Below are 57,671 nucleotides of genomic sequence, written 5' to 3'. Positions count from 1 at the left end.
TTAGGCAGTTACTCCCTTTTACTTCCGGCACTGATAGCTCTGGTTTACTTTTATAATATCGCGCGCGTGATTATCAACCTTATCAAAAAGCCGAACCTACCTACCGTTATAAATTTATTAGGGCTTTTCCTTCTTCCATTTATTGCCTCGTATTCAGTCAGCATAGGCGGACATTTATATAATCATCACTTTGTAACTCCGCTTCCTCTATATGCGCTGATTATCTTGTACTCGTTAACATTTAAAACTTTTCCGTATGTCGCTAAGAGTATGACGGCCAGCGAACTTCAATTTGAGGGTCTGTTTTCTTTACTCCTTGTCAGCCTAGGCATCAGCAGTTTCGCCGGTAACAGTGTTTTTAATTACTACCAAGCCACGATAGAGAATACAATTATCATGAAACAAAAAGCCCGATATTTAGATGAAGTTCTCGACAGTTTAAATGTCGATCGTTTTCTCTATATAGGTTTTAACGGCTTTACGCCTTATGCCTATTCCACCCATGATCCTTTGGGACCATCGTTTGCGCAAGATCCCAATAACTTTAAAGGGGAAGAAAACTATTTTGTCACCGGCTTTTTCGATGCTCTTTTCGAAACGGAAGTCATCGTCTATAGTCGTAACACATTAGGTGTGTACTATGCCGAAGCAATGAATTATATATATGCAAATTTTACGACATCTAGCCCCAGTGAAATTCTGCTTCTGGATAGGCCAAGCAGTTTTAATGAAACATTATTTTTTCGTCAAATTTAGCAACTAAAGCTTGCGTGCAATCAACAACCACGGCGATTAATATAAAAGCATAAGGAGCAAGGAAAATGATTGATATGAAAGCCGTTGGTAATAAAATATGCTATTACCGTAATGAGAACGCAATGAGTCAAAATCAAATCGCAGAGCAACTGTTTGTCAGTCGGCAAGCGATAAGTCAATGGGAACTTGGCAATGCCTTACCATCCATCGACAATCTCATTGAACTGGCAAAAATATTTCATACCTCATTCGAAGATCTCTTATGTTTGAATGAAAAAGTGAAAATTGATGCCGATGATTTTTTTAGTGGACACTCCCGCGATTTTATCATTCGTAAAATCGTCGACGGAAGTCTGAAAGTCGATCTGGTTGAAAAATTTTATTTATTTTCGAGTCCAGAAAGAATGATTATTCTTAAGGCTATAAAAGAAAAGAAAATCACAATTAATTACGATAAACTCCGGCCCCGCTTAGCGCAGGAAGAACAGGTTTATCTAGATAGTGGGGTGAGTCATAATGGCACTATTCGGCAAATCACGGTCCATCGATGAAGCTTATGATGTCGCCAAAGAGGAAATGCTTGAGCACGCTAACCGTAATGCCAATTTCCTTGTAAAAAATTTAGTCGTAAATGGCTATCAAACTTCGATAAATAATTACCAGTTATGGAGGAAATAAAAATGAAAATTAAGTCAAATCGAATAATGTCCATTCTGCCCTTTTTAGAAGAAGAGGAGTTGGACGAACTTGTAGATAAAATTGTCCGCTCGGAAGATGGAGAATATGAAGGAATCAATATGACTGTCCTGATGCCGTTTCTTGATTCAGAACAGGCCGATCGAGTGTTTATTAAAATGGTTCAAATCAAGCGCGGATATCAAAGTTGCGCTCCGTTTGTTAGTGAGGAAGCGCTAGATAAGGCTGTCGATATGTATATTGCCAAAGAAATTGATATCGATATTGTGCCTCTTGCTCCATTTATGGATGATGAGAGTATAGGAAAACTGCTTTTGGCGGTTTCGAAAGATCCCAGTTATTCGGTTTCATTAGATGCTTTACTTCCCTTTGCCGATTCCGACGACCTCGATGCCTCTTTTGTCAATTATGCCCGACAAGGCAAAGATATCAAAAAATGGCTGCCCTTTGTTAGTGACGATGCAATTCACGAACTAGTTGATGCTTATGTAAAAGACGAAATAAGCAATATCGACATCGATGCCATGTATCAATTTTTAGATGATGATGATATTCGCAAAGTTTTTCGATATCATATGAGTCACAGTGATGATCAAGCAGATGACGAAGAAGAGTAATAGTATTTGCTAAAGGATGCCTTCGCTTGGCATCCTTTTTTATATACCATTAACCAGGGGAATCTAATTTTTATTTATATTGATATCTATAGCGGAAAAATACTTTTGATAGTGGTATCATAATAACGAGGCCCAAGATTATGAAAACATCAATTTCCAAGCAAACTTTATCACCCAAGACAATGGACATTGTCCTTAAAAGTCAGCAGGGTGAAGTCACTGAAAGCATAATATATTCGAAAATTGCTCGTCGTTGCAAGGACGAAAAGAACCGAGCTATATTAGAGAAGATTTCGCGTGAAGAAAAACAACATGGTGAAGTATGGAAGCAATATTCCAATCAAGAGGTTAAACCGGACAGAAGAAAAATAAGAAAGTTTACCTTTATCAGTCGTTTATTTGGGTTTACGTTTGCTCTGCGCTTGATGGAGAATGGCGAGCATCGCGCCCAGGGAGTTTATGATCAGTTGAGCAAAGAAATTCCCGAAGCTAAAGAGATTGAACGTCAGGAAGAAGAGCATGAAAATGAATTGCTCTCAATGCTGGATGAGGAGCGCCTGCAATACGTGGGGGCTATTGTCTTAGGACTTAATGATGCTTTGGTGGAATTAACCGGAGCTTTGGCGGGATTTACCATTGCCTATGGAACGCAGATTAAACTCATTTCCCTTTCGGGATTAATCACCGGCCTAGCCGCGGCTTTTTCGATGGCGGCTTCTGCTTTTTTGTCGGCGGATGCCAATGAGGATAAGAACGCCCGTAAATCCGCTGTATATACGGGTATAGCTTATTTAATAACGGTTATTTTGCTTATTCTTCCCTATCTTATCTTTGGGTGGCTGGATATTCCCTACGGCCAATGGTATGCGCTGGGTATAATGCTAGCCGTGGTAGTATCGATTATCGCCCTCTTTAATTATTATATTTCGGTTGCCAAAAATTTAAAATTTGCAAAACGCTTTTTCCAAATGATGTTTATCAGCTTAGGAGTAGCCGCCTTTTCTTTTCTCATTGGCCTACTGGTAAAACAGGTTTTTGGAATCAGCCTATAAAGGTATAAAAAAATGAATATTCTCAACGTCAGCAATATCCGAAAATCTTTCGGATATACGCTTCTTTTTGACCACATTTCTTTTCAGGTTAACGACGGCGATCATCTCGCCATAATCGGTGAAAACGGAACCGGCAAGTCGACGATATTAAAAATGATAATCGGCAAAGAGGAAATTTCTCTTTCCGATGTTGGCGAAAAAGGAACTGTCGTCATCGCTAAAAATCGACGCGTAGGTTACCTATCGCAGGACGTCATCAGTTCTATCGACAATACATTATATGCGGAAGCGGCGCTCGTCTTTCAAGAAGTCATCAGCCTTGAAAAGGAAATAGGCGCCCTTTCCAAAGCCGTCGCTCGCGACCCCAATAATACGGAATTGATCAATCAACTTGGGCGCAAAATGAACTCTTTTGAAGCGCAAAATGGGTATGATTATCATTATAAAATTGATACAATGCTGCATAAGTTTAATTTCTCCGACGAAGATTTTCAGCGACCAATATCGACTTTTTCCGGTGGCGAAAGGACTAAATTGGCATTCGCAAAATTACTCTTAAATGAACCGGATTTGTTAATCCTCGATGAACCGACAAACCATTTGGACGTATCAACAATCGATTGGCTGGAGAATTATTTGAAGTCATACCACGGAGCTATTCTTTTCGTTTCTCACGATCGTTATTTTATCAACAATGTAGCCAATCGGATTATTGAACTAGAAGACGGAACGATCGAAGAATATAGTGGAAACTTCGATTATTACTTACATGAAAAGCAACTGCGATTCGACTTAAGAAAACGCCAATATGAAATTCAAAGACGGGAAATAGAAAAGATGGAACGCTTTATCGCCTTCTATAAGCCCAAGCCCCGCTTTGTTTCCCGAGCTAAGGACCGGGAGAAAAAATTGGCGCGAATTCAAAGAATTGATGCCCCAAAAACGAAAACCAATCATTTGAATTTCAACTTTGAAGGCGAAGGCCGCGATAATAAGAAAATTATGGAGTTCATCGATGTTGATTTCGGCTATGATGATCCGTTGATAAAAAATGTAAGTGGTCTCCTTTTTGGTCAAGACAAGTTGGCGATCATGGGCGATAATGGGGTTGGCAAAACAACAATTCTGAAGACTATTCTTCAAAGCATTATGCCTTTGCGTGGTCGCATTCGGGAGTTTGGCCAGTTACGAATTGGATATCTTCAGCAAAATGATTTCGCCTTGGCAAGCGAAAAAGATCTGCTGACCTATCTTACGGATGAATTTCCCGCATTGGGTGAAAAGGAAGGGCGTAATCACCTTGGTAAGTTCGGCTTTTACGGGGACGATGTTTTCAAGAAAATATCCGTTCTTTCGGGTGGGGAAAAAATGCGGCTCATTCTTTCCATCATCGTCTTAAGAAAATATGATTTATTACTTTTAGATGAGCCCACCAACCATTTGGACTTGATGAGCCGCGAATCGCTTATCGAGGCGATGCAAAGTTTTGAGGCGGCGATTATCTTTGTTTCGCACGATCGGTATTTTATCGATATGGTAGCCAATCGTATTCTCTATATCCGTCGCGATGGCTATTCCTTCTTCGATGGGTCATATCAAGAATTTAAGCCTCAAGAGGAGAAAATTATCGAAGCCCAATCCAAGAAAACTTCTCCGTCGATTGAAAAGAAAAATACCGGCGCTGTTTTAAATTATAACCGCATCAATAAAAAGCGAATTCCCATTATCGAAAATCGTCTTCGTGAAATTGAAAAAGCCGAGTATTTGGAAGAAAACTATATGGATCATCAAAAAATGGCGGTTTTAGAAAAAGAAAAGACCGAGTTGGAAGCAGAGTATCTTTCGCTTTTGAGCGCGCTTGAAGAAGACAGCTAAATTCGTTATATTTATTATAGTTGAGGATTGGATATGGATCTGTTTCAAAAGCTGTTATTTGTTTTTATGTTTGGCGCGGTTTTGGGATGGCTTTTGGAGTTTGCCTTTCGCTCACTTAAGAGTCGTCGCTTTATCAACCCCGGCTTTTTAGTCGGCTTTGCGCTGCCAATATATGGGGTGGGAGCAACTATCCTTTATTTAATATCTTCTTTTGAGATTACCTTTATTGACAAGTCCGCGGTTTATTTTCCGTTTTTGCTTTTTGCGCTGACGACCTTAGTGATGACACTTATCGAGTTAGTCACGGGTATTTTCTTTTTGAAAGTTTATCATACACGGCTTTGGGATTACACCAAGATGTGGGGAAACTATAAGGGGATTATTTGTCCTCTGTTTTCACTGATTTGGGGTTTAATATCGATTGGATTTTACTACTTATTATTTCCCTTAATGAACAGACTGATTGCTCAATATTTTATCGGTTCTTATCAATTGATATTTTTGGGCTTCGCTTACGGCGTTTTTGCGGTTGATGTTGGTTACTCATTTGATTTATTTGGTCGCATTCGGAAAAAGGCTTTGGAGTTGCGGAACGAATTTAATTATGAAAATTTAAAAGTAAAAGCTAAGGAATTTTTAAACAAGAAGCGGGGGCAGACGCATTCGCCGTTTCTGTTCCGCCTGTATACGAGTGTAAAGCGCTACTTGATTGAAAATGACGAAAATGCATCCCACAAGATAGAAAAAGATTCTTCAAAGGATAAAAACAACCAACGGTAGATAGGAAAAACAACCCTTGGTTTATAAAAAACAATGATTTACAACTACTAATCGCTGTTTTTTACTTGAAATAACCACCAAAATATAATTGTTTTCAAAGAGGAAACAACAATGGAAGAAAAAGAAACATTTGCCAGCAGATTGGCGGGCAAGCGAAAAGCCAAAGGCTTTACCCAGGAGCAATTAGCTGAAAAAATGGGAGTATCCCCTCAAGCGGTCAGTAAATGGGAAACAGGAGCAAGTTATCCGGATGTCACTTTGCTGAGCGATTTGGCTACCGTGTTAGATACGAGTATCGATGAATTGCTGGGAAAGAAAGAACCCGCTCCCGAAGTCGAAGTCGTAAATTTAGAAGAGCGCAAAGATATAAATAGTATGTTCTTGCGGGTAAAAGTCGTAGATACGGATGATCGGGTTTCAATCAATCTTCCGATGAGTATCGTCATCGCCGCATTAAAAGCCGGAGCCAAACCAACATTCTCTGGAAATGACACGCTTAACAGTATCGACTTTAAAGCCATTATTGATTTAGTCGAGCAAGGGGTCGTAGGAAAGATAATGGAAGTAAACAGCAAAGATGGCGCGACTGTCGAAATCTACGTTGAGTAGGTGGCCCGATGAAATTGATTGTTAAAGATAAAGGAAAAACAAAAATTAGGCTATGGATGCCGCTGAATAAAACGGTGATTGGTATGATTATACGGCATGCCATCGATGAGCCGATCGACTTCGATTGGAAACCGATTTTTAAAGAGTTAAAGCGCTTTGCAAAAAAGCATCATGGCTTCGTTTTGCTAGACGTCTATAGTAAAAATGGCGATCGGGTCCAAATTTGCTTGTAGAAAGTATTGGCTTTTAAACTAGCTTGAAGGCTAGTTTTTTAATCTCAAACCGCGCTTTTAACAGTTTTTGCCGGTTTATGCTATCATTTGGATGGAGATGATAAAAATGAACCCCTTTTTAAAAATGTATTATCGTGTTTATCAGTTTGTATTTTACTTAGCTTCGTTTGTGCTGAATTTCAAGGAGCCAAAGATTATTAAGGGCCCGGGGTCAATTAAAGAAATAGCCCCCATTTTAAGAAAAAAAAGAATAACGCGGGTTCTTTTGGTTACCGATCAGGGATTGTACAAATTAAAATTGCATGATCCGGTGGTGGAAGCATTAAAACTCGGTGGTATCGACTCGGTGACATACCACGATACCGTCGCTAATCCAACAATTGACAATATCGAAAGGGCTCTTGAACAATTTGATGAGTTTAAAGCGGAAGCGATCATTGCTTTTGGCGGTGGGTCGGCAATTGACTGCGCTAAAGGGGTGGCGGTGCGGGCCACAAATCGCAAAAAGACAATTCCGATGCTCAAAGGTGTTTTAAAGGTTCATCATCGGAAGAAATTTTTGATTGCAATTCCAACCACGGCGGGAACGGGATCGGAAGCTACGGTCGCGGCCGTGGTAACAAACCCGAAGACGCATGAAAAATATGCTATTAACGATCCAAAGTTAATTCCTGATTATGCGGTTTTAGACCCCGATTTTTTAGTAAAACTACCTGGGAATGTGACTTCTACGACCGGAATGGATGCCTTGACGCACGCGGTTGAATCCTACACCAATTACTTTCAGGTTAAAAAGAGTCGGTGTTTAGCCAAAGAGGCGGTCAAACTTATTTTTGATAATCTTGAGCTGTCATACAAAGATCCGACCAATATAGTGGCCCGCGAAAATATGCAGATGGCTTCATATTATGCTGGCGTCGCCTTTACCCGGGGCTATGTGGGGAATGTTCATGCGGTGGCGCATACTTTGGGAGGCTTTTATGGCGTTCCCCACGGACTTGCCAATGCCGTTATTCTCCCCCATGTTTTACGTTATTATGGAGATAAAGTCGCACGGCGGCTCGCGGAATTGGCTGATGCGGCTGGTATTACCACAGAGGCGATGAGCCATCAGCAAAAAGCCAAGTTATTCATCGAGGCTATTGATGGCCTTAATCAACGAATGAACATTCCAGCGCGCTTTCAGGGAATTGTTAAAGCAGAAGATATTTCTTTGATGGTTGAAAGAGCCTATCACGAGGCGAATCCGCTTTATCCAGTACCGAAGATTTTTTCTCGGCAAGACTTTGTTAATATATATCATCAAATACAAGATTAGATGCAAATTGTCACATTGACTCTTTTATTTGCAAGCGCTTTCGATTAATATTAGTCTTGTTAAGGAAGAGGAAAATAATATGAAAATAAATACGACTTTTTCTAGTGACAAAGTTCCTACTCGGACTAAGTGGCTTTATCCCCTTTCCGGCATCGGCCGAGATATGGCCTATACTTTGGTCTCGCTGTTTCTCATGACTTTCATCCAATATACAATGGATGATGTCGGTGGCTACGATAATAAAATGTTGGCTTTTACCATCTTTTTGGTTTTGTATCGGGTTTGGGATGGAATAAACGACCCAATGATGGGGACGATTATCGAGAATAGTCGTTTTAAAATGGGTAAATATAAACCCTGGATTCTTATCGGGGCCATCTTCAACTCGATATTCTTGGTTCTGCTCTTCTCGGTGCGCTTATCTGGTTGGTGGTACGTGGCCTTCATTGGTGTGGTTTATTTCCTCTGGGAGATAAGTTTTACAATGAACGACATTGCTTATTGGTCGTTATTACCATCGCTTACCAGCGAATCAAAACAACGAGGTCAAATAACGACACTGGTATCAGTTTTTGCCGCCATCGGTGCGTTTATTTCCGGGGGTTTGATTCCTTTTTTAAGTGGCCGTTTTGGCTTAATTGAACTTTACCGCTTTTTCTCGATTATCGTCGCGGTCACCTTCTTGATTTGTCAATTAGTTCTCGTTTTCTTTACCCAGGAAAGAGAACGCCCGCAGATAGTTGAGGAAGAAAAGCAAACATTGGGCGATATGTTCAAAGTTATTTGGCATAACAAGCAACTTTGGGTGATGATGATCGCGGTTACTTTATACTATTTAGGCAGCGCGTTGCTTAATGCCTTCGGCTTAAATTATTTCTATTTTGCCTATGGATTTAAAACCGGCGCCGACAATATGACCCTGTTTACTATCATCTATGCTTTAAGTTCTGTTTTGTCCCAAATGTGCTTTCCTTTTCTTCAAAAGAAAATGCGTCAAAATACGATACTGGCCTTGTCATTTTATATTATGACAATCGGTTATGCCCTTTTCTTTGTGATGGGATTAATTCCGGCGGTAAATGGAACCGCACCAAATTTATTGGCGATGCTGATTCTCGGTTTCTTTATTTTCGCCGGTCAAGGCATATTCTATATGGAACTGCTCATTATGATGACCAATACCATTGAATACAATGAATGGACGACGGGTAAAAGAAACGAATCTATTATCTTCGCTGCCCGGCCTTTTGCCGCGAAAGTATCTTCTTCCTTGCAGACGCTTTTAGTTTATGTGGTGCTTCTTGTTGGCGGCGTCTATTCGGTAACGCAGCAAATCAGCAGCATCCAAATTGAAGGGGCCCGGGAGAATTGGACTTCGGAGGCGATAGTTAATGCTTCAAATAATTTGATAACGAATTCTCCTAATCGTCAAATGGGAACCATTGCCATTTTGTTTGGAATGGCAATAATCCCGATTATCCTCTATGGAATAGCCTACTTATATATGAAGCGCCGTTATCGGATCAACGAAGAAAACTATCAACGGATGGTCGCGGATATTAATCAGGGAAAATTCAGTAAAGAAAATAAACTCTAACGTTTCTATTAAATAGAGTGGGGAAAATTAAGGAATCCTTAAATAACTCACCAAAACTAAGAAATTAACTGGGAAGACCTGGGAAGAAATTCCCGGGTTTTTTCTATTTGGGATTTTGCGTAGGCTAATACAGGCATGCATTTCTTTCTAAAACGCTCAAAACTATAATAGGTATAGGCTACTTTGGCAATGGATTTAATATGATTGCTGGTGGTCTCAGCAACTCCAGTGTGATAGCTAATATTGTCTTGAGTTTTACTAAAAGCGTTGGCAACCTCAAACCTATATTTATGATAAGAACGATCCTTCTCTTGGATGATTGGCGGTTCACAGTTCTTGAGATGTGAGTTAATTCTTTCGATGAAATTTATCGCTTCATCAAAGGGGTATCTTAGTTGATAATTAAAAAGGTCTTGAGGTGACTTGTGAGCGGACCATAGAGCGGGATTAAACTGTATGCAGCGTTTAAAAAGCATATCAAAATGAAAACATTTGACCGATCTTTTGGTAGGGATAGAAATGGTCAGAACCCTTATTCCAACGACATAAAAACAACTTTCAATTTTTCTTTATAAAGCTATACGCGGGGGAGTTTTATCAGTCATGCGGTTCATCGTGCGAACTCATAAAACATTAATTGGGGTGATCAATAAGCGAATCACATGGAACAATCAATAATGTGGATCGCCTATTTGCAATAGTAGGATACAATAGATGAGCATATAGACATTGTTAGAGGAAAAAAATATGGAGGTTTGTCCTCTTTTGCTCAACTTCATAGATAAAACCAATATCGGTTTTGATTGGTTCATTGACACGATTGACAAAATTGCTTGGATCTAGACCAAGTCCTAAAAGCATTGAATTATTGTCTATAAAAAAAGCCTTTTTATACCCGAGATAAAGTATACGAAGAAGTAGCAAAATGATCAAATCTATAAAGAAGAGTGGGGAGTGACTATTCTTTGTCCCCACTTAATTTAATAGGACAACTTTAATAAAACAGATCGGCCAACATGCCAATCTGTTTTTTTCCTATGCGATAGGAACTAATTTAGAATATTTTCATCCGATTTTATCAATACATCGAGGCCATCTCTTTTAGTGACGAAACCATGTTGTTCAAAGAATTTTAAGGGCTTGCCCGGGAAATTATAGTTTCGGGGATCAAAACTTGGTTGCTTCTTAAGAAGCAAATTATAGGTGTTTGACCAGTAGGCCCACCCCTCGTCATTCAAAGTGTCATTTATGATCGAGCGAACATCATCAAGTATCTCATCAAGACTCGCCATTTCATTGGATATATTCTCGTCCTTTTTAACAATACTGGGTTTGCTCTTCCGCCGTTTTTCTTTAATCTTCTCATCCGCTTGTTTGATCTTGTCGAGATAAACGAAAGTGTGACAGCTGTTCGCCAGTGCGCGGGGAGTCTTGCTTTCGCCCATGCCGATAACCCGGCAACCGCCTTCCCGTAGCCGGTTGACAAGCCGGGTAAAGTCGGAATCGCTGCTGACGAGAATAAAAGTATCAATCGTATCGCGATAGAGAATATCCATCGCATCAATAACTAAAGCAAAATCGGAACTGGATTTACCTTTAACCGGAGAATACTCTTGCTTTTGAACAAGCGAATAATCAATGCATACATCTTTCCACGCCTTTAATCGCGATTCTGACCAATCACCATAAATATATCGAAAAGCGATATTGCCTTGTTTGTTTGCCTCATCGATGATGTAGGTAATGTAACTGGGAGAAATGTTCTCCGCATCAATCAAAACGCATACATTTTTCTCTCGACTGTCATAATTTGTTGCCATAAGTGCTCCCTATTTTATTTCAAATTCTATTTTTTGACTTCCATAATATGGAATTTCAACCTGAAGATAACCAACGCCTTTTTTTCCATTGACGTTTCGAATAATAATTGAAGTTGCCCCTCCCACAAGAGTATCAGATTTCAAAGAAAGAAGAGCGATATTATTTGAAGTTTTAATATGCAAAGGATAAAAAGCGTAACTGGCGCGATTGTTAAATTGATCAAGTAATTCAACGCTCACTAATACCATATCATATGTTGAATCGGCTTTTAACTCGGTTTTCGAAGCCGTTAAAGCAATATGAAATGAAAGCGAAGGACCATATTCCTTACTGATAATCGGAGCATTATCCCGATAGCCAACGAAGCGATATACGACCTTGTCACTTCCCCAATTACTGACATACTTGTTCCATAATTCAACCAAATCGGCATAACTAAGATGATACTTCATCATTAAAAAAGCCACCCTGAGTTTGTATAAGACGGAAAGGCGATTTGATCCATGAATGCCGGCATAACCCAATATTTTCTTAAGCCTTTTTTTGTCTTTAGAAGAAAAACGCTCATCGTGGTCAAGTTTACTAGAAATATAGGATTTGATAATTATCGGAGGATGCGGCAGATGGGGATACTTTTTTTTGCTGGGATAAAAATCGCCAATTAAGTCATCGTTTTTATACACGCGGATAAAATCGACGTTAGTTAGAACCATCGCCGGGGGCAAAAGTGCTTCCGGATATTCGCCGATATTCATCGAAGAAAGGACGCTGAGCATCGGCTCCCCAATTAATTGAGAGCGGTAAACATCGGCTGCCATTTTGTCGTTTCGAAAAATATCAACTACTCCGTGATAGCAAATATGATCCCCGCTGCCAAAGTTTTGATGGGTTTGATAATCGGCATAGCACCAGCTTAGGAAAGCCGCTATCGATTGGTAGCGATAAGCAGATTCGAGAACCTGAAGATGACGCTTAGCCTGTTCCAGACGATGATTTTCATCATCAAAACTTTTGGTCGGAAACATATGACCATTGTTTTCGGTTACAATGTAAGGCTTTTTTGTTTTAAAAGAAGGGAGTACTTTTTTCGGATTTAGGAGTCCTTTGTTAGTTCCGTCATGCGAAAAATCATTGAAAGCATAAACATCCTCAAGAAGTTCGCTATGGATAAAGTTTCTTACTCCGGTTGTCGGTCGACTGGCGTCTAATTCATGGGCAATTCGATTGGCTTTTAGATACAGTTCATGGTAATCACTTGATTCGTTTATTCGAATTGAGTGCAAGATTACCGACGGATGATTATAGTCAAACACAATCATTCTTTGAAGAAAATCCAAGTATTGCCCTTGCCAGTCGTAATCATTGCCAACAAATTGCCAACCGGGGACTTCATCTATTACTAAGAGCCCGATATCATCACAGCGATTTAAAAAATGCCGCGATGGCGGATAATGGGAGCAGCGAACTACATTGAGTCCAAGGTGATATTTTAAATAGTCGGCATCAAATTCTTGAAGGCTCTTGGTGGCGGCATAACCGATATAGGGAAAACTTTGGTGGCGATTCAGGCCGATTAATTTACGATACTCGCCGTTTAGAAAGAATCCTTTGTGCGTGAATTTAATGGTGCGAAAAGCAAAGCGAATCTCTTTAGATGTTGATTGTTCTTTGTTCTGTATTACCGCGCGCAATTTATAAAAATAGGGTTCTTCAGGCGACCAGAGGTGCGGATTAGGAATTACGAACTTGTCGGTTTCAAAAACCGCCAGTCGCTTCTCGTCTTGGTATATTTCATAACGGACTTTTAAATCAAGGTTCGGTGATTTTTCCACCTTGTGCTTTACTTGAATGTGACCATCCATTCCTGCGGAAACAAGAAGTTCCTTAAAAAAGAAATTCTCTCGCTCCTCCAAGTGAACTTCCCGATAGATACCTCCGTAGCATAAGTAATCAACTGCTCCGCCAAAAGGAGGAATCTTCTTATCCTCACGCGCATCGCAGACAACAACTAAACGGTTATCTAATTTTTTTAGAAAATCAGTTACTTCCACTTCAAAAGGAAGATAGCCGGAAATGAAGTGCCCCAAGAAGTGATCATTTAAATATACATCGGCCTGAAGCATTAATCCTTCAAAAACAATGAAATATCGCTTGTCGTTTCGCATCTCGCTTAAATCAAATAGTTTTTGGTACATGGAAACGAATTGATAATCTATCTCCGAGAAATAATTTATAGGCAGTAGTTTATGAGTATGGGGAATGTCGACTAATTCGGCATCGCTAGGGAATGAAGATAAAAAGTTTTGATCATAATGATCAATAAATTGCCATCCATTATTTAAATCTAGATGCATAATTCCAACCTCATTTATAAACTTATTTTAGCATAAACAACTGTTTATAGTTATAATTAGATAAGAGGATGCTTTCATGTTAGAAAATAATCAAAACGAAGTCTTTCATTTGGCAACTAAAAATACCAGTTATATATTGCGAATTGATGAATCTAGACATCTTCGCCATGAGTATTTTGGCGCGCGCATCAAGGATAAACTTAATTATAACTTTGCTTTTTTTAAGGAAAATTTTCCTCGCGGAAGCGCGGTTGTCTATGATGAAAAGAAGTATCCCGGACTTAGTTACGACCAAATTCCGCTTGAAATCGGTCTAGCCGGAAAGGGCGATTATCGTGAGCCGTCAGTTGTTCTGGATAGTGATGATCAATCAGTATTCGATTTTAAAGTCACGTCAATTAGTGAGGAAAAAGAATTGTTCGGCAGCTCTTTTCCCACCCCGCATCTTCCCAGTCAAGTCTTAGCCATCGAATTAACGGATGATTTCAGTAATGTCCGGTTAAAGCTTCAGTATGGGATATTTGAAGATACGGACGTGATAGTGCGCAACATTACAATTATAAACGGTGATAAAAAATCCATTAGTGTTCGAAAAATAATGAGTTATAATCTTGATTTTGCTAATCGTAACTATGAACTATGGACCACATACGGCAGCTGGATTAACGAATTTAACATTACTCGTCAAATCATTAAACCTGGAATTTATATCAATGATAGTAAGACGGGTTCGTCGAGTTCACGCCATAATCCCTTCTATCTAATTAAAGAAGTTGAAACCACCATGAACCAGGGTCCGGTATACGGCTTTAACCTGGTTTATAGCGGCAACCATTATTCGGCGGTAGAATTATCGGCCTTCAATAACTTGCGAATTCAAGGAGGAATAAATCCCTTTGACTTCCGCCCTGTATTAGAAAGAAATGCAAAATTGGAAATGCCATTTGCGATTATGACTTTTTCTAATTTGGGAATTAACGGTATGAGCGATAATTTCCATCGTTTTATTCGAAGGCATATAGTGCGTTCCGCTATTGCTGATAAGCCTCGCCCGATTGTCATTAATAATTGGGAAGCAACCTATTTTGCTTTTTCTGATTCCAAAATAAAAAGCATCGTCGATGGGGCGAAAAAAATGGGAGTGGAAATGTTTGTTCTTGACGATGGCTGGTTTGGAAAAAGAAACAACGACCTGTCGGGTTTAGGCGACTGGGATGTGAATACCAAGAAACTTCATCATGGACTGCAAGGAGTCGCAAAATTAACCGGTAAAAGGAGCCTTTCATTTGGCCTTTGGTTTGAACCCGAAATGGTAAATGAGGATTCGGATTTATATCGGACACATCCCGATTGGGCAATCAAAACCAAGTATTCTTCGCCCGCGGTTGGCCGGCATCAACTGATACTGGATCTCAGTCGCAAGGATGTGCAGGATTATATTATAGAGTCGGTCAGCAAACACTTAAGGGAAATTCCGATTAAATACGTAAAATGGGATTTCAATCGAACAATTTCCGACGGCGAAAGTAAAGTGACACCGGCTTATGAGTTGACATATCGCTATTACATCGGACTATATCGTGTACTTGCTTCCCTTACCAAGGATTTTCCGGATGTTATTTTCGAAAATTGCGCGAGCGGCGGAGGAAGATTTGATTTAGGAATGCTCAGTTATTTTGATCAAACATGGGCCAGTGACAATACCGATGGTTACGAACGAATTAAGATCCAAAGTGGAACAGCCTTAGCCTATCCACTTTCGACTATTTCGAATCATGTCAGTGCCACTCCCTCCCATCAAATGTTGCGAATAACGCCCTTTTATCGACGCTTTGCCGCGGCTTGTTTCGGCGTCATGGGATATGAAATGGAGATTGATGCTCTCTCACCGATTGAAAGACGGTGGATGAAGAAAAATATTGTTTTTTATAAGAAGCACCGCCGGCTATTTCAGTTTGGAAAATTCTATCAAATGAAAACTTTTTCTCCTCAAGGTGAAGCTTGTTTCGTTGTTGAAAACGAGGATAAATCGGAGGCGATAGTTGGCTGTTTTTATGGGTTACAAGCGAGTGCGCCTGGAAATGATTTTATTCAAGTTCCCGATTTAGACAAGGAGGGTTTATATCAGGTGGAGGTTCTTCCCAATCCGCATCGTTTGAAGACGTTTGGCGGTTTACTTAAGATGGCTCTTCCTTCTTTCATTAAACCGGAAGGGGCGATAGTGAATTATCTCAACCAAAGGACATCGGTTGAAGAAGTCATGAAGATGTCATATGAAGAAAAGTACATTATCGACGGAGCGTCGCTCGGCAATGGAGCATTGCAACTCAATCCTCAATGGATGGGAAACGGATTTAATGATAAAACGCGGGTCTTAGGAGATTTTGGCGCTGATTTAATATATGTGCACCGTATAAAATAACAATTGGTGATTAATTTTTTCTTATACAGGTATTTAATCCAAGTCTACCAACGAAGTTGACAATGTTATATAATGAAAAACTGAGGTGGCTAAAATGCTAAATAAAACTATTGAGAAACTATTAATTTACGCCTCTTTTCATCTTGACTTATCCAATGAGGATGTCATTTATGTGCGAAACATACTTCTTGACCTGCTTCATCAAGATAGTCCTTTTGAAGGGGAAATTAATATTTCTGAATTGAAAGGGTTAAAAGTTCCCGATCCGATTATTGAAGAATTACATACGGAATTAAAAAAGATTAAATTTGGCGACGACGCGGAAATTGATCGCCTGATCGTCCGGATTATGGGGTTAGTAACTCCGTTACCTAGCGCTGTCATCAAAAAATTCAATGACCTATATCGCAAAAACAAAGTAAAAGCGGTTGATTATCTCTATGATTTAGAAATTAAGAATGATTATATTCAAAAAAGCAAAGTTGATCAGAATCTGCTTTGGACTACGTCTTTTCCAAAAAACAATTTGGAGATAACTATTAATTTATCTAAGCCGGAAAAAGACAACAAGGCTATAGCTCTCAGTCGTAAGCAAAAGGAAAACTTTGCCTATCCTCAATGCCTTCTTTGTAAAGAAAACGAGGGATATAGCGGAAGAATAAATCATCCGGCACGGGGAAATATTCGCCTTATTCCTCTGCGGCTTGACGATGAGATTTGGTACCTTCAGTATTCACCTTATGTTTATTACGATCGGCATTGTATTGTTTTTGAAGGTGTGCACGAGCCGATGACCATCAGTCATCGTACCCTATCTAAATTATTCGCTTTCGTTGATCAGTTCCCTAATTTTTTCATCGGTTCGAATAGCGATTTACCAATTGTCGGCGGTTCAATTCTCAACCACGAACATTTTCAAGGCGGAGCGCACGAGATGCCTTTGATGCGGGCGCCGATAAGGAAAAATATTCATCTTCGGCGTGAACATCGCGTTTCACTGTCAATCCTTGATTGGTACAATTCCGTTTTGTTATTGAAGGGACGTAATAAGCAAGCCCTACTCAATATTGCCTATACGATTATTGATGCATGGCGTAATTACAGTGACGTAGATGCTGATATTATTGCTAAAGAAGGCGAAGACCAACATAATACAGTCACGCCGATTGTTCGTAAGATCGGTTCCACGTATCACATGTATATAATTCTTCGCAATAATCGCACGGATGAAAATTATCCAGATGGCATTTTTCATGCTCATCCAGAATACCAGCACATTAAAAAAGAAGGTATCGGTCTTATTGAAGCGATGGGGTTATTCATTCTTCCCGCCCGCTTAAAAAGACAACTGGAAGAAATTGAAGCATTCTTTGTCGACAAGAAACAATCCGTTTCGGATTTTATTGAACAAAGGCCAGAATATTTGGCTTTTGAATCTTTGCTGAAGCAAATGGATTCTTTGGCACCGGAGACGAATTATCATGATTATTTAGTTGAACATGTAAACACAACCTGCCAAGGAATTTTAGATAACACGGCGGTTTTTAAAAGCACGGAAAAAGGTCGGGAAGCATTTTTAAAATTTATAAAAACACTTTCAATATAAAAATATGTACTTGCAAGAAAAAAGAAAAATAGCTTTAATAAACGGGTTTATGGGAGCTTTTCATACGCAACCAACGCGCTTCTTTTCTTCACCGGGAAGAATGGAAATGATGGGCAATCATACCGACCACAACCATGGTTTAGCGTTGGCAGCGGCGATCGACTTAGATATATTTGCGGCGGTCAAAGCAAATGATTTAGGTCTTATTCGAGCCATATCAAACGGGTTTCCGGCTTTAATAGAAATTGCCTTGGATGATTTAGATCCGATTAAAAAGGAGCAAGGAACATCTACTTCTCTCGTTCGCGGTGTAGCCAGTCGCATCAAAAGTAAGGGCTACAATATATCGGGTTTTGATATTTATATGGATTCGGTTATTCCTCGGGGCGCGGGAGTGTCGAGTTCGGCTGCGTATGAGGTCTTAATTGGAAAGGTCATTTCGACGCTCTTTAACGAAGATAAAATCAGCAGATTTGATTTAGCCGAGGCTGCCCAATTCGCGGAAAACACATTTTTTGGCAAAAAAAGCGGACTTTTGGATCAAATTGCCGTTGCTGAAGGCGGGTTATCGCTGATTGATTTTCAAAATTCGCTTCAACCCAGCATTCGCAACATCAAATTCGACAGCAATGACTATGAAATTATTATCGTCAATCCGGGCGGTAATCATTCAAAATTGACAAATCTCTATGATGAAGTCATCAAAGATATGGCTAAGGTAGCCAAAGTTTTTAAGCGCAAGTTTCTACGGGATATTTCCTTTAGTGAATTTCTTGTCGCCAGTCCGGTCGTATATCAAAAAGTCGGCGGCCGAGCTTATCTTCGCGCAAATCATTTTTTTGAGGAGAATATTCGGGTAAGCAAGGCGGTTGAGGCGATGGAAAAGAAAGATTTTACCATATTTAGAAGACTCATCGCCGCTTCTGGCCGATCGAGTTATGATTTTCTGGATAATTACACCTATCCCGGTGATCGAACCGCAAGTTTAAAAACGGCTTATCATTTATCGATTAGAAAATTTCACAATGGAGCTTTTCGGGTACATGGCGGTGGTTTCGCGGGAACGCTGCTGGCTTTTGTCCCGAAGGAAGAAACGGCCAATTACATCAAAATGATCGATAGCTTCTTCGGTCGGAAACGGGCATATATTGTGCATATTCGCGATGAAGGGGCGACGGAAGTATTTTAATTGTAGGGGGAGTGAAAATGAAATCGGATGAAAAAATAAATGAAATCACACATCAATTAACCGGTGATTTGCTATCCGACCGGAAATTATTAGAGAAAGCCATTTATTTGGAAAAACAAAATCCGCAGGATAGTGTTTACCTTTCCGGATTACTCAGCCTATACTATTTTTCCAGTGACTTTGATAATGTTGATCAATTTCTTTCCTTTCTTTTAAGTGACGATTTAGGCGCCGATAACCTTACCATTGCCCTAAAAGCTTTAGAAAGCTCCGGGCAACTTGACCGGGCGGCCTTTTTGGCGACACGTGGGATTCACGCTTTTGAAGAAAATATAGACCAAAGTGATCTTTTTCCTCCGGTGGCAGGTACAGATTATCGCAACTTTAACAATCGTATCGAAGAGATACTGTATTTAAATGACAACGATAACAATCATCAGTTGATTCGGCCAAAAATGAATTACAGCAACTTGTATCAACGGTTTGCCAGTATTATCTTGAAGCAAGACGATGCCAAACAGGCGGAAATAGCCACAAAAAAATCGCTTGAATGGAATCCGTATAATGTTGATGCCTGGTTGACGGGAGCGGAGGCAAGTTTGGAATTATGCGATTTGGCGGGCTTCTTAGAGAAAACCAAGAAAGCTTTGTCCTTTTGCTATAAACCGAATCGTTTAGCCCAATGCTACAACAACTTTGGTCGCTACTATGAAAAAATGCAACTCCTAGATATTGCACTTGCTTGCTATAGTTATGCTTTTTCCTTGCAGCAGATTGATACTTATCGCGAATCTTTGGATCGAATGATGAAATTATTGAATATCGCCCAAATGCCATCGGCAAAAGCGATAATTGCCGCTTTAAATAAATATGATATTCCTTTAAATACTTCGCAAAGTGTAGTTCGGGCCGCTTATTTATTAGGCAAGATATACTATGAAAGAAAAAATTATGAAACTGCACTTAAGTATCTTTCCATTGCCTATTCGCTTGCCGATTTGCCGGAAGTAAAGGCGCTTATTGACGAAATAACCAGCCATTTAAATTAGTGTTTTTCTCGCGCTAGGAATAAAGAAATGATATATTACTAGTAAATGAGGGTGATGAAGTATGAATGATGAGCAAATTAAAGAGAAAATTGAAAAGACTTTAACCGGCAACCGCTTAAAAGATCGGCGCTTTTTGATTTTGGAATGGCAGGCGCTCAGCATATCTTCTTCTTTGCTTTCTGATGGATTACTGCAATATGTTGAAAATCAAATTGATGAAGTCTTGCCTTTGAACATAAATCGTTTTACTAAGGATATGGAACTTAATCCCGATCTTTGGGTGACATATCTGCTTCATCGGGCTGGTCAATATACCAGTGGCTATCCGTTAGAGAAGGCTTTTAAACTTTGCCGGTTAGCCGTTAATGAATTAGAGAGTCACAATCCGCGAATCAACGATCAAAAAATGCAATATTTTGCGGTTGAAGATCCGTATGAGGAAACCTTGATTAAGAGCGTGTTGAATGCTCCGGGACCATTTCAAGTCATCGATCTACCATTTGCGGAGGCCTATTATCTTTTGGCGGAAATTCTTTTTGCTATGGGCGACGAAATTCAGGCGGTTAATTTTCTAGGCTTAGCCAATAATTGGAATCCAGTTTCGGTTCCCATACTTATGCGAATCAGCGAATTTTTTAAAGAGAAGAAAATCGTCGATAAATTAATGATGGTCGGAAAGTTTGCCGCTTCAATTGTCACTGATCAAGATATGCTGGGAGTGATTATTCGCTTCGTCGGATACGCCTATTATCTTGATGGAAAATATCCGCAAGCTTACGCCTGCTATCATGAATCGTTGCGTTATGGAAAAGCCGGTAAAGGTGTCAGTGCCGAAATTGATGCCATATTAGCGGCGATGGATAAAACTGAAGTCTATACGCCTAAGAAAAAGGAAATCAAAGATTTGTTCCTGGGGGATAAGTTTTTCCCCGGTCCAAGCTCGATGGCTTTTGATGCATTGAAAAATACTATAAGGCGTTTGTTTGATGAAAAGGAATACTCTTTGGTAATCGATTATGCCGATGAGTATTTGAAAACTAAATCGGATGCGATGGTGTTAAAACTTCGGCGATTGGCATTAGAGCATTTGGCGTGAGGCATTGAAATGAAAGAACCAACATTTGAGTCCCAAGAAGATTACTTAGAGTATATTTTAATCATCCAAGAACGTCAGCCTTTTGTCCGCTCAATCGATATTGTGAATGAAACCGGCTATTCGAAGCCTTCAATTTCGCGGGCGGTTCATCTTCTGGAAAATCAGGGATTTATCGTCATTAATGGTGACGGACATATCATTCTTACAAGAACCGGGAATGAAAAGGCTCAGCACATATATGAACGCCATAAGATCTTGACTCAATATTTTATTGGACTTGGGGTCAGTGCCAAGCAAGCACGAACGGATGCTTGCCGCGTCGAACATGTTATCAGTGAGGAAACATTCCAGGCGATAAAAGGAAGATTAAGTTAGGCCTTAAAACCTTGTAAAACGGTTACATCAATCAAAAAAAGTCGCTTATAATGCGACTTTTTTTTGTGAAACCTAGAAAACGTTTTCAGTAAGGGGTTACAAAATTGCATTATATTTTTTAGCGATTATAGTATAGGTGTTCGCAAAGGAACAAGGAGGTAATGAACATGAAGAACAAAAAAGAAAACCTTGGATATTCAGCCTCGCACGACAGCTACAGTGATCTTCTAAAATCGATCAAAGCGATGAAGATTTCCCGCTATGATGACGGCGAGAGCTTTGTTTCCGAAAATATTGACGGCCAAGTTTATTTATCAAATGGTCGCTGATGTTGACAAAGTGATGACGGTCTCTTTAATAAGAGCCCAAAACTGAATATGATAGGGAGATTAGATTCTCCCTTTTTTATTGACTAAATGTTATGATGTAAAAGCAATGGGAATGATAAATGAAGTACAACTCGCGAAGGCGATTGGATTTCTGCCGGAAGCGGTGGAAAACAGGCATCTTTCTATAGCCGCCAAAGCCTTGACTTTTTGGGGGATAGAATTTTTTTATAATGGCAATTACGATATAAAGAATTTAGACAAGTATTTATTCTTTCACCCGGCGTTAGAAAACTATTGGCTTTTGTTTTCTAACTCAAATACGCAGGATAATCGTTTTTCCGGCGATGGGTTTCTGCTGTATGCCGTTCAATCGTTTGCCATTGCTTCAGCATTAAACTTTGGCCGGGATGCTCTACATAACACACAACAGTGCATTAAACTTAATAACTTAATAAAATCGGTATCGATACTTCCTAGGCAACTATTTGTCGGTACTCTTTGGTATGTTTTTCTTCTAAAAATATTTGAAAACGATAGCCTGCATCAAAATTATAAAACTCGGAAAAATATAATTGAGTCGGCAATAGAACACACCTTAAGAATAATTAAAAGCGATGTGAATGTTGTTTTTTTGAAACGCGATATTATTTGGAGCGACGGAAACTATCAGTCTCAACGCTGTAATTACTTGAATGTTGCGAGTATGAACTATAGTTTATCGATTGTTGAGAAGGTATTTGACGCATATATTAAATTTAACTTTAACCAAGTAAATAAAATAGATTTTTCTTATCCTTTTATTTCCTTTATTGAAGGCGTATGCAATGGAAAACATTTTTTTGAAACCGGACTTGAAAGCGAAAGCTATTATGAAATAGCACATCGATTAAGCGCCGACATTAGGCAAAAATATCCTCAACTCGTGGCCAACCATTCGCGACAGATGCTCACGGATAAGAATTTATTTATTGCTCAATATCAGGAAAAAAAGTTTCTTTTTCGACTAAAAAAGATCATTTTTTAACACTTTTACTGCTAAGAATAAGAGTTGTTAATAAAATAAAAGCGTTTTCAGAAAGCGTAATTGAAAAAATGAAAAAATTTCCAAACGTTTTTGTTGACTATAAAAAAAATTATGCTATTATATAACATCCGCTGAGGTACTATCCCCTCGACGGAACATGATTTATTCATGATATGAGAAGAAGGAGGTCGATATATTTATGAAAAAAGTTGCAAAAGTTTTTAGCGCTATTTTAAATGGTCTTGCTGCGGTTTCGGTCGCATCAGTTGCTGATAAGATTATGAACGTCGATATTTTATCAGGACGTTCAGTTCGGTAGTTATTTTATTTCTTGGGTAATGATAGTTATACCCATGAACCCCATTAAAAATTCACCCAGCTCTGCTGGGTTTTTTTATTGCTTATTGATAATCGTTAAAAAGTAGGTTAAATTGTTAAGTAGAATTAGTGCGAGGAAGATAATATGGAAGCAAAAAAACACTCAAAGTTTTTTCAATCTCTCGGCTGGCTTTCGATTATAAGCGCGATGCTCATTACTAGCGCATCTTTATTTAATAACAATCAAATGGTTAAAGCGGAGACTTCTGATGTTTTGACGCCCGAGGAATATGAGGATAGTTTGATTACGGCAACTTGGGTTCAATCGGACCATCTCTATCTTCATTATCTACGCGAAGATATGTCGACAATCAACGACTGGGGGGTTTGGGCCTGGAATGAAAAGCCGGCTGACACAGACGGTGATTTGTATGCTAATTGGTTTCGTTTTGATCAAACCGGAGCGATTATGGATATCAGTCTTCTGTCTTCGAAAATGATAAATGTGGTGGATTTAGGATTTTTGATTGTTTTAAAGAGTTCAATGGCAAAATCAAGCGGGATGTGGACGAGTGATTCGGGCGGTGACGTTATCGTCGAAAATGTAAAGAATTATGTCCGAAGCAACGGATCTATTCATATCTTTGTAACTCAAGGGAAGTCGATGAATCCGGAATTTGTTTATCAGGGAAGCGAAGCGGAAGATCCCTATGCCGATGATGATGGAAGTCATTATTCACGTGATGATGTTAATAGTAATGTCTCTATATATACGCCGATGAGAACTTCACAGGACTTTCAAGATAACGTTGGCGTAGGATACGAAATAATGGTTTCTTCATTTGCGGACAGCAATGGAGATGGTTTCGGCGATATAAATGGAATAACTGCGAAACTGGATTATATCGATTCTCTTAGCGTGGGAGCCATTTGGCTCACACCCATTCAAAAAAGTGAATCTTATCATGGCTATGATACGATTGACTACTATAACATTGATTCCAAATTTGGAACGATCGAGGATTATCGCAAATTGGTCTATGAAGCGCATAAGAGAAATATTCGTGTTCTTATGGATCTGGTCGTAAATCATACTTCGCTTAATCACTATTGGTTTAAGAAATCCGCGATGCTCATGACAGGAAAAGACATCGACGGCAACGATATCGACTATCGCAACTTTTATCATTGGAAGTATTCGACTGCCGAGCTTTCCGCTCCTTGGTATCGCTATGGCACCACCAACTATTACTACTACGCTAAATTTGCCAGTTCAATGCCGGAACTAAATTATGACTATCAAGGAACAAGAAACGCCATAATCGATGTTGCTAAGTATTGGTTAGGGTTTGGAATTGATGGTTTTCGCATCGATGCGGTCAAGCATGTTTATATGAAGGATGAGGTTAGTTCCAACAGCAGTGACGTGGTCAATGATTTCGATGCGGCCAATGCAGTTGATTATAGTACCGATCGCGGTAAAAACATCAATTTCTTTTTAGAGTTTTCGGCGCGCATCAAAAGCCTATATCCTAATACCTTCATTGTCGGAGAAAACTTTGATGGTTGGGATCAAAGAATCGCTCCCTACTATCAGGGAATGGATAGTCAGTTTGATTTTGCCGCTTATTATCATAATGTTTACAACACCTTCTACGATAGCGGGGAAAACACGGCTGCAGTGGAGGCTAATACCGTGATAAAATCAAAATTAAATTTATTCAATGCCTCACGGCAGAACGGATCAGCAATAAACAGTCCATTTACCTCCAATCACGATGTGGAGCGAATGATAAATCATGTCAATAATTCGCTTGTAGGAAGCGGCAGTAGCATTACGGAAAATAGCGTTCCTATCTCCAGTAGCAACTATGAACTTGCCAACCGCAAAGCGCGGGCATATTTGGCATCGCAAATTTTAATGCCGGGTGTTTCCTGGATTTTCTACGGCGATGAAATTGGTCTTAGTGGCAATAAAGTCGCTAATGACGGAATTAATTCGCCGGAGCGCGCCGCCGGCACCGATTGGAATCTTGACCGCTGGTATCGGCAGCCGATGAAATGGTCCGATACGGATTTTACAACCACCACGGACTATTCTTTTACCGGGTATAAGGTCGAATGGGACAATTATAATCGCGACATACTTTCTTCGGTAGCCACGCAAGAAGGCGATGATGAATCTTTATTAACTTATGTGAAGGGATTAACGAGCTTTAAGACCAATTCCGCTTATCAATCAATTATTTTGAAAGGTACATATAATGGCCTGGGATTTGTGAGCAACAAGGTTATGGCCTATTCGCTTTCCTATAATGGGGAGACGCTTTACTTCTATATTAATTTCGGCAACAATGCCGTCAGTTTGAATATCAATAAAAATATCGTTTTTAGTGATAATCTAACGGGCAGCAGTCTTGGAAGTTACGGCGTAACGGTGTTGAAGTGAGGCATAGGATATGAAAAAAACGAAACTATACATTATTACTTTCGCTTCCGTAGCATTGATTTTATCCGGATGTGGTAGAAGAGGTGACTCCTCATCCGCTTCAACCGGCACTTCCGCTTCACTCGATACATCCCTATCCTCAAGCGAAACAACCAGTATATCAACGAGCGGTAGTAGCCCAACCTCAAATACATTGAGCAACTCATCAATCGAAAGTGTGATGACCACAATTTACTTCAATTTAACCCGGTATGGACTATTTAATGGTCAACATGGAACGGATATCAGCGCTAAAAATCTTGAATTTGGCTACGAATATACGGCCTTAAGCGGATCACTTTTACCCAACTCAGATGTCATAACGCATGAGCTGGGAGCGGAATTCTCGGGCTGGGTTTATCAATCCTCATCCGGAGGATTAATTAAATTTGATGAGATGCCGGCGACAGAGGGGATTGTGCTTCAAGCATGGTTTAAGGATACCGACCCATCTTCAAGTTCAGAAAGTCTGAGTTCGGAATCGTCTGGTTCTGAATCTTCAAGCGAAGAAACAAACTCCGGACTTTATTTGGATTTGTCCAATGATGAAATGGCGTTTTTAGTGGAAAGTTACTCCACCGCTTTTGAAACCACCGAGTGGACAACCGAAATTAGTGTCGAAAAAGACACATATTTTTCTATTAAATCATTGGGCGATAAATTCGGTATCGGGGATGATACTTATCCGAGTTATGCCGCCGGCTATAGAGAGAATAATGTTTTGCGTGTCGGTTATACCTTGGACGCCGATGCGTCTAATGGGCTTTATACGGCGGATATTCTAACGCCACTTACCACCGCTGATGAATCGGGTAGTACGGACACGGGCGCCACTTACTTCAAGTATATAAATAACATGGAGCCTCAAGGTCTTTCATTCAAGAAGGGCGGGACCTTTGCCCTTTATATCCGTTTCTACAACGATTATTCATGGGTATCAATTTGGGCAGAGGAAAAATAGCACTCTCACTTGACAAGTGCTAAAAGGCGCTTATAATATATTTAGCACTTGCATATATTGAGTGCTAAATGAGGTGATGAGTATGGAAGGTTTCCCTGATTACAACAAAGATCCTGAAGTATTGACTAAATTTGGTCGGTTGATAACCGATGAAGTAAAAAAGAATAAGACCGATCCCGTGATCGGTCGTGATGATGAAATACGGCGAATAATCGAAATCTTGGCGCGAAAGACAAAGAATAATGTCATTCTTTTGGGTGAGCCGGGAGTCGGCAAAACGGCGATTATTGAGGGCTTGGCCCAACGCATTATTAAAGGTGATGTTCCAGTTTCCTTGAAGGACAAGGAAATCTATGAACTCGACATCGGCGCTCTTTTGGCCGGTGCTAAATATCGCGGTGAATTTGAGGAACGCCTTAAAGCCATTTTAAATAAGGTCAAAGCCAGCGATCATAAAATTATTATGTTCATCGATGAAATCCACCTGATCGTCGGCGCCGGACGGACCGACGGCGCAATGGATGCTTCGAATATGCTTAAGCCGATGCTTGCCCGGGGAGAATTATCGTGTATCGGCGCTACGACATTGAATGAATATCGGCAATATATCGAAAAGGATCGGGCGCTTGAGCGGCGTTTTCAAACAGTTATGGTCGAAGAACCGACGGTTGAAGACACGATTTCTATTTTGCGTGGCCTGAAAGAACGATATGAAACCCATCATGGGGTAAAAATTACCGACGCAGCACTCGTGGCCGCGGCGACACTTTCTGATCGTTATATCACCGATCGCTTTTTGCCGGATAAGGCGTTAGACTTAGTCGACGAGGCGTGTGCCGCGATTCGAGTGGAAATTGAATCAATGCCGGCGGAACTTGATGAGGTAACTCGGAAAGTGCGGCAACTTGAAATTGAAAAAGTGGCATTAAGCAAAGAAAAAGATGATGCCAGTAAAGACCGGCTGATTAAGTTGGAAGATGAATTAAAGTCGGCAAAACAGAATGAAGAGGCCCTCACTCGGCAGTGGGAAAATGAAAAAGCGGAGATTAACGAAGCTAAAAAGATTAAGCAGGATATTGATAAAGCGCGTTTTGATTTACAATCGGCCTACAATGCCGGCGACTATAAACTGGCCAGTGAACTTCAATATAAGAAGATTCCCGAACTAGAAAAACGCTTAGCCGATAAAGAGAAAAAAGACAATGTCGACAAGATACTCAGCGAGATTGTGACTGAAGATGATATCGCCAAAATTATCGCTCGCGGAACCCACATTCCCGTGAGCAAAATTATGGAAGGTGAAAAAGAGAAAGTTCTGCATCTAGAAGATCACCTTCGGAAGAGAGTTATCGGTCAAGATGAAGCTATTCGCTTGGTCAGTGACGCCATTATGCGCCAACGGGCGGGAATAGCCAACCCGAATCGTCCGATTGGCAGTTTCCTTTTCCTTGGTCCGACGGGAGTCGGGAAGACGGAAGTGGCGCGCGCCTTGGCAGAAGCCTTATTTGACTCGGAGCAGCACATTATTCGCATCGATATGAGCGAGTATATGGAGAAGTTCTCGGTATCGCGTTTAATTGGAGCGCCTCCAGGCTATGTCGGATATGAAGAAGGCGGTCAGTTGACGGAAAAGGTCCGCCGCAACCCCTATTCGATTATTCTCTTTGATGAAATTGAAAAAGCCCATCCCGAAGTATTTAATCTTCTTTTACAGATCCTCGATGATGGACGCTTGACGGATTCGCAAGGAAGGACAGTCAATTTTAAAAATACAATTATTATTATGACTTCTAACCTCGGCAGCGAACTATTTCTTAACAATCAGGCGGATAAAGTCCACGATTTGCTCTACCACGCCTTCCGACCGGAATTTTTGAATCGGATTGATGAGATTGTTTATTTCAAGCCTTTGAGCAAAGAGGTTCAGTATAAGATTGTCGACAAGATGCTGGGTGAATTAAGCACACAATTAAAGAACAACTATATTTCGCTTGAGTTCTCCACGTCGCTGAAGCAGCATGTTTTGGAGAGTGCTTACAGTGATGAGTTTGGTGCCCGGCCAATTAAACGTTTTATTCAGCGAGATGTCGAAACGGCAATCGCAAAAGCAATTTTGGAGAACGAAGTTTCCACTAAATTAAAATATGAGATGGACTATGGTGAAAACGGCTACCAGTTTGTAAGTTTGATTAATTAAAAAAAGGCGATTCCTTGACGGAATCGTCTTTTATTTTAATCGTTGCTATGCCGATTGCGCGCATCGTATTTTTTTCGTTCGACGGTATTAAGAATTAATTTCCGCATCCGGAAGCTATTGGGGGTTATTTCAACCAATTCATCGCTGTTGATATAATCAAGGCAAGCTTCGATAGTCATTTTTCTTGGAGCTTTTAAAACCACCGTACTGTCTTTGTTGGATGACCTTTGATTGGTTAAATTTTTAGTTGTCGTTACGTTGACGGCCAAATCCATATCATAGCGATTTTCGCCCACGATCATTCCTTCGTATACTTCAATTCCCGGCTCAATGAAGAGAACGCCGCGTTCTTCAATATGCTGTAAGGCATAGGGGGTGGCCATGCCGGGGTCGGTAGCTACGAGCGTGCCGATACTCCGTTCTCCGATGGCGGTTGTTACTGCCGGGCGATATTCGAGAAAAGTGTGATTGATAACCCCGTATCCTTTTGTAAGCGTTAAAAAATTTGTCATAAAGCCAAGAAGTCCCCGCGATGGGATCACGTAATTCAGTCGCGTGTTGTTCTCGCCGGCATCCATGTTAATGAGTTCCGCCCCGCGCGCGCCCATCGCTTCCATTACCGATCCTAGATGATCGTTAGGAACATCAATTTGTGTTTCCTCATAGGGCTCCGAAACCACGCCATCAATCTCTTTAATAATTACTTTTGGCTTGCTTACCTGTAATTCATATCCTTCGCGGCGCATGTTTTCAATTAAGATTGAAAGATGAAGTTCCCCGCGACCGCTGACAATCCACGATTCAGTGTTAACAATGCGCTCGAAACGCAATGAGACATCCCGCTGAATTTCGCGATATAGCCGTTCCTCAATTTTGCGGGCGGTAAGAAGCTTTCCCTCGCGTCCGGCAAAAGGTGAAGAGTTGGTTCCAAACGTCATCTGTAAAGTTGGTTCGTCGATGCGAAGAATAGGCAGCGGATCGGGTAGATTAAGACTATTTATGGTCTCGCCCACCATCAGATCCGGCAAACCCGCGATACCAATAATTTCGCCTGCTTCCGCTTCTTCGATTTCAATTCGCTTTAAACCGAAAAATCCATAGAGCTTTTGGATACGAAAATTAAATGTTGAGCCGTTGATGCGAACGCAGGTGACAACATCGTTTAGATGTACCCGGCCCTGTTGAATCCGGCCGATTCCTATCCGGCCAACAAATTCATTGTAATCAAGTAAAGCGGGTTGAAATTGAAAATTACCATCCAAGTTGACATCGGGAGCGGGAATTTCCTCAACGATAGTTTCAAAAACGGGATCCATACCGGGCATTTGGCGTAAAGGATCGGGTGAAAAAGAAGAAGTTCCCTTCAACGCGCTAGTATAAACAACTTTAAAGTCAAGCAACTCTTCGGGAGCGCCAAGTTCAATGAATAATTCTAAGACTTCATCGACAACCTTTTCTGGGTTGGCATTCGGCCGATCAATTTTATTGATTACGACAATTGGCTTAACATGAGCCTCAATTGCTTTCTTTAGAACAAAACGCGTCTGAGGCATTGTTCCCTCAAAAGCGTCGACTAAAAGTAAGCAACCATCGACCATGTGCATAATGCGTTCGACCTCACCGCCAAAATCGGCATGACCAGGGGTGTCGAGGATATTGATTCGGTAGTCACCGAAATTAATCGCGGTTGTTTTGGCGAGAATGGTAATACCTCTTTCTCTTTCGATGGGATCGCTATCCATTACCCGGTCAGCGACCGCCTCATTATCACGGAATGTTCCACTACAGGTTAGCAGTTGATTGACCAAGGTTGTTTTGCCATGATCTACGTGCGCAATAATTGCTATGTTTCTAATTTTGTTTTGTTTCATGACAAAGACCTCCACACAAAAATCGTTTTTTATTATATGCGCATAAAGCGCGGTAAGCAATGATTATATATTTATATATAATTAGTAATATAAGTTAATAAGGATTTTTGGGGCAAACACTGGCGATTTCCTCAATGATATCCGAGGCCATCATCGCGGATTCGCCCATTCGTTGAGCGGCGAGTTTCCCGGCCTTTTGATGCCAAATCACGCCACTTACCATCGCTTGTGAAAGTGAAAATCCTTGAGCAACCAAGCCGGCAACCATTCCTGCCAAAACATCACCACTGCCAGCGGTAGCCATTCCGGGGTTACCGAAGTTTGCAATTCGAATTTCACCGGGAGAAACTAATCTCGTCTCATAGTTCTTTATAATGACAAAAAAATGATCATCAACGATTTTTTGCGCCTCGGAAATTATATCCTCCGTTCCAAAGAAACGCCTGGCCTCCCCCTGATGGGGAGTAATGATCAAAGGGGGATGAATATTTCGATAATTGGTTAGTTCATATTTTAGGAAGGATAAACCGCCCGCATCAACAATCATTGGTATATTGGCGGAGAACAGTTGATGAAAAAGCGTTTTTGAGACCCCATCAGTTTCCTTGATTCCCGGTCCAAAAAGAATGGCGGTTTTATTTTTAAGTAATTCGGAATTGCTGATCTCGTCATAAAAAAGAATAATTTCCTCAGGAAAAAGTTGGTTAAAATAGGCCATTTCTGACTTTCTTATCGCCACGCTAACTAAACCGGTTCCAACCCGAAAAGCCGCTTTTGCTGCCAGCTGAGGAGCCCCCATCATTCCTGGTGACCCGCCGACAATCAAAAGTGATCCATAATCATATTTATTGGTCTTAATTTCTCGCCGAGGAGGAAATACCAAATCGTCCAATGAAAGTACTTTTTCCATATTTAAATTGTAATCTTTTTACTGCTGATTATCCATAGGGGTAAAATAATGTTGTGTATATGGGCTTTTAAGTCTAAAATACCTATATTAAGCGTTGACGGATGAAAGGAAAATATGTTCCATATTTCTTTTGATTTCTCGGGGATGGATGTCCTACAGATATTAGACCTGATTGATAGACTATTGACCATCGCCATTGGAGCCCTCTTGGCTTACAAGACGCTTTTTATTTTTATCGGTTTTTCGAATCCGATTTTATATCCGCCCACGGTGATAAAAAAGAAATATGGAATTATGATATCGGCTCGAAACGAGGCGGCTGTCATCGGGCATTTGATTGAGAGTATCAAGAAACAAAATTATCCCCAGGAACTATTAACCATCTTTGTTATCGCCGACAATTGTCAGGATAATACGGCGGATATTGCCCGCAATTTGGGGGCGGTGGTTTATGAGAGAAATTCAAAGACGGAAATTGGCAAGGGCTTTGCCCTATCTTTTTTGATGGATTGTATTAAACGCGATTATGGCATTTTGTCATTTGATGGCTTCTTTGTTTTTGATGCTGATAACCTTCTCGATTCTGAGTATATTGATAAGATGAATGACGCTTTTAATTCGGGCAAAGACATTATTACTTCCTATCGGAATACCAAGAATTTTGATACTAATTTTATCTCCGCGAGTTATGGGTACCATCAGTATCGCAATATTCGGTTTAATCATATTCCGCGCTCGAAATTAAACCTTTCATGCAATGTCACCGGGACTGGATTTCTTGTGAAAAGCAGTATTCTTAAGGATGGGTGGAAATGGAAACTAATTACCGAAGACATCGAATTTACTATTGACAGCGTTCTTGAAGGCTATCAAGTAGGCTACTGCCATGAAGCGATTTTTTATGACGAACAACCGCGGACTTTTAAAATGATGTTCCGGCAACGTGTCCGCTGGTCCAAGGGCTTTCTTATGGTTTTTGCTTCCCGGGGTTGGCGATTGCTAAAGTCCCTTTTTAGAAAAAGTTCATATGGTGAACGAACCAAATCATCACAGTCCGCTTTTCAGCATAGTTTTACTAGATATGACTTGCTGATGTATATTTTTCCTTCTTCCTTGGTCTTGTTTGTCTGGGGACTTATCTACAATGGCTTATACATCGGAATCGGGCTTCATCAAGGTATTCTCCCAGATAATTACTGGCAAAATTTGTTGGTTAAAAACATTTTTTCAATCATTCAGCTATACGCAATTTGCCTTATCCAAGTTATTCCAGTCGTTTTTTTAGAATGGAAGCGGATGCTTGCGCCTTGGTATCGTAAGGTTTTGTTTTTGTTTACCTTTCCTTTTTTTGATTTTTTAAACCTACCAATTACAGTGGTGGCCCTCTTTAAGAAACCGCAGTGGAAACCGATTATCCATGATGACTTAAGGTCGATAAATAACGTCAATTCTTTCTTTGCCAAAAAGCAAAGAGGCGAAGATATTTGCCCAAACACGTCATTAACGAAAAACAAAATGGCCACAACTATCATAAAGGGAGCCGATATCAAGAAAGACCTATAAACTGGAAAGGGCTTACATCTTTTTTGGTTTTTTATTGATTTATGTTTTATTTGGGTATAATGTGATTAGTGCTAAAAAATAAGAGGTATATTATGAAAAAGAACAAATTAGGTTATTTAATGGTGCTATCGTTTCTGTTAGCCGGCTGTGGAACGGGCGGAAGTTCGTCCTCAACCAGTGACACATCAACGACAACTCCGACATCAGTTGCAAGCTCGGATGATGATCATGTCATTCCAAGTAGCGAGGTCACCTTACTCAATCCATATCAGGATCCTGATGCCGCCGCTTACTACGCTTCAATTGAAAACTTTGATTCCTTGGAAGGCGATGCCTTAAAGGCGGCGCTTAATACCAGAATCAACACGGGCTTCCATGGTGTCAACTATGATCAAGCTACCACCTATATTAAGCAGATGGATCGCGTTACTGAAGGCGGAGTCAATTATGTTCGGGGACTTTACTCTCGGAACTTAATCCCTGAGAATAATCGGCAAACCAATCCTTATGATGTCAATCAGCAAGTGAATTTTTGGAATAAAGAGCACTGCTTCCCGCAGAGTAAATTAGCCGATGGAAATGACGCTTTAAAAGCCAACAATAGCGTTGTGAATCTTTCGAGCAACATCGCTAATCTGTTTTCGGAAGATAATGCGGTCAACGAAGGCCGGAATAATTATTCATTTACGGAAATACCCGACAGCATTCACAATTACATCAAAGACTCATTTGGCAATGATACTGATTTGAAATTCTTTACCACTGGCGTTCAACCGACATTCCTGGCGCGGGGAGAAGTGGCCCGGGCTAATCTATATATGATTCTTAAATACCCAGAAAACTGCGGTATTAATGAGAACGGATATATCGGTGTCTTCCTAAAATGGAATTTGGAATTCCCGCCGACCCTCGAACGTGATTATGTTCGGAACTCGGTTGTTTACGATGTTCAAGGTGATCGGAATCCATTTATTGATGACAACACATTAGCCTGCCGGATTTGGGGCAACTATGATGCCACCACGAAAAAAATTTGCGGTATTGATTAGTTAATACTGCCGAAATAGAAGCGCACGATTTGTGCGCTTTTTTCATTTCGTTTGTTTTTTTTTACTCAGTTAAGTAAAATATTGGGGATTTAGGAGAAAAGTATGCGAATAGGTTTAGTAAGTCTTGGCTGTGCGAAAAACCTGGTAGACAGTGAAATGGTATTGGGAATGTTTAAAGCCAGCGGCGATACGATTGTAACCAATCCGGAAGAAGCGGATGTGATCGTGATTAATACCTGCGGTTTTATTGATGCGAGCAAACAAGAAAGCATTGACAATATTTTGGCGATGAGAAAATATCCGGCGAAATTAGTGGTTATCGGCTGTTTGGTTGAAAGATATTTGGATGATTTAAAACTGGAACTTCCCGAAGTCGATCTATGGATTCCGATAAGAGATTATCCATTATTACCCCAAAAAATAGCCGCTCTATTCCCTAACGAAAAACGTAAAATTGTCGAATTGAGTCCCTTTCGGCGGTTGCTCTCAACCCCGAAATATAGTGCCTATCTGCGGATTAGCGAAGGTTGCAACAACCGGTGCACATACTGTGCAATTCCTTTGATTCGCGGTAATTTCCGTTCGCGCCCGTTTGATGAGGTCGTTGAGGAAGCCGCCCAATTAAACGAGGCCAAGATTAAGGAATTGGTGGTCATTTCACAAGATACGACTAACTATGGACATGACTTAAAAGAGAAAAAGGACATTGTCGATTTATTGACTGAGCTTCTTAAATTTCCGTCTTTTAAATATATTCGGTTGCTTTATTTATATCCGGTTGAAATCACCGATCGATTAATAGCTTTGATTCGGGATAATCCGCGAATCGTTCCCTACTTTGATTTGCCGATTCAGCATAGCAGTGACCATATTCGTAAAATGATGCACCGCAAGGGAACACGAAACGAAATAATGAGCCTAATTGAAAAAATTCGGCTGCAAATTCCCAACGCAATTATCCGTTCAACCATTATCGTCGGCTTTCCCGGTGAAACGGATGAAGATTTCTCGGACCTAATTGAATTTGTCAAGGAAGTTAAATTTGATCATTTGGGCGCTTTTCCTTATTCGCGAGAAGAAGGAACGGTCGCTTACGATATGCCAAACCAAATAAGTGATGACGTCAAGAAAAAGCGGTATTCAGAGTTAATGCGCGTCCAGCGGCATGTATCCTATATCAAGAATAAGGCCCAAATCGGAAAAGTAATCGACGGAATTGTGATTGATTATGACACGAAAAAAAATCTTTATTACCTCCGGGGAGCGTGGAATGCTCCCGATGATATCGATGGCAAGATTACTTTTACAAGTGACTATTGCCTGCGAGAAGGAAAAATCGTAAAAGTAAAAATTACCGAGGCCTATGTTTATGACCTTAATGGCATTGAAGTCCGCTAGTTGAATTTATTTTTTTCAACTTTGCTAAATGATGAAATTTTATTGACAACCATTGTTTTTCTCCGTATATTATAGGGGCGCGATTAGACGCCTCCTTAGTTAAGTGGTATAACAGATCCATGGTAAGGATCCGTTGCTAGTTCGATTCTGGCAGGAGGCACCATTCAATTTAAACAGCGACAATACGTAAGGTTGTCGCTTTTTTCTTGCACTCGTTCAACACGCGTTGACATTCATTAGACCTCAATTAGCAGGTTCTAGCAAAATCGAAAATCATAGCGATTTACATATATTTTCTAGGAAAATGAAGAAAAGAAGAAAATCAAAAAGTTCGAACCACCCAAGCCGGTAAGGTTATTCGAACTATTAATACGCACCTAATTTTGAAGCAAAGAAAACACCTAGATTCCTCCCGGGACCTAGGTGTTTTTTTCGTTCTCTTAACGATTGATGTAAATACCGAAATTGCAGATGAACGTCGTCTTCCTGATCTTGTATTTGTAACTGCAAGAGAAGGAAGGCTCTATTTTTTTTGGGAGTTTAGACACGTCCTCGCTCCCAATGATGAAGACTAGTTTATCCCTTTTGTAAATGACGACCCTTTTGAAGAGTTTTTTAAATTTGTACTCTCCAATGGAATCGCCATCCGGACAATTCCTCAGCTCTGTTATTATGTTTTTCGCTCTGGCTTGAGGATTCATCTTTGTGATTATCTCGTTCTCTATCAGCATTTTTTCTTTCGCTTTTAAGGAGATGCTTCTTTTGATTTCTGCTTTTAATTCATCGAAGGCCGGGTCCTTGTACCTAGAGAACTTGATTGACTTGGCACGCAGGGCCTCTAATTCGCCTTCTAAGGCTTTTATTTGGTTGCGTTGAGTTTCCGATCGATCCTCTTCAAAAACCTTTAACAAAGCCTCTTTAAATAAAGGTTCATTGTCCTTGAGTTTCTTGATTTGAATCGAGATTATCTTGTCGAGGTCTTCTACGAAGACGGACTCGCTGTTTTTGCATAGCTTCCTAGTCCTGTTCGAACCGCAATAGAGCATTCGGACGTCTCGGTTCCATTTCGCGCTGTAGTTCCCATGGCAGTAGGGGCAATAGCCGAAATGCGTATACTCGGTCACGAAGTCCTGCGAGTTTCCTTTGAAGATTTTGTATTTCCTTGCGTTCGCGCTAATCATTTCTTGGACCTTGTCCCAAGTGGACCTGTCGACGATTCCTTCATGGCCGTCTTTCACGTAGTATTTATCTTTCTGACCGCTGTTTGTGACTCGCCTATGGGTAAGGTTGTCTTCGATGTAGAATTTCTGCATCACGGCGTCGCCCACGTATTTCTCGTTGCGGAGGATGGCATGGACCGAACTTGAGGACCACTTTGGGTTCCCGACCCCTGTTTTAACATGGTTTTCCTCCAAGAATTCTGCGATTTCGGCAGGGGTTTGCCCGTCGGCGTATCGCTTGAATATCTCCCTTATCCATTTGGCCCCGGCTTCGTCGATGACGACTTTTCTGTTCTCGTCGTAGCGGAAGCCGAGCATTTGGCTGGCGTTGATCTTGTATCTGCCGTCCCTGAAGTCCTTTTGATTCCTCCAGTTGACGTTCTTGCTCATCGAGACTATTTCCTCTTCGGCGAATTTTGCGTACATGGTTAGGTAAGAGTCGCATTTGACGTCTAGGGAAGACAATCCTTCTCTTTCAAAGAGAACCTCGACTCCGTTCACCCTTAGCTCTTGGATTATCGAAAGCAGGTCGATGACATTTCTGGCGAACCTCGATATCGATTTCACCAAGATGATGTCAATCTCGCCCGCTCTGGCCTTTTCAATCATCGTTTGGAATTGGACCCTTCCTTTTATGGATGAGCCGGATATTCCGTCGTCGGCGTACATTCCGGCGAAGTTCCATTTATGGACCGAGAGGATGGTGGTGGTGTAGAAATCGATCTGCTCGTTCAGGCTGGTCTCGAGTTCTTCTTTGTCCCTTGATATCCTTGCGTAGGCGCAGACGTTCAGTTTGTTTATTCCGTCGTATGGGTGGAGCGATTTGACGTTCAGCATAATGAATCCTCCAATCTGATGACGTCATAGAAGAGGGTGTTCTCTCCGTCTGTGACGTTCCCTTTTTTTACGGCTTTCATTCTGAGGATGTCGGCCATGCTGTTGCGTATCCACTCATCCGTGGCTGTGGGGCTTTTCAAGATGAAGCGGATGGAGTTGTCCTCCCTCCTTATGCCCTTTGAGAGGAATTCGTTGACTACGATAGGGGTAAGGGAAATGTCTCCGTTTACGTATTTGTCGATTCTCGCGCTTACTATCTCCCTTTCGTGCTTGCGGAATTCGTCTCGGCTCAGGCTTTCCAATTCCTGCTTTTCCTCTGCTATCAACGACTGGATTTCCTTGTATCTTTTCGCATAGGCGTTGAGGTCAGCCGATTCCTCGATTTGCTTTTTTATTAGGTCTTTCATCTCTTTCTCGGACTCGGCTATTCTTTGCTTGATTTCGGCCTGCCTTTCATAGAAAGCGGTCTCGGATTTGGCCTCAGAAACTGCGTCCTTAAGCATGTCATCGTCGCTTTTGCGTGAGAACATGTCGAGAACGGCCTTTATGGCTTTGACGGTCAAATCGTAGGGCAGGGTGTTGCATATCGAGCACTCCTTGTGACCCTCGTTGTTCTTGAGGTCGGCTTTGCACGTAAGGACCGCTTTAGAATAAGGCGTCCCGGGATGGGTGGTAATCTTCTTCATGGTCCTTAGGCAATTTGAGCAGATGAGAAGCCCGGCGGTGGGACCGCTACCGGATTTCGATATGCTGTTGTTGTAATTGCTTATCCTGTATTTTTTAAGGTTCTGGACGTAGACGAAAGTGTCCTTTGACACGATTGGCTCGTGATTCCTTACGATTAGGTATTGTTGGACCTGACCGTTGTTCTTGACCGATTCGTGACCTAGGAAGTCCCTGATGTAGGTTTTCTGCTGGAGTATGTCCCCGCAGTATTTCTCGTTTGAGAGGATGGAGCGGACGTTGTTTACGGTCCATGTCTCTTTCTTAGTTTGGGTGAGATGCCCGCCTTTCTCCATTTCCTCGCATATCTCGCGATATGTCGAACCCGCTATGAAAAGCTGGTAGATCTGCCTGACTATTTTCGCCTCTTCCTCGTCGATTGCCAGTTTGCCCTCTCCGTCGATGTAGTATCCAAGGAGGTAGTTGGCGTTGATTTTCCTAGTCCCCTTGGCCATTCTTTTTCTTATTCCCCATTTGACGTTCTCGCTTATGCTGTGGGATTCCTCCTGAGCGAAAGAAGCGAACATCGTGAGCATCATCTCGCAACGGTCATCTAATGATGACAATGTCTCTTTCTCGAAGACTACTTCGACGCCTTTCGCCCTTAGCTTTCTAACGATGGTAAGGCAATCGACCGTGTTTCTGGCGAAGCGGGATATCGATTTAGTGAGAATCATGTCGATTTTCCCATTCATGGCGTCTTCAAGCATCTCCTTGAACCCCTCTCGGTTTTTGTAGCTGGTCCCCGATATGCCTTCGTCGGAGTAGAGCTTGACGAACTCCCAGTCAGGGTTGGCTTTGATCCTCGTCGAATATTCGTCGAGCTGGGCCTCAAAGCTGTTTTTCTGGTCTTCAAGATCGGTTGAGACTCGGGCGTATGCGCAGACCTTTTTCTTTGCCTTGATTCCCGTGCTCTCATCGATTGAAGGTTTTTCGATTTTTGGTATTACTATTACCGTTTTTCTTTCTTCCATTTTTATGGCCTCCTCATGATAGATACATCGCTCTAAAAGGTATTTTTATCAAGTCAATGAGAGTCATTGAAAATACCAATGGTGAGGCCTAGTTTCTTTCTTAATGAAAGAATGACGCTCATCCATTCCTTATCTGTGAGGAGCCCATCGGCCCTCATGAGGTCTGCAGATTTCTTCAATCTGAGAAACCTTACCTCGAGGGACCTATCGTATTTGATTTTTGATTCCATGCAAAAAGGGTTTGAATCATCAAACCTTGCATCTTCTTTTTTTATTGTCTCCATGTTCCTCCTTGCGGAAGAATGGTGGAGACATGTAAATCATCGGTTCACACCGAAAAGCCAATTAGAATATATCATGAGCGGAAGTCTAATGTAATTTGTCCCGGACAAGTATTTTAGAGGAAATCTTTGATTTCAATTTCTTTTTTTATGATTCCGGCGTAGTCGCCGATGATGGCTACGCCCTTTTTAAATTTAGTAACTTTCATCATTTTCGTCTTATTTAAAAGGAGGTTACTGATCGAATAGATGTTCAGTTTCTCGTCGAATGAGACGATGGCGGGGTAGACGTCGCCCGAATCGCTGATGAGGACCTCGTGGTCGAAGCGCCAGTCGATGCACTTCACGTAGTACTTCAGGCTCCAGCGGTCCACGCGGAAGAAGACAACGTCGTCGTTTTGGCTTGAGATGAGGACCCTTTCCTTCTCTCCGCCGGTATAGACGTCGAAGCTGATGGCCTTTGGCCTGTTGTTGGTCACGCCGTTGTTGACTATGTCGTCTATCGATACGCAGAGGAAAACGGAAAGATCCAACATCACGTTGAGCGGGACCGTCCTCAGTCCCTCCTCGTAGGAGTAGTAGGTGTCGACGCTTCTGCCGATCGCCTTCGCAACCTCGGAGACGGATAGTTTTTTGGACTTCCTGATCCTAGATAAATTGTTCCCAACACGTAAATTTGCTTCGTTCTCCATCATAAAGACCACCGACCTTTCACTCACATTATAACAAAAAAATACAAAAATATGTCAATTCTTACTGCGTATTTGTAAGAAAATAGCAAATACTTGTCCGGCGCAAATTATTTTTTCTTACTTTAACAAATACAATTTAATCACGTCTATCTTTTCCACGAAAGGTAGTTTGAAGAAAAAAGGAGGTGTTTTAATGACACAAAAGAAGAACAGGAGATTCGTTTATCTCAAAAGGGAGTACCTCTTGGAGCGTCGCAAGAAGCTCGGGCTCACCCAGTCTGTTTTGGCCGAGAGGTCGGGTTTCGACGTCATCGCCTACAACCAGATCGAGAACGGCAAGTTAGGCAACCTGATGAACGCTCCGAAGCTGGTGGGCTTGGCTCAGGCATTGGAAATCCCGCTAGAGACCCTATGCGAGGAGGAGATTGTCTATCTCGAAAGCCTGAAGTCGCTAAACCAAAAAGAAGAAGGCTAGAGCGCCGTGTATAGGGAAAGAGAAGAAATGCTGGCCGACGCAAGGCCACATAAAGAACTTGTCGAGGATTTCATCTCATCGCTGGATCTGTCTGACAATACGGTCGTTTCGTATGGAGGAATGCTTAGGAGATATGTCAATTATCTTGAACAGAATCACATCGAAAAGCCAAAAGAGTCTGATTTAGTCAAATATAAGAAATATATCAAAGCGAACAACGGCCACAGCGCGACGACCCAGAAGTACGTGGTGATACTGAGAAAGTTCTACAAGTGGTGCGAGCGAAGGGGATATTACCCGGACGTTTCCTCCGACCTAACAGGCGAAAAGATAGTTCCGACGTTCAAACGCGAACCGCTGACGGTGGAGCAGGTCCAGGACTTGCTTGGCAAAGCCAAAAGAAGGGCCAAAAAGTCGATAGTGAACCTCCGCGACTACGCGATCGTAAACCTAATAGTCAAGACTGGCCTGAGAACCATAGAGGTCTCGAGAGCCAACGTCGAGGACATGGTCACCTTGAAAGGCACCAATTACCTCTACGTGCAAGGCAAAGGCCACGACGACAAGGACGACGCGATCAAGGTCCCGGATTCCGTCTGGGAGCTGATGCATGAGTACCTCGAGAAGCGAGACAGCGACTCGGAGGCCCTGTTCATCAACCACGGAAGCCATAACTGCCATGGGCGAATAAGCTCTAAGAACGTGTCGCTCTCGGTCAAGAACCTCTTGAGGCTCATCGGCTTAGACGACAAAAGGTACACGGCCCACAGCTTGAGGCATACGTGCGCCACGATAGCGCTCCAGAACGGGGCGACGTTCCAAGAGGTGCAGATGGTGCTAAGGCACAAGTCGATAAACACGACGACCATCTATACCCACAACCTCTCAAGGGAAAGCAACAACGTAGAGCTGATCGTAGAAAAAGCAATCGACAAGAAGAGATAGCGAGCCCTTTTAATCGTGGATGGAAGTTCGGGGCTATCAAAAAAAGAAAAGGAAAACAAACATAATGGAAAACGAAGAAAAGAAAAACCAGATCACCATGTTCCAAAGGGAATCCCTAGGGACGATGAGAACGGCGATCGATGAATTCTCAAGGCCGGTATTCTGCCTCAAAGACGCGTGCGACATCCTTGACATCAAGAACCCGTCGGACGTGAAGAAAAGACTCAAAAGCACCGGAGTGGTGCGAATCTGCCAAAGCGACGGAAAGAAGTTCAATAACTACCTTTTCGTCACCGAAAGCAACCTTTACAGGCTTATCTTCCAATCGAGGAAGGAAAGCGCCGAGTCCTTCATGGACTGGGTGACCGAAGACATCCTTCCCGCGATAAGGAGATACGGGCGCTACGACGTCCAGACCATCACCAAGAACGACGAATCGGCGGTGGCCTTTCTGGAGGATTATGGGGAACTCCAGACCAAGATATCAATCTTAGAGAAGAACCAAGAGGAGACCAAAGAAGCCAGGGCCTACGTCAAACGCGCCCTTGATTCCTATGTCCTCAAAGACCTATACGACGTCCCGGAGATTCTCGGAATCCGTGGCATAGGCATTGCCGAGGTCTTATCCATCCTGAGAAACGAGGGGATCCTCGACGCCGACAACGTGCCTCCGCAAATGTTCGTCGACAAAGGCTGGTTCAGGGTTGACTCCCATACCTACCAAGACAAGACGGCCGGGACGGTCAGCCACAAGAGAGTCTTCTGCTACAGGTCCGGGATAAACCAGATCCGCAAGCTGATCGACAAGTTCGGAGGTGTCAAGAATGGAAAATGAAGATAACAAGAAAGTATACTCAGTCGATGAGCTCGCCGAGCTTTGGGACGTTCCCAGAAGAAGGGTCGCCGACCTCATCAGATCTGGCAAGCTAAAGGCTTTCAAGATAGGCAAGATGACCTATCGAATCACTCAGGAGATGCTGGACGAATACGTGTCGGCAAACCCGGTCATTTCCAATGGGAAATAATGCTAGTGATTTCCGTTTAAACGATACGAAAGAAGCAGTTTTTACAGCGAAAATCTGCCAATTCCTGCTTTTTTCCGCTATTTGAAACATTTATAAAAAAGGAGAAAAAACAATGTTAAATTTTGAGAGCATCACAGCCATGGACGATAAGACGTTAAGAACTGCTTGTGCGGAGGATCTGAAAGATTTTTCGGAGATACAAATAAAAGCCATACAGGATTTGGTTTCGAATATTGAGGAGATGGATAACTTAGACAAATTCTTCGCTTTATTCGACGGCTTGATGGTACAGCATTTCAATATCTTGAACGAGATGAATAGAAGGCTCGCCGAAAATGAAAAGCAAAGAATTAAGTCCGAAAACTAAACGATATATTCAGATTTTCGGTTCACTATATTCCGCGACAATATTCATGATCAACAATCCAAAAGACGAATCGGTGGTGGAGTATAAGAAATACTTTTGCTCGTTTATCCGCTTTCTTACCGGAGTGAACATAGGTGAAGAATACATCAAAAAAATGACAGGTTATACCAGCTTAGGAAAAGCGGAGCTTTCATATATGTTCGTTGCGTTGGAAGAGATCATCAAAAAAGTTAAAGAGAACGAAGACCAAGAATAAAAGGAGGTGATTATATGGGCAGAATGCTAAAGGAAGGGCTCTCCTTCTTTCCGCTTGACGTCGAGTATTTCGACAACGACAAAGTGGTGGACCTGACCTTCGAGAAAAAGCTCGTCTCGGAGGTGGTGTTCATCCATTCTCTGGCGATAATCTATCACGAGGGATACTTCATCAAGACGACGCCCGAACGCTTCGCCAAAAAGGTTTTTATAAGCCTCCACGGGAAGCACTCACTGACGATAAAAGAGGTGACTGACATCGTCTATCTCATGGCCGATATTGGCCTGCTCGACAAGGAGATGATGATAAAAGAAGTCATCACTTCCAAGGCGATCCAGGAGCAGTATTACGCCTCGACTCTGAGAAGGAAAGACCGACAAAAGGTCTATTGGCTCCTTAACGACGAAGACGAGGCAAAAGTGGATAAGCGCCTTAATTGCAGACATAAAACCGGTTCAAGCGGTATTTCTGTATACAAAAATGAAGTTGAGGGCGATTTATGCGAGCAGAATGACGACGATAATCGACAGAATAAAAAGAACAATAACAACGACAATGAAAATGACAACGAGAATAAGAATCCGAAAGATAGAGATGATAGATGTGATAAAGGCGATAGAGGCCAGTGGCCCGGGAAGCTCAATTATTACACCTCTTGCCTCATAGACTCGAAGATCCTCTCGGTGTATGAGCCCTTTGACGTCGATAGGTTCAATGATCTATTCGAGAGATCATATGGCGAGAACTCGGACAAAGAGCTGTTCAATAGGTGCTTCCGCTACACCAGAGACTACGTGAAAAGGAACAAGGCAAATATAGCAGATGTCTATGCTTTCTTTGAGCGAGCCTTTACGGAAAACCTAAGCAAGATGGAGGGGTACGATGAGCGAATGCAAGATTTCTTCGAAGGTTGGAACGATGTCCTTGGCCGAATTCATGGAAAGGATTAGAGGCAACAGACGTCGCCTCAGGATCATCGATGAGAAGCTGGACTGGGTGTACGTCCAGATGTTTTCGGTATCGAGCCCTGTCTACGATAGGGTGGGGAGCCCGTCGACCGTCCATGAGAACAGGCTTTGCGAATTGCTGGACAGAGAAAACGAGCTGAACGCTGAGATAAAGGCGATCAACGTAGAGGAAGCTTTGCTTCAAGACTTCATGAGAAAATTGACCGATAAGGAGCTTATCGTCTTCAAAAGCACGTATTTCAAATGCTGGACCCAGCAGGACACGGCCTACTCGATGGCTGTTTCTCAGCAATGCATCAGTCAATATCTGACAAAAATCGAGAAAAAGTGGAAGGCTCAATCTGATTAAAAAGTCAAGATAATTACTAAGGTTCATTGTGAAAAACTCACTATAGTGATAAAATTTTCATTAAATGAGGTGTTGAAATGGATAGCAATGAATTAAGAGAGTTTAAAGAAGGCATATTTGCTCTTCGCACGAGGCGTTTTGGAACTGTTGCTGAAATTATGATCGCAGAGTTACTTGGGCTCGACCAATCAGATAGCTTGGCGTTTGATTTAAAAGATAGAGCAAAAGATGAAAAAATAGAGGTTAAGTTTTCGACTGTAATGAAAGAAAATGATTCTAAAATTTCAAAATCAAATGTTATAGATCAGTGTCTAAAAGGCAATCTCGGTAATAGGATGATGAAAAGCACAGAAATAACGTGTCAATCGTTTGATTGCAATATCCAACAGGTAAAAAGAAAAGAATTTGATGTCCTTTATTATGGTCTGTTTTTTGAGGACGCTGTTGAAATATTTAGGATGAAATCGTCCGATATCTTGGACTGCTTGGGCTATTCAGATTTTCAACACCGAGGGAACGAAGGAGAAGGGCAATTTCATATAAACAACGGCACTTATTCTTATCATAAGAGCAATTGGTTTGTGAGATCTCTATCGTACGAAGATTTATATAATTTATTCGAGAAAAAAAGTTGATATAAGCTTGTTTTTATGCGACTTATATGTAAATGGAGGTGATTAAGTGGATAATCTTTTAGATATAAATGAAGTAGCGGATTATTTAGGTGTATCTGTTGCAACCGTAAGAAACTGGATTAAAAATGGTTCAATTTCTTTTTCTACGATAAACAAAAAGCGTTTTGACAAAGAGGATATAGAAAAATATAAAGCCGAATTAGAAAAAGGAACAATGAGGCTAAATTCAAGGAGAAACAAGTCTCAAATCAAAGGCAATCATCTTTCTAAGAAATACATATCTTCGAAAGTGAATTTTAATTTAGCAACGCAGATTATTGATTCAATAATTGAAAATCCTACGACGAATGAGATTAGGGTTGTTCTTGCAGAGTACTGTTATAAATTATATTTAATTAAAAAAGGATCTAGCCTGAATAAACGCTCTTATCTTTTAGAAGCGTTGCAGGGCTCTTCTGATGACGCCGAGGTTCTATCTATTAAGAATCTTGTAAAAAGCATCAAAGATATCAGCTATATTGTTAATCGTTTGGGAGAAGCCTTAAGCTATACGCCGGTATTGGATTACGACGATTTTGTTGGCCTTTTATTTATGGGGCTAAAATCATTGGACGCAAGAAAGAATGGTGGAGTTTACTATACTCCAACTTCAATTGTGCAGAAAATGATGAACGAAATCGGGCATTTGTTAACTCATAATAAAAGTATTGTTGATCCTTGTTGTGGGTCCGGAAATTTCTTGATTTCCGCAATCAAACATGGAGCTTCTTATGAAGATGTGTTTGGTATGGACGTTGATGAAATTTCAGTTGAATTGGCGAGGTTTAATGTCATATTGAATTCAACTAATGCTGATTATGAAATCGTTTCAAAGAACATACTTTGTTGTGACAGCCTTATGTTTAATTCAAAGAAATTTGATATTTGTATTGGCAATCCTCCTTGGGGATCTGAGATTGATACAGACAGGGTGTTCCTGATGATGAACTTTGAGTGCGCTAGTTCTGATTCAGTGGATGCTTTTGATTTATTTTTAGAGAAAGGACTTTCCTTGCTTAAACAATGTGGCATTTTGTATTTTGTGGTTCCAGAAGCCCTTTTGAATGTTGGAATTCATAAAAGGATACGAGGACTATTGTTAAATAAATGCAACTTAAAAAGGCTAATTTATTGGGGAAACGCATTTGACGGGGTTCAGGCTCCTGCCATTTCTTTGGAATTGGAACAATCGCTTGAAACGTTTGAAAAAGGCGCTATTGTGACAACGAAAAACGACGAATTTACAATAAAAGAGCCTCGACATTTGGATGATTCTAATTGGCCATTATCAGCTAATGACGACGAATACATGATATTCGACAAGATCGCTCATTCAAAAGTTAATTATTTAAAGGGCAATGCGTCTTTTGCTCTTGGAATAGTAACGGGCGATAATAAAAAATATGTTTTGAATACAAGTGAGACTGATTCGAGCGTCTTGATTAAGGGTTTCGACGTTTATAAGTATAAATTTGTGCCATCTGGTTTTTTCATTAAATTTGAGCCGGAAAAATTCCAACAAGTCGCAAAAAAAGAGTTTTACTTTGCTCCTGAGAAACTAATCTATCGTTTCATTTGCGATACTTTAGTTTTTGCTTATGACAATCATCAAACGCTTTCGCTAAACAGTGCCAATATTCTTATTCCTAATCTGGAAGGTTATAGTGTTAAATTCGTTATGGCAATGCTTAATTCTCGATTTGCACATTTTTTCTTTAAAAAACAGTTTAATTCAGTAAAAGTTCTAAGAAACCACATTGAATCTATCCCTTTGCCATTGGCTAGCAAAGAAGAACAATCAATAATCGAATCCTTTGTTAATCAAATAATCAACGAGAAGGATAAGACAAAGATATGTGCTGAATATGATGAAATTGATGATTACATTATGAATTTGTATGAGTTCTCAGAAAAGCAAAAAAATATTATACGCAACTCGTCCCCAAGCAATGAATTTTTATTTTGAGGAGTTATTTTTATGAAAATACCAACATATGAAGATGTTATGTTACCAATTCTTAACCTGATGTCAGACGAAAAGGAACGTGAAAATGGAGAAATAAAAAGAGAACTAGTTTATTTCATGAAGCTCGATGGTGAGGTTTTAGAAGTTAGAAATAACAATGGAAATATTAAATTTTTTGACAATGTCGGTTTCGCAATCTCTCACTTGCTGATGGCTGGCCTTTTAGAAAGACCAAGAAGAGCTATATATATATAATCTCAAAAAATGGAGAGCTCGTTGTTTCCAAAAAGTTAAATTCAATCAATAGCAACTATCTGAAAACCATAAGCGAAGAATACAAAATTCGCGTTGCGCCAAAAAAACACGAAGCCAATTGCGAGGCCAGCAATATCAAACCATCCGATATCGGCGATTCTCCAGAAGATATCATTGTAGAAAACGAAGGAATAATCAGGGAAACTGTAAAAACCGAGATTTTAACAAACCTTCAGCAATCCTCTCCTGATTTCTTTGAAAAGGTTTGTTTGGACCTCTTGCTTGCGATGGGCTATGGCTATGATAATGAATCTGGGAAAGTAACACAACGTTCTAGAGACGGCGGTGTAGACGGAATTATTCTTGCGGATAAACTAGGATTAGAGAAGATTTACTATCAAGCAAAATTATATAAAGAAGGAACGATCGGTAGGCCTATGGTGGCACAGTTTCAAGGCGACATTGATGGCGCAAAGGGAGTGTTCATAACAACGGCTTCATATAGCAAAGAAGCGGTGGAATATGCTCAGAAGCATAAGAACCTAAGCCTTATCGATGGAGATAAACTCGTCGACTTAATGTATGAATATGGTGTCGGTGTTCATGTTAGAAAAACATATCAAACAAAAGAAATCGATAAAGATTACTTTGATGAGCTAGCATAGGGGGCCTTTTTTTGAATAAATGGGAACTGGCTCGTTACTTGATTGATGCAAAAAAATGCGTCGACAGCATCGAGTATATTGGAGCTCATGCAAAAGAGCTTTCTTATATTAATTTAAGGGAAAAAGTTGATGAAAAGTTAAAAACTTTTTATCTTAATTTGCGCTTAATTTACACAAACGTTTTTTCAAAAAACGAGCGCTCTGTTCTTTCAAAAAACGATCCTCTTTATAAAGATACTATGTATGAAGCTGATAAGAATTATGCGCATAAAGACGATTCATATATTCATAAGGAAATAGGTTCTTTTGATGAGCTTAGTGAATGCCTAAAGGAAAAAATCATTCACTGTAAAGACATATGTAATGAGAAGCTTCCATCTGCAATTACTCTTGATTTTGTTGTTCATGATCCTACTTTGTTTAGGCTTGTTAACAAAATAGGAAAAGAAGAGGAAGAAGCTATAATGAAGATGTTTCATCCTAATTATGGCAAAGCGGTTGAAGGACCTTCTTTCAAAACGATAAGAGTCTTTAACGATACCGAGGACATAAAAGCAATCGGAGATTCATCTGATTACGGAACAATTGTTTCTGCCGGATTAACTCATGTGGAGACGGTCGTTTGTTTATCGTTAAAGCAGTAACAAATAATATAAATATCATCTATTTTTTTCTAGATTAGACCATTTTCATCAAAAGATGATTCTTTCTTTTTCTAAGAGTGTGATTTGGCGAAATTCAAAGACATGTTCTTTGTTAAGTGGCTCTATGTAAGGAGTTATATAATTTTTGCAACTCGCGTTTGTGAATATATTGCGTGTAGTTGTTAATTTTCTCAAATTTATGACTTAAAAATTTTAAATAGTTAATGACATATGCCAAAAATACTTTATAATATAAGTGGCAGATGCCAGAAATTTTTATGGGGTAAATATAATGCCAAGACCAAGAAAATGGAAAAAAGTGTGTTGCTTACCAGAAAGTGAAGTTTTTGGACCGCTAACAAAAACAAGTATACAAAATGAAGTAACGATTATGAAGATTGAAGAATATGAGACGATACGTCTTATAGATTTAGAGCAACTAACTCAAGAAGAGTGTGCTGAAAAAATGCAAGTTTCTCGGGCTACAGTTCAAAAACTATATCAGGATGCAAGAGCTAAAATTGCTGAATCTCTAGTCAATGGAAATGTTCTTAGAATAGAAGGTGGAAATTATCAACTTTATAGTGATATTGAACGCGGAAACAGTTGTTGTGGATGTCGAGGATATCGATGTCGACATAATGAGTTATACTTTCAAACCAAAAAGGAGGAAATGAAAAAATGAAAATAGCCATTCCTGTTGATGAAAAATCAATGAATAGTCCTGTATGCGTGTCTTTTGGACGCGCCCCATATTTTCTTATTTACGATATTGATACTAGTGAAAGCGTTTTTATTAATAACCTTGCTGCAAGTTCTCAAGGGGGAGCAGGTATTAGAGCAGCGCAACTAATTGCAGATAATGCTGTCGATGCTTTGCTTACTTTTCGATGCGGGCAAAATGCTGCCGATGTATTTAATGCAGCGAATATTCGCATTTATAAAATAATTAATGGATCCATCGAAGAAAACATTAATGCTTTTAAAGATGAAAAATTAAGCTTACTAGGTGAAATCCATGCCGGGTTTCACGGGCATGGTAACCGATAGAATGAAAATTGCGGTACTGAGTGGTAAAGGTGGGACAGGCAAAACAATGGTGTCTGTTAATCTTTCTGCGGTAGCAAAAAAGGCGTTCTATATTGACTGTGATGTAGAAGAACCTAATGGATACCTTTTTTTCAAACCCGCTTCAGTCGTTTCTGACAAAGTTGAAATAAAACTCCCAGTCGTAGATGAAAATCTTTGCATTGGTTGTCGCAAATGTATAAACTTTTGCAAATTCAACGCATTAGCATACGTGGGAAATAAGTTGCGCATATTTGAAGAGATATGCCACTCTTGCGGAGGCTGCGTTTTATTTTGCCCTGAAAGAGCTTTATCAGTGAAGTATAAAACAATCGGCTACGTTCAAAAAGGAGTATCAGAAAATGTCTCGGTAATGACAGGAATTTTGAATCCTGGAGAATCTTCAGGCGTTCCTATTATAAAAAAACTCTTAAAAGATGATATTCAAGATCCAATTATTAGTTTTATTGATTGTCCGCCAGGTAGCGCTTGTGTTGTGATGGAAAGCATTAAAGACGCAGATTATTGCATTTTGGTTGCAGAACCTAGTTTGTTTGGAGCACATAATCTTGCCATGGTTTATGACTTGGTTAAAATGTTTGGAAAACCCCATGGAGTGATTCTTAATAAGTATTTGAACGGAAATAATCCTTCAGAAGAATTCTGTCTTAAAAATGGAATAAACATACTAGGAAAGATCCCTTTTGACAACGAACTTGGTCTTTTAAATTCGAATGGTTTAATTGCAGTCAGAGAAAGCGAAAAGTACAAACGTATATTTAGTTCACTTCTCACTAAGGTAATTAAGGAGGCACAACATGAAACAGTTATTAATTCTTAGTGGAAAGGGAGGCACGGGAAAAACTACTATTGCTAGCGCGTTCATTAAACTATCGAATGCGAAAGCATATGCAGATTGCGATGTTGATGCCCCTAATTTGCATCTAGTAATGAACCATTTAAGCAAACCAAAAAGAACAGATTTTTATGGGTTGCCAAAAGCGGAAGTTAACACAGAATTATGTATTCATTGTCACCTTTGTATAAAAAACTGTCAGTTTGGCGCAATTACTGAAGAAAAAGAAATAAAAATTGATCCATTTTCTTGCGAAGGATGTGGAGTTTGCGAAGCTATTTGTCCTGCCAAAGCAATATCTTTAAAACCGATGGTTTCTGGAGAGCTTATGCTATATAAAGATAATGCAGTTTTTTCAACTGCTCAACTCAAAACCGGTAGTGGAAACTCTGGCTTATTGGTTACTGAAGTGAAAAAGCAAATGAAAGAAGCAATTAAGGAAACACCAATCGCTATAATTGATGGTTCACCCGGGATAGGCTGCCCCGTTATAGCCTCTTTAAATGGTATTGATATGGTGCTAATTGTTGCCGAACCCTCGGTGTCAGGAATTCAAGATATGGAACGCATCATTAAAACAGCTAAAAAGCTTCAGACAAAAATAGCGGTGTGCGTTAACAAATATGATATTAACCCTGCAAAAAACCAAGAAATTGAAGTCTTTTGTGAAAAGTCTTCTCTGCCATTTGTTGGAAAAATACCATATGATTCTGATGCTGTTAAGGCCATTAATGAAGGAAAATGCATCACAGATTTCGATTGCTTAGCAGGAGAAGCAGCTAAGGATGTTTACGCTAAAACAATGGAATTACTTCTAAAAGAAAGTGAGGAACTATATTGTGATAATTAAAACACTCGTCGATGACATCTCCAATTCTGAGTCATTTGGTGGAGAGCACGGGCTAAGCCTGTACATTGAAACAGAACGTCACAAAATTCTATTTGATACTGGGTCAAGTGGGCTATTTGCTGAAAACGCAAAGAAAATGGGTGTGGATTTATCAAAAGTTGATTTAGTAATTATTTCTCATGGACATTATGATCACTGTGGAGGTCTTAAAACTTTCTTAGGTTTAAATAGCAACGCCAAAATCTATATCAGTAAAATGGCGCTTGATGAGTTTTATTCTGACCGACCAAATGGTGAAAAAAAATACATTGGAATAGATAAAACATTATTATCATGCAATCGCTTTATTTTCGTAGAAGATAAATTAGTAATAGATGAAGAACTGGAACTATTTTCTAATGTAAAAGGGAATAAAATGTGCCCATCAGCAAACGATCATTTACTAGTCAAAATAGGCGAAACCTATGTACGTGATGACTTTGCTCACGAACAAAATTTGATTATTAAAGAAAATAATAAGATTGTCTTAATTGTGGGCTGTGCTCATAAAGGAATTATTAATATTCTTGAACATTATTATGCAAATAATGAAAATAATTTGGACTATATAATAGGAGGATTTCATTTGTTTAATCATTCTTCGGGCGTATATGAAGATTCAAATGTTATATCGGAAATTGGTTCATATCTTCTCGGTACAAAAGCCAAGTTTTACACTTGTCATTGTACGGGCATAACAGCGTATGAAGAACTGAAACAAATAATGGGTGATAATGTATTTTATTTATCAACTGGTAATGAAATAAAAATTTAAAAAGGAGAAAAAAATGAAAGTAGCAGTAGCCAGCGATGGCAAAAATGTAACCGAACACTTTGGATATTGTGAGTGTTTTTTAATCTACAGTATTCAAAACGAAAAGATTGTTGAGGAAAGTTCTTTGCTCAATCCCGGGCATAAGCCAGGATTTTTGCCTAATTTTTTAGCTGATCATGGCATTGATGCGATTATCAGTGGCGGGATGGGTGGAGGAGCCGTCGAAATATTTAACAATAGAAATGTAGAAGTTATCATTGGAGCAACTGGTAACGCAAAAGAAGCTGTTGAAAAATACCTAAAAGGTGACTTAAAAACGACCGGCTCAGTATGTCATGAACATACACACCATAATGAATGCGGTGAATAAAAGATTATCGCATAATATGCACTTGTGTTATTTTATGCATATAAAAGTTTATTTTTAAGGAGGTAGAACATGGCTAAGTATATTTGCGCTATTTGTGGTTTCGTTTACGACGAAGAAAAAGGCTTGCCAGAAGCTGGTATTAAGCCAAACACAAAGTGGAAAAATTTACCTAGTGATTGGGTGTGTCCCATTTGTGGCGCGGTAAAATCAGATTTCCAGAAAGCTGATGATTTGCCATCAAATGATGTCAACACATTAGCACCAGTAGTGGAACATCTAGATTCTATGAAAGAAATGTCTCCTTTACAGATAAGCGCTCTTTGCACGAATCTAGCTCGAGGATGCGAAAAGCAATACAAGTCTCAAGAAGCCTCTTTATTTAAAGAATTGGCAGAATATTATCGAAATATTTCTGCTCATGAGAATAATCCTGATGTTAGTCAACTTGTTGAACTAATTAAAAAAGATCTTGAAGAAGGCTACGCAAACGCTAATGCAGTGGCGAACAAAGTTAAAGATAGGGGCGCTCTTCGCGCTCTTGTGTGGAGTGAGAAAGTCACTCGCATTTTAAATTCTCTTTTAACTCGTTATAAAAAGGAAGGCGAAGCGATGACGGATAATACAGGTGTTTATGTATGTACTATATGCGGATTTATCTATGTTGGTGATAAATTGCCCGATGTCTGTCCGGTATGCAAAGTGCCAAATTTCAAATTTGAAAAGATTGAAGGAGGACATAAGCATGCCTAAAAAATACGCCGTGAGAAATATCCGCCTATGCACTAAAGACTGCTTATGTCTTTATGTTTGTCCAACTGGAGCAACAGACACAGAGAACAGCATTATTGATATATCAAAATGTATCGGTTGTGGAAATTGTGCAGAAGCTTGTCCTTCTGGAGCGATTTCGATGGTTCCTTTTGATTACCCTGATCAGCAAGAAAAAACTGATGAAGTGGTAAGTGTTTTAAAGAACCTTGTTGAAAGTAAATCAAAACAAGAGAGCATATCTAGTGAATTATCCGGAAAATTATTCAAGGCTTTTCAAATGTCCAATCGTATTCAAGTAGAAGATATCATCCGTGAAGCGGGATATATGCTCCCTCAAAGCGAGAATACGCTCGCGTTTCTCAAGTCACAGCTTGAAGAAAACCAAGCGAAAGACTTTCCAAAAGAAAAAGTCGAACAACTAATAATATTATTAAGTAAAAACAAGGAGAAAAAAGACGTGAAAGACAAAACATATGAAAACCTAATGGCAGCCTTTAAAGGAGAAGCCGAAGCAAATCGAAAATACACAGCCTATGCTATAAAAGCTGAAAAAGAAGGCAAGTTAAACGCAGCAAAATTATTCAGAGTCGCCTCAGAAGCCGAAACTCTACACGCTTTAAAACATTTTGAAGTAGCGGGAAAGATTGGCTCCACAGTGGATAACCTCAAAGATGGTGTTATAGGAGAAACTCACGAATATAAAGAAATGTATCCCGACTTTGTTAAAGAAGCAAAAGAATCAGGAAATAAAGCCGCTGAAATGACTTTTACATTTGCCATGAAAGCAGAAGAAGTTCACGCTCGTCTTTATCAAGAAGCATTAGATAATATTGATAAAACTGAAGAAGTTTTCTACTTCCTCTGTCCAGTTTGTGGAAATATCGAAAAGTCTATTCCTGAGAGATGCAGCATTTGTGGAGTCCCGGGAAGCAAGTTTATTAAATATTAAATAAAAATGAGAAAGTTTATTTTACAATGCATCAGAAGCCACCTATAGTTAAAGACCATTTTAATAAGGCAAAAGATATTTATCTTGATTATGCCGCGACAACTCCCGCACATACCCTTGTTTTAGCGGCTTTTAAACGCGTTGCAATTAAATATTATGGCAATCCAAATTCCGCTCATGCTTTAGGATTGAAAGCGGCGAATGAAATTACCAAATCATTGAGAAGAATTCGCCTTCTTTTAGGCTTGCCGAGCCACTACGAATTGATTCCTACGAGCGGGGCTACTGAATCGAATAACCTTGCCTTAAAAGGTATTGCTTTACAATATGGTAAGTTTGGAAAAACAATTATTACAACTGCTTTTGAACATCCATCAGTCATTGCCTCTGCTAATTATTTAGCTAAACAGGGTTTTAATGTTAAAATTGCACCCAGCAATCAATGGGGACGAGTTGATATAAATGAATTGGAAAAGCTCATTGATGACGATACGATTTTAGTATCTGTTGGATCAATCAATTCTGAAATTGGCATTCGTCAACCAATCGCCGCCATTAAAACAATGCTTAGACAACATCCTAAGGTCTTTTTCCATGTGGATGCGACGCAATCTATCGGCAAAGAAAATATTGATTTAAATGGCGTTGATTTGATTAGTATGGCGGCTCATAAGTTTTATGGTCTTAAAGGAGTTGGATTACTTATTAAAAGTAAACGAACTCAATTGACGCCCATCATTCATGGTGGACATTCAACAACTCTTATTCGACGCGGAACACCGACAACTGAACTCATCGTATCAATGGAAAAAGCGTTGCGTATCGCCATGATTAATTTCAATGAGAATAATCAAAATGTGATTAATATCAATCGTTATATACGTGAGAAACTGAATTGCATCAAAGACATAATTATTAATAGCACTCCTGAAGATTTGCCTTATATTCTTAATATCAGTATTCTTGGAAAAGAATCGCGCTCCACGATTAAATACATGTCTGATCATGGCATTTATATCTCGAATCATACAGCATGCGATAGCGAAACAAATGCCTCTATTACCATTTTAACTCTTACCGGTGATAAGAAACGCGCTGATAGCAGCGTTCGTCTCAGTTTTTCATATCTCACAACCATCGATGAAATTGATCGTTTCATTACCATTTTAAAGGAATATATCGCATGAAGAAAATTATATTGATTACCGCATTGTGGTGTCCGAGTTGCTTGATTATGCGTCCTCGTTATCAAACGCTTGTTTCTAGTCGCGATGATTTAATAATGGAAGAATTTGATTATGACGAAAATCCGCAGCTTGTCAAAGACAAGAAAATTGGCAATATTTTACCTGTCATTATCATTTGTGATGAGCAAGGAATGGAAGTTTCGCGTTTTGTTGGTGAATTCTCGCTGAAGAAACTGATAGAGAAATTTAAACAATTATGAAATTTAAACAATTAGTTGGTATCACGTTATCGCTTGTATTAGGTGGCGGTCTCTTTTTTTCAATTAACTCACAAGAAATGGTGGTGGCACACGCTGAAGAAGCAGTTGTTTATGATATCAATTTGTACTTTTTTTCGACACCTGGTTGTGGTCATTGCGCGAAATTGAAAACATATCTAAATGAAAAAATTGAAGAAATGGATAATCTTCATATCACTGAGTTTGATACAAGCATTAGTGAGAATATGGATTTGTTGCAGGAGACCGCTTCGGTTTTTGATGCATCTGTTACCGCACCTTTTACGGTCGTGGGTGGTAAATACTTTATCGGTTTTAGTGATTCTATCAAGGAACAACTGAATCGTGTTTTAGAACGATATTCTGAAAATGAACATGTCGATATCATGGCCAAAATTATCAATGGTATTGAAATAGAAGAATCTGATTTTGATACAACATCTGATTTTGAATATGATATTCCCTGGATTGGCACCGTTGATGTGCGCGACATATCATTGGGGTTACTGGCTATCGTGCTTGGTTTTCTTGATGGAATTAATCCATGCGCTATGTGGGTGTTGTTATTTTTAATAACTCTCGTGCTTGGATCAAAATCCAAGAAACGTATCTGGGCAATCGGCGGTGTTTTTTTGTTAACCTCAGGGATTTTTTATTTCTTAATGATGACAGCGTGGATTGAAACAGTTCAACTATTAGTCAATTATGCTGTCTTCCAATATATCGTTGGTGCTTTGGCGGTTGTAGCTGGTGGCTTTAACTTATATTCGTTCATCAAAGCTCAAATCAAAAAAGAAGATGGTTGTAAAGTTACCAATGTTACCACAAAGCAAAAACTAATCAACAAAGTGAAAAAAATTGCCACCGCATCATCACTTCCTTTAGCGTTATTGGGCGTGGTTGGCTTAGCAATTATTGTGAATATAATTGAATTGGCCTGTTCGACTGGCTTTCCATTTATGTTTACACAGATATTAGCTCTTAATGGATATACAGGTATGAGTGCGATTGGTCTAATTATCCTTTATGTCTTCTTTTTCCTTATCGATGATTTGATTGTGTTTGGTATTGCTGTCGTGACATTGAAAGTCAGCCCTTTATCATCAAAGATTGGCAAATATGCTCATCTTATTGGCGGGCTCATCATGTTACTAATCGGCATTTTGATGATCTTTGCTCCCGAAATTTTAAGATTTTCATTTATCTAATAATCTTGTGCAATTGAAAAAGAGTTTTTTTTGTTAAAATACCCTATATCACTATAGAAAATAAAAACACCTAGTGAATTATTATGAAGATAAAGACTTTGATACAATCAAAAAGTTCTTGAAAGAAAAATGTTGGATTAAATTGCATTAGATTCACATATTACGATATGTTGCTTAACGAATAAAAAGACACACTAGTGAGTAAAGTCGAGCCATGTTGAGACGATTGGCGCTTATCGCTGAAGAACCAGACAATCTTTTAGTTATCTTTCGTTTTCAAAATCAAGTGGAAGGCACTCCCTCTATATTTTGGAGACCTTCAAAAGACATGAAGGATACACTAAAAGATTTAAAAGAAGTGGCCATCAAACAAGATTCAATCCTTCTTTTAAAATCTCATTAATGAGATATTTTGTTTAGAACCACATATATTTTGAGATTATTAATATTT

General features: G+C 40.1%; 57 protein-coding genes, 1 tRNA gene and 1 pseudogene (1 of these 59 only partly in view). 51 read left to right on the top strand and 8 right to left on the bottom strand.

From position 1 onward, the window contains the following. From PKC96_06630 to PKC96_06580, 11 genes are all read left to right on the top strand, one after another. Positions 1-756, top strand: the end of a protein-coding gene (locus tag PKC96_06630; protein ID HMM00990.1) for a hypothetical protein. 834 nt of this gene lie to the left of the window's left edge; only the last 756 of its 1,590 coding nucleotides appear in the window; the start codon falls outside the window, past its left edge; the stop codon is at positions 754-756. 65 nt (positions 757-821) lie between these two features. Continuing rightward, positions 822-1,307: a helix-turn-helix transcriptional regulator gene (locus tag PKC96_06625; GenBank protein ID HMM00989.1), complete on the top strand. Its 486-nt coding sequence runs from the start codon at positions 822-824 to the stop codon at positions 1,305-1,307. Further along, positions 1,273-1,434, top strand: a complete 162-nt coding sequence (locus PKC96_06620) for a hypothetical protein (GenBank protein ID HMM00988.1) — start codon at positions 1,273-1,275, stop codon at positions 1,432-1,434. The genes PKC96_06625 and PKC96_06620 overlap by 35 nt, the downstream gene beginning before the upstream one ends. Before the next feature lie 2 nt (positions 1,435-1,436). Further along, positions 1,437-2,069, top strand: coding sequence for a hypothetical protein (locus PKC96_06615; protein ID HMM00987.1), 633 nt, complete (start codon positions 1,437-1,439; stop codon positions 2,067-2,069). Between the two features lie 140 nt (positions 2,070-2,209). Further along, entirely contained in the window at positions 2,210-3,121 is a 912-nt protein-coding gene (locus PKC96_06610; protein ID HMM00986.1) for a VIT1/CCC1 family protein, read from the top strand. A 12-nt stretch (positions 3,122-3,133) separates the two neighbouring features. Then, positions 3,134-4,996 (top strand): ABC-F family ATP-binding cassette domain-containing protein, encoded by a 1,863-nt coding sequence (locus tag PKC96_06605; protein HMM00985.1) that lies wholly within the window; start codon positions 3,134-3,136, stop codon positions 4,994-4,996. A gap of 33 nt (positions 4,997-5,029) precedes the next feature. Continuing rightward, complete coding sequence (locus PKC96_06600; protein ID HMM00984.1) at positions 5,030-5,776, top strand: putative ABC transporter permease; 747 nt, start codon at positions 5,030-5,032, stop codon at positions 5,774-5,776. Positions 5,777-5,887: 111 nt separating this feature from the next. Then, the gene (locus PKC96_06595) at positions 5,888-6,385 is read left to right on the top strand and encodes a helix-turn-helix transcriptional regulator (GenBank protein HMM00983.1); all 498 of its coding nucleotides are present in this window, start codon (positions 5,888-5,890) and stop codon (positions 6,383-6,385) included. 8 nt (positions 6,386-6,393) lie between these two features. Next, entirely contained in the window at positions 6,394-6,618 is a 225-nt protein-coding gene (locus PKC96_06590; GenBank protein ID HMM00982.1) for a hypothetical protein, read from the top strand. Positions 6,619-6,724: 106 nt separating this feature from the next. Continuing rightward, positions 6,725-7,936, top strand: a complete 1,212-nt coding sequence (locus PKC96_06585; GenBank protein ID HMM00981.1) for an iron-containing alcohol dehydrogenase — start codon at positions 6,725-6,727, stop codon at positions 7,934-7,936. A gap of 79 nt (positions 7,937-8,015) precedes the next feature. Further along, positions 8,016-9,533 (top strand): glycoside-pentoside-hexuronide (GPH):cation symporter, encoded by a 1,518-nt coding sequence (locus PKC96_06580; protein ID HMM00980.1) that lies wholly within the window; start codon positions 8,016-8,018, stop codon positions 9,531-9,533. A gap of 1,049 nt (positions 9,534-10,582) precedes the next feature. Here the strand turns inward: PKC96_06580 and PKC96_06575 are convergent. Both PKC96_06575 and PKC96_06570 read right to left on the bottom strand, forming a co-directional pair. Beyond that, positions 10,583-11,353 carry an NYN domain-containing protein gene (locus PKC96_06575; protein HMM00979.1) on the bottom strand — a complete coding sequence of 257 codons (771 nt, stop codon included), beginning with the start codon at positions 11,351-11,353 and terminating at the stop codon, positions 10,583-10,585. A gap of 9 nt (positions 11,354-11,362) precedes the next feature. Beyond that, positions 11,363-13,708 carry a glycoside hydrolase family 2 TIM barrel-domain containing protein gene (locus PKC96_06570; protein HMM00978.1) on the bottom strand — a complete coding sequence of 782 codons (2,346 nt, stop codon included), beginning with the start codon at positions 13,706-13,708 and terminating at the stop codon, positions 11,363-11,365. A 76-nt stretch (positions 13,709-13,784) separates the two neighbouring features. Between PKC96_06570 and PKC96_06565 the strand changes: the two genes are divergently transcribed. The 11 genes from PKC96_06565 to PKC96_06515 all read left to right on the top strand — a co-directional run bounded on the left by PKC96_06565 (position 13,785) and on the right by PKC96_06515 (position 28,762). Further along, a complete protein-coding gene (locus PKC96_06565) occupies positions 13,785-16,130 on the top strand; it encodes an alpha-galactosidase (protein ID HMM00977.1) in 2,346 nt (781 codons plus the stop codon). Positions 16,131-16,224: 94 nt separating this feature from the next. Then, complete coding sequence (locus PKC96_06560) at positions 16,225-17,736, top strand: UDP-glucose--hexose-1-phosphate uridylyltransferase (GenBank protein ID HMM00976.1); 1,512 nt, start codon at positions 16,225-16,227, stop codon at positions 17,734-17,736. Positions 17,737-17,740: 4 nt separating this feature from the next. Beyond that, complete coding sequence (locus PKC96_06555) at positions 17,741-18,925, top strand: galactokinase family protein (protein HMM00975.1); 1,185 nt, start codon at positions 17,741-17,743, stop codon at positions 18,923-18,925. A 17-nt stretch (positions 18,926-18,942) separates the two neighbouring features. Next, entirely contained in the window at positions 18,943-19,974 is a 1,032-nt protein-coding gene (locus PKC96_06550) for a hypothetical protein (protein HMM00974.1), read from the top strand. A 61-nt stretch (positions 19,975-20,035) separates the two neighbouring features. Next, positions 20,036-21,070, top strand: coding sequence for a hypothetical protein (locus tag PKC96_06545; GenBank protein ID HMM00973.1), 1,035 nt, complete (start codon positions 20,036-20,038; stop codon positions 21,068-21,070). Between the two features lie 9 nt (positions 21,071-21,079). Beyond that, a complete protein-coding gene (locus PKC96_06540) occupies positions 21,080-21,445 on the top strand; it encodes a metal-dependent transcriptional regulator (GenBank protein HMM00972.1) in 366 nt (121 codons plus the stop codon). A gap of 167 nt (positions 21,446-21,612) precedes the next feature. Continuing rightward, positions 21,613-21,774, top strand: a complete 162-nt coding sequence (locus PKC96_06535; protein ID HMM00971.1) for a hypothetical protein — start codon at positions 21,613-21,615, stop codon at positions 21,772-21,774. A 106-nt stretch (positions 21,775-21,880) separates the two neighbouring features. Further along, positions 21,881-22,798: a hypothetical protein gene (locus PKC96_06530; GenBank protein HMM00970.1), complete on the top strand. Its 918-nt coding sequence runs from the start codon at positions 21,881-21,883 to the stop codon at positions 22,796-22,798. Positions 22,799-23,261: 463 nt separating this feature from the next. Further along, positions 23,262-25,565: an alpha-amylase family glycosyl hydrolase gene (locus PKC96_06525; GenBank protein ID HMM00969.1), complete on the top strand. Its 2,304-nt coding sequence runs from the start codon at positions 23,262-23,264 to the stop codon at positions 25,563-25,565. A gap of 10 nt (positions 25,566-25,575) precedes the next feature. Next, the gene (locus PKC96_06520; protein ID HMM00968.1) at positions 25,576-26,565 is read left to right on the top strand and encodes a hypothetical protein; all 990 of its coding nucleotides are present in this window, start codon (positions 25,576-25,578) and stop codon (positions 26,563-26,565) included. An 82-nt stretch (positions 26,566-26,647) separates the two neighbouring features. Continuing rightward, a complete protein-coding gene (locus PKC96_06515; GenBank protein ID HMM00967.1) occupies positions 26,648-28,762 on the top strand; it encodes an AAA family ATPase in 2,115 nt (704 codons plus the stop codon). Positions 28,763-28,797: 35 nt separating this feature from the next. Here the strand turns inward: PKC96_06515 and typA are convergent, their stop codons facing one another. Beyond that, a complete protein-coding gene (typA, locus tag PKC96_06510; GenBank protein ID HMM00966.1) occupies positions 28,798-30,633 on the bottom strand; it encodes a translational GTPase TypA in 1,836 nt (611 codons plus the stop codon). 94 nt (positions 30,634-30,727) lie between these two features. Continuing rightward, on the bottom strand, positions 30,728-31,543 hold the full coding sequence (locus PKC96_06505; protein HMM00965.1) for an NAD(P)H-hydrate dehydratase: 816 nt from the start codon (positions 31,541-31,543) through the stop codon (positions 30,728-30,730). Positions 31,544-31,657: 114 nt separating this feature from the next. Between PKC96_06505 and PKC96_06500 the strand changes: the two genes are divergently transcribed. The 4 genes from PKC96_06500 to PKC96_06485 all read left to right on the top strand — a co-directional run bounded on the left by PKC96_06500 (position 31,658) and on the right by PKC96_06485 (position 35,716). Next, positions 31,658-33,106 (top strand): glycosyltransferase, encoded by a 1,449-nt coding sequence (locus tag PKC96_06500; GenBank protein ID HMM00964.1) that lies wholly within the window; start codon positions 31,658-31,660, stop codon positions 33,104-33,106. 92 nt (positions 33,107-33,198) lie between these two features. Next, positions 33,199-34,155, top strand: coding sequence for an endonuclease (locus PKC96_06495; protein ID HMM00963.1), 957 nt, complete (start codon positions 33,199-33,201; stop codon positions 34,153-34,155). Positions 34,156-34,257: 102 nt separating this feature from the next. Next, positions 34,258-35,553 carry a 30S ribosomal protein S12 methylthiotransferase RimO gene (rimO, locus tag PKC96_06490; GenBank protein HMM00962.1) on the top strand — a complete coding sequence of 432 codons (1,296 nt, stop codon included), beginning with the start codon at positions 34,258-34,260 and terminating at the stop codon, positions 35,551-35,553. Between the two features lie 89 nt (positions 35,554-35,642). After that, positions 35,643-35,716: transfer RNA gene (locus tag PKC96_06485), tRNA-Thr, on the top strand. Positions 35,717-35,993: 277 nt separating this feature from the next. Here PKC96_06485 and PKC96_06480 read toward each other — a convergent pair. From PKC96_06480 to PKC96_06465, 4 genes are all read right to left on the bottom strand, one after another. Continuing rightward, positions 35,994-37,610, bottom strand: coding sequence for a recombinase family protein (locus tag PKC96_06480; protein HMM00961.1), 1,617 nt, complete (start codon positions 37,608-37,610; stop codon positions 35,994-35,996). Then, positions 37,604-39,307: a recombinase family protein gene (locus PKC96_06475; protein ID HMM00960.1), complete on the bottom strand. Its 1,704-nt coding sequence runs from the start codon at positions 39,305-39,307 to the stop codon at positions 37,604-37,606. The genes PKC96_06480 and PKC96_06475 overlap by 7 nt, the downstream gene beginning before the upstream one ends. 53 nt (positions 39,308-39,360) lie before the next feature. Beyond that, entirely contained in the window at positions 39,361-39,591 is a 231-nt protein-coding gene (locus PKC96_06470; protein HMM00959.1) for a hypothetical protein, read from the bottom strand. A gap of 113 nt (positions 39,592-39,704) precedes the next feature. After that, positions 39,705-40,283 (bottom strand): helix-turn-helix transcriptional regulator, encoded by a 579-nt coding sequence (locus PKC96_06465; GenBank protein HMM00958.1) that lies wholly within the window; start codon positions 40,281-40,283, stop codon positions 39,705-39,707. 190 nt (positions 40,284-40,473) lie between these two features. On the opposite strand from PKC96_06465, the gene PKC96_06460 reads away from it, so the two are divergent. From PKC96_06460 to PKC96_06340, 25 genes and pseudogenes are all read left to right on the top strand, one after another. Beyond that, positions 40,474-40,755 carry a helix-turn-helix transcriptional regulator gene (locus PKC96_06460; GenBank protein HMM00957.1) on the top strand — a complete coding sequence of 94 codons (282 nt, stop codon included), beginning with the start codon at positions 40,474-40,476 and terminating at the stop codon, positions 40,753-40,755. A 27-nt stretch (positions 40,756-40,782) separates the two neighbouring features. Continuing rightward, positions 40,783-41,700 (top strand): tyrosine-type recombinase/integrase, encoded by a 918-nt coding sequence (locus PKC96_06455; GenBank protein ID HMM00956.1) that lies wholly within the window; start codon positions 40,783-40,785, stop codon positions 41,698-41,700. Between the two features lie 64 nt (positions 41,701-41,764). Then, positions 41,765-42,535, top strand: coding sequence for a BRO family protein (locus PKC96_06450; protein ID HMM00955.1), 771 nt, complete (start codon positions 41,765-41,767; stop codon positions 42,533-42,535). Further along, positions 42,525-42,725, top strand: coding sequence for a helix-turn-helix domain-containing protein (locus tag PKC96_06445; GenBank protein ID HMM00954.1), 201 nt, complete (start codon positions 42,525-42,527; stop codon positions 42,723-42,725). The genes PKC96_06450 and PKC96_06445 overlap by 11 nt, the downstream gene beginning before the upstream one ends. Before the next feature lie 112 nt (positions 42,726-42,837). Beyond that, the gene (locus tag PKC96_06440; protein HMM00953.1) at positions 42,838-43,092 is read left to right on the top strand and encodes a hypothetical protein; all 255 of its coding nucleotides are present in this window, start codon (positions 42,838-42,840) and stop codon (positions 43,090-43,092) included. Further along, positions 43,061-43,348 (top strand): hypothetical protein, encoded by a 288-nt coding sequence (locus tag PKC96_06435; GenBank protein HMM00952.1) that lies wholly within the window; start codon positions 43,061-43,063, stop codon positions 43,346-43,348. Before PKC96_06440 ends, PKC96_06435 begins: the two co-directional genes overlap by 32 nt. Before the next feature lie 14 nt (positions 43,349-43,362). Beyond that, the gene (locus PKC96_06430; protein HMM00951.1) at positions 43,363-44,298 is read left to right on the top strand and encodes a DUF4373 domain-containing protein; all 936 of its coding nucleotides are present in this window, start codon (positions 43,363-43,365) and stop codon (positions 44,296-44,298) included. Further along, the gene (locus PKC96_06425) at positions 44,267-44,665 is read left to right on the top strand and encodes a hypothetical protein (protein ID HMM00950.1); all 399 of its coding nucleotides are present in this window, start codon (positions 44,267-44,269) and stop codon (positions 44,663-44,665) included. Before PKC96_06430 ends, PKC96_06425 begins: the two co-directional genes overlap by 32 nt. 77 nt (positions 44,666-44,742) lie before the next feature. Next, positions 44,743-45,300: a hypothetical protein gene (locus PKC96_06420; protein HMM00949.1), complete on the top strand. Its 558-nt coding sequence runs from the start codon at positions 44,743-44,745 to the stop codon at positions 45,298-45,300. Between the two features lie 46 nt (positions 45,301-45,346). After that, positions 45,347-47,305: an N-6 DNA methylase gene (locus tag PKC96_06415; protein ID HMM00948.1), complete on the top strand. Its 1,959-nt coding sequence runs from the start codon at positions 45,347-45,349 to the stop codon at positions 47,303-47,305. Positions 47,306-47,317: 12 nt separating this feature from the next. Continuing rightward, positions 47,318-47,560: a winged helix-turn-helix domain-containing protein gene (locus PKC96_06410; protein ID HMM00947.1), complete on the top strand. Its 243-nt coding sequence runs from the start codon at positions 47,318-47,320 to the stop codon at positions 47,558-47,560. 218 nt (positions 47,561-47,778) lie between these two features. Next, entirely contained in the window at positions 47,779-48,225 is a 447-nt protein-coding gene (locus PKC96_06405) for a restriction endonuclease (protein ID HMM00946.1), read from the top strand. An 11-nt stretch (positions 48,226-48,236) separates the two neighbouring features. After that, positions 48,237-48,869, top strand: coding sequence for a hypothetical protein (locus tag PKC96_06400; GenBank protein HMM00945.1), 633 nt, complete (start codon positions 48,237-48,239; stop codon positions 48,867-48,869). 292 nt (positions 48,870-49,161) lie between these two features. Beyond that, entirely contained in the window at positions 49,162-49,554 is a 393-nt protein-coding gene (locus PKC96_06395; protein ID HMM00944.1) for a DUF134 domain-containing protein, read from the top strand. After that, a complete protein-coding gene (locus tag PKC96_06390; protein HMM00943.1) occupies positions 49,551-49,919 on the top strand; it encodes a NifB/NifX family molybdenum-iron cluster-binding protein in 369 nt (122 codons plus the stop codon). Before PKC96_06395 ends, PKC96_06390 begins: the two co-directional genes overlap by 4 nt. Before the next feature lies 1 nt (position 49,920). Further along, on the top strand, positions 49,921-50,778 hold the full coding sequence (locus PKC96_06385; protein HMM00942.1) for an ATP-binding protein: 858 nt from the start codon (positions 49,921-49,923) through the stop codon (positions 50,776-50,778). Continuing rightward, positions 50,756-51,643, top strand: coding sequence for an ATP-binding protein (locus PKC96_06380; GenBank protein HMM00941.1), 888 nt, complete (start codon positions 50,756-50,758; stop codon positions 51,641-51,643). The genes PKC96_06385 and PKC96_06380 overlap by 23 nt, the downstream gene beginning before the upstream one ends. Next, positions 51,633-52,457, top strand: coding sequence for an MBL fold metallo-hydrolase (locus PKC96_06375; GenBank protein ID HMM00940.1), 825 nt, complete (start codon positions 51,633-51,635; stop codon positions 52,455-52,457). The genes PKC96_06380 and PKC96_06375 overlap by 11 nt, the downstream gene beginning before the upstream one ends. Positions 52,458-52,470: 13 nt before the next feature. Continuing rightward, positions 52,471-52,827, top strand: a complete 357-nt coding sequence (locus PKC96_06370) for a NifB/NifX family molybdenum-iron cluster-binding protein (protein HMM00939.1) — start codon at positions 52,471-52,473, stop codon at positions 52,825-52,827. 69 nt (positions 52,828-52,896) lie between these two features. Beyond that, on the top strand, positions 52,897-53,577 hold the full coding sequence (locus PKC96_06365; GenBank protein HMM00938.1) for a rubredoxin: 681 nt from the start codon (positions 52,897-52,899) through the stop codon (positions 53,575-53,577). Continuing rightward, positions 53,570-53,767 (top strand): annotated as a pseudogene (locus PKC96_06360) (4Fe-4S binding protein). The gene PKC96_06365 and the pseudogene PKC96_06360 overlap by 8 nt, the downstream one beginning before the upstream one ends. A 315-nt stretch (positions 53,768-54,082) precedes the next feature. Next, positions 54,083-54,547: a rubrerythrin family protein gene (locus PKC96_06355; GenBank protein HMM00937.1), complete on the top strand. Its 465-nt coding sequence runs from the start codon at positions 54,083-54,085 to the stop codon at positions 54,545-54,547. Positions 54,548-54,573: 26 nt separating this feature from the next. Beyond that, a complete protein-coding gene (locus tag PKC96_06350; GenBank protein HMM00936.1) occupies positions 54,574-55,734 on the top strand; it encodes a cysteine desulfurase family protein in 1,161 nt (386 codons plus the stop codon). Then, the gene (locus PKC96_06345; protein ID HMM00935.1) at positions 55,731-55,994 is read left to right on the top strand and encodes a thioredoxin family protein; all 264 of its coding nucleotides are present in this window, start codon (positions 55,731-55,733) and stop codon (positions 55,992-55,994) included. Before PKC96_06350 ends, PKC96_06345 begins: the two co-directional genes overlap by 4 nt. Beyond that, entirely contained in the window at positions 55,991-57,220 is a 1,230-nt protein-coding gene (locus PKC96_06340) for a hypothetical protein (protein HMM00934.1), read from the top strand. The genes PKC96_06345 and PKC96_06340 overlap by 4 nt, the downstream gene beginning before the upstream one ends. Positions 57,221-57,671: the final 451 nt, after the last annotated feature.

The organism is Bacilli bacterium (assembly GCA_035326105.1).
Lineage (GTDB): Bacteria > Bacillota_I > Bacilli_A > RFN20 > CAG-826 > UBA7706.
This window is presented reverse-complemented; position numbering and strand designations above follow the sequence as displayed.

What these genes read in the sequence shown, in the direction of transcription:
- PKC96_06620 (HMM00988.1), top strand. Translation starts at nt 1,273, where the DNA reads ATGGCACTATTCGGCAAATCACGGTCCATCGATGAAGCTTATGATGTC.
- PKC96_06340 (HMM00934.1), top strand. Translation starts at nt 55,991, where the DNA reads ATGAAATTTAAACAATTAGTTGGTATCACGTTATCGCTTGTATTAGGT.
- typA (HMM00966.1), bottom strand. Translation starts at nt 30,633, where the DNA reads ATGAAACAAAACAAAATTAGAAACATAGCAATTATTGCGCACGTAGAT.
- PKC96_06555 (HMM00975.1), top strand. Translation starts at nt 17,741, where the DNA reads ATGTACTTGCAAGAAAAAAGAAAAATAGCTTTAATAAACGGGTTTATG.
- PKC96_06480 (HMM00961.1), bottom strand. Translation starts at nt 37,610, where the DNA reads ATGCTGAACGTCAAATCGCTCCACCCATACGACGGAATAAACAAACTG.
- PKC96_06445 (HMM00954.1), top strand. Translation starts at nt 42,525, where the DNA reads ATGGAAAATGAAGATAACAAGAAAGTATACTCAGTCGATGAGCTCGCC.
- PKC96_06465 (HMM00958.1), bottom strand. Translation starts at nt 40,283, where the DNA reads ATGATGGAGAACGAAGCAAATTTACGTGTTGGGAACAATTTATCTAGG.
- PKC96_06530 (HMM00970.1), top strand. Translation starts at nt 21,881, where the DNA reads ATGGGAATGATAAATGAAGTACAACTCGCGAAGGCGATTGGATTTCTG.
- PKC96_06625 (HMM00989.1), top strand. Translation starts at nt 822, where the DNA reads ATGATTGATATGAAAGCCGTTGGTAATAAAATATGCTATTACCGTAAT.
- PKC96_06370 (HMM00939.1), top strand. Translation starts at nt 52,471, where the DNA reads ATGAAAGTAGCAGTAGCCAGCGATGGCAAAAATGTAACCGAACACTTT.
- PKC96_06460 (HMM00957.1), top strand. Translation starts at nt 40,474, where the DNA reads ATGACACAAAAGAAGAACAGGAGATTCGTTTATCTCAAAAGGGAGTAC.
- PKC96_06380 (HMM00941.1), top strand. Translation starts at nt 50,756, where the DNA reads ATGAAACAGTTATTAATTCTTAGTGGAAAGGGAGGCACGGGAAAAACT.
- PKC96_06450 (HMM00955.1), top strand. Translation starts at nt 41,765, where the DNA reads ATGGAAAACGAAGAAAAGAAAAACCAGATCACCATGTTCCAAAGGGAA.
- PKC96_06605 (HMM00985.1), top strand. Translation starts at nt 3,134, where the DNA reads ATGAATATTCTCAACGTCAGCAATATCCGAAAATCTTTCGGATATACG.
- PKC96_06495 (HMM00963.1), top strand. Translation starts at nt 33,199, where the DNA reads ATGAAAAAGAACAAATTAGGTTATTTAATGGTGCTATCGTTTCTGTTA.
- PKC96_06455 (HMM00956.1), top strand. Translation starts at nt 40,783, where the DNA reads ATGCTGGCCGACGCAAGGCCACATAAAGAACTTGTCGAGGATTTCATC.
- PKC96_06395 (HMM00944.1), top strand. Translation starts at nt 49,162, where the DNA reads ATGCCAAGACCAAGAAAATGGAAAAAAGTGTGTTGCTTACCAGAAAGT.
- PKC96_06540 (HMM00972.1), top strand. Translation starts at nt 21,080, where the DNA reads ATGAAAGAACCAACATTTGAGTCCCAAGAAGATTACTTAGAGTATATT.
- PKC96_06505 (HMM00965.1), bottom strand. Translation starts at nt 31,543, where the DNA reads ATGGAAAAAGTACTTTCATTGGACGATTTGGTATTTCCTCCTCGGCGA.
- PKC96_06545 (HMM00973.1), top strand. Translation starts at nt 20,036, where the DNA reads ATGAATGATGAGCAAATTAAAGAGAAAATTGAAAAGACTTTAACCGGC.
- PKC96_06615 (HMM00987.1), top strand. Translation starts at nt 1,437, where the DNA reads ATGAAAATTAAGTCAAATCGAATAATGTCCATTCTGCCCTTTTTAGAA.
- PKC96_06410 (HMM00947.1), top strand. Translation starts at nt 47,318, where the DNA reads ATGAAAATACCAACATATGAAGATGTTATGTTACCAATTCTTAACCTG.
- PKC96_06435 (HMM00952.1), top strand. Translation starts at nt 43,061, where the DNA reads ATGAAAAGCAAAGAATTAAGTCCGAAAACTAAACGATATATTCAGATT.
- PKC96_06565 (HMM00977.1), top strand. Translation starts at nt 13,785, where the DNA reads ATGTTAGAAAATAATCAAAACGAAGTCTTTCATTTGGCAACTAAAAAT.
- PKC96_06580 (HMM00980.1), top strand. Translation starts at nt 8,016, where the DNA reads ATGAAAATAAATACGACTTTTTCTAGTGACAAAGTTCCTACTCGGACT.
- PKC96_06390 (HMM00943.1), top strand. Translation starts at nt 49,551, where the DNA reads ATGAAAATAGCCATTCCTGTTGATGAAAAATCAATGAATAGTCCTGTA.
- PKC96_06570 (HMM00978.1), bottom strand. Translation starts at nt 13,708, where the DNA reads ATGCATCTAGATTTAAATAATGGATGGCAATTTATTGATCATTATGAT.
- PKC96_06595 (HMM00983.1), top strand. Translation starts at nt 5,888, where the DNA reads ATGGAAGAAAAAGAAACATTTGCCAGCAGATTGGCGGGCAAGCGAAAA.
- PKC96_06610 (HMM00986.1), top strand. Translation starts at nt 2,210, where the DNA reads ATGAAAACATCAATTTCCAAGCAAACTTTATCACCCAAGACAATGGAC.
- PKC96_06470 (HMM00959.1), bottom strand. Translation starts at nt 39,591, where the DNA reads ATGGAGACAATAAAAAAAGAAGATGCAAGGTTTGATGATTCAAACCCT.
- PKC96_06550 (HMM00974.1), top strand. Translation starts at nt 18,943, where the DNA reads ATGAAATCGGATGAAAAAATAAATGAAATCACACATCAATTAACCGGT.
- PKC96_06425 (HMM00950.1), top strand. Translation starts at nt 44,267, where the DNA reads ATGTCCTTGGCCGAATTCATGGAAAGGATTAGAGGCAACAGACGTCGC.
- PKC96_06365 (HMM00938.1), top strand. Translation starts at nt 52,897, where the DNA reads ATGGCTAAGTATATTTGCGCTATTTGTGGTTTCGTTTACGACGAAGAA.
- PKC96_06440 (HMM00953.1), top strand. Translation starts at nt 42,838, where the DNA reads ATGTTAAATTTTGAGAGCATCACAGCCATGGACGATAAGACGTTAAGA.
- PKC96_06345 (HMM00935.1), top strand. Translation starts at nt 55,731, where the DNA reads ATGAAGAAAATTATATTGATTACCGCATTGTGGTGTCCGAGTTGCTTG.
- PKC96_06385 (HMM00942.1), top strand. Translation starts at nt 49,921, where the DNA reads ATGAAAATTGCGGTACTGAGTGGTAAAGGTGGGACAGGCAAAACAATG.
- PKC96_06500 (HMM00964.1), top strand. Translation starts at nt 31,658, where the DNA reads ATGTTCCATATTTCTTTTGATTTCTCGGGGATGGATGTCCTACAGATA.
- PKC96_06430 (HMM00951.1), top strand. Translation starts at nt 43,363, where the DNA reads ATGGGCAGAATGCTAAAGGAAGGGCTCTCCTTCTTTCCGCTTGACGTC.
- PKC96_06355 (HMM00937.1), top strand. Translation starts at nt 54,083, where the DNA reads ATGGCAGCCTTTAAAGGAGAAGCCGAAGCAAATCGAAAATACACAGCC.
- PKC96_06350 (HMM00936.1), top strand. Translation starts at nt 54,574, where the DNA reads ATGCATCAGAAGCCACCTATAGTTAAAGACCATTTTAATAAGGCAAAA.
- PKC96_06590 (HMM00982.1), top strand. Translation starts at nt 6,394, where the DNA reads ATGAAATTGATTGTTAAAGATAAAGGAAAAACAAAAATTAGGCTATGG.
- PKC96_06475 (HMM00960.1), bottom strand. Translation starts at nt 39,307, where the DNA reads ATGGAAGAAAGAAAAACGGTAATAGTAATACCAAAAATCGAAAAACCT.
- PKC96_06515 (HMM00967.1), top strand. Translation starts at nt 26,648, where the DNA reads ATGGAAGGTTTCCCTGATTACAACAAAGATCCTGAAGTATTGACTAAA.
- PKC96_06585 (HMM00981.1), top strand. Translation starts at nt 6,725, where the DNA reads ATGAACCCCTTTTTAAAAATGTATTATCGTGTTTATCAGTTTGTATTT.
- PKC96_06600 (HMM00984.1), top strand. Translation starts at nt 5,030, where the DNA reads ATGGATCTGTTTCAAAAGCTGTTATTTGTTTTTATGTTTGGCGCGGTT.
- PKC96_06535 (HMM00971.1), top strand. Translation starts at nt 21,613, where the DNA reads ATGAAGAACAAAAAAGAAAACCTTGGATATTCAGCCTCGCACGACAGC.
- rimO (HMM00962.1), top strand. Translation starts at nt 34,258, where the DNA reads ATGCGAATAGGTTTAGTAAGTCTTGGCTGTGCGAAAAACCTGGTAGAC.
- PKC96_06575 (HMM00979.1), bottom strand. Translation starts at nt 11,353, where the DNA reads ATGGCAACAAATTATGACAGTCGAGAGAAAAATGTATGCGTTTTGATT.
- PKC96_06560 (HMM00976.1), top strand. Translation starts at nt 16,225, where the DNA reads ATGCTAAATAAAACTATTGAGAAACTATTAATTTACGCCTCTTTTCAT.
- PKC96_06525 (HMM00969.1), top strand. Translation starts at nt 23,262, where the DNA reads ATGGAAGCAAAAAAACACTCAAAGTTTTTTCAATCTCTCGGCTGGCTT.
- PKC96_06420 (HMM00949.1), top strand. Translation starts at nt 44,743, where the DNA reads ATGGATAGCAATGAATTAAGAGAGTTTAAAGAAGGCATATTTGCTCTT.
- PKC96_06520 (HMM00968.1), top strand. Translation starts at nt 25,576, where the DNA reads ATGAAAAAAACGAAACTATACATTATTACTTTCGCTTCCGTAGCATTG.